The sequence below is a fragment of the Mycobacteroides sp. CBMA 271 genome, from assembly GCF_009729205.1.
GTDB lineage: Bacteria > Actinomycetota > Actinomycetes > Mycobacteriales > Mycobacteriaceae > Mycobacterium.
In genome coordinates this window covers 115,343-173,013 of record NZ_VTHB01000007.1, presented here as the reverse complement: position 1 = coordinate 173,013, position 57,671 = coordinate 115,343, and the positions used below count along the sequence as shown (strand labels likewise).

The 57,671-nt window shown below is 65.2% G+C and carries 54 protein-coding genes and 1 pseudogene (1 of these 55 cut by a window edge); 41 read left to right on the top strand and 14 right to left on the bottom strand.

Annotated features, from left to right (window positions below; genetic code table 11):
- The 10 genes from thrS to FZI91_RS18845 form a co-directional block, all read left to right on the top strand.
- Window positions 1–266, top strand: partial view of a threonine--tRNA ligase gene (thrS, locus tag FZI91_RS18890; protein ID WP_155940837.1) — the end only. Its footprint begins 1,789 nt before the window's first position; the window shows 266 of its 2,055 coding nt (coding positions 1,790–2,055); its start codon lies off the left edge, out of view; the stop codon is at window positions 264–266.
- Window positions 259–807, top strand: coding sequence for an HIT domain-containing protein (locus tag FZI91_RS18885; protein ID WP_162526324.1), 549 nt, complete (start codon window positions 259–261; stop codon window positions 805–807). Before thrS ends, FZI91_RS18885 begins: the two co-directional genes overlap by 8 nt.
- Window positions 804–1,466: a phosphatidylinositol phosphate synthase gene (gene pgsA / locus FZI91_RS18880; protein WP_155940612.1), complete on the top strand. Its 663-nt coding sequence runs from the start codon at window positions 804–806 to the stop codon at window positions 1,464–1,466. The genes FZI91_RS18885 and pgsA overlap by 4 nt, the downstream gene beginning before the upstream one ends.
- Window positions 1,463–2,476 (top strand): phosphatidylinositol mannoside acyltransferase, encoded by a 1,014-nt coding sequence (locus FZI91_RS18875; protein ID WP_155940611.1) that lies wholly within the window; start codon window positions 1,463–1,465, stop codon window positions 2,474–2,476. The genes pgsA and FZI91_RS18875 overlap by 4 nt, the downstream gene beginning before the upstream one ends.
- Window positions 2,476–3,603 carry a glycosyltransferase family 4 protein gene (locus FZI91_RS18870; protein ID WP_155940610.1) on the top strand — a complete coding sequence of 376 codons (1,128 nt, stop codon included), beginning with the start codon at window positions 2,476–2,478 and terminating at the stop codon, window positions 3,601–3,603. The genes FZI91_RS18875 and FZI91_RS18870 overlap by 1 nt, the downstream gene beginning before the upstream one ends.
- Window positions 3,600–4,622, top strand: a complete 1,023-nt coding sequence (locus FZI91_RS18865) for an NUDIX domain-containing protein (RefSeq protein WP_162526323.1) — start codon at window positions 3,600–3,602, stop codon at window positions 4,620–4,622. Before FZI91_RS18870 ends, FZI91_RS18865 begins: the two co-directional genes overlap by 4 nt.
- Window positions 4,623–4,741: 119 nt before the next feature.
- A complete protein-coding gene (gene pdxS / locus FZI91_RS18860; RefSeq protein WP_030093622.1) occupies window positions 4,742–5,656 on the top strand; it encodes a pyridoxal 5'-phosphate synthase lyase subunit PdxS in 915 nt (304 codons plus the stop codon).
- Between the two features lie 6 nt (window positions 5,657–5,662).
- Window positions 5,663–6,514 carry an acyl-CoA thioesterase II gene (locus FZI91_RS18855; RefSeq protein WP_162526322.1) on the top strand — a complete coding sequence of 284 codons (852 nt, stop codon included), beginning with the start codon at window positions 5,663–5,665 and terminating at the stop codon, window positions 6,512–6,514.
- A complete protein-coding gene (gene pdxT / locus FZI91_RS18850; RefSeq protein ID WP_162526321.1) occupies window positions 6,511–7,092 on the top strand; it encodes a pyridoxal 5'-phosphate synthase glutaminase subunit PdxT in 582 nt (193 codons plus the stop codon). Before FZI91_RS18855 ends, pdxT begins: the two co-directional genes overlap by 4 nt.
- A 150-nt stretch (window positions 7,093–7,242) precedes the next feature.
- Window positions 7,243–7,809: a dihydrofolate reductase family protein gene (locus FZI91_RS18845; protein ID WP_155940835.1), complete on the top strand. Its 567-nt coding sequence runs from the start codon at window positions 7,243–7,245 to the stop codon at window positions 7,807–7,809.
- A gap of 20 nt (window positions 7,810–7,829) precedes the next feature.
- Here the strand turns inward: FZI91_RS18845 and FZI91_RS18840 are convergent, their stop codons facing one another.
- Window positions 7,830–8,357 (bottom strand): hypothetical protein, encoded by a 528-nt coding sequence (locus FZI91_RS18840; protein ID WP_155940608.1) that lies wholly within the window; start codon window positions 8,355–8,357, stop codon window positions 7,830–7,832.
- Between the two features lie 175 nt (window positions 8,358–8,532).
- On the opposite strand from FZI91_RS18840, the gene FZI91_RS18835 reads away from it, so the two are divergent.
- Entirely contained in the window at window positions 8,533–9,288 is a 756-nt protein-coding gene (locus tag FZI91_RS18835) for a YebC/PmpR family DNA-binding transcriptional regulator (RefSeq protein ID WP_155940607.1), read from the top strand.
- On the opposite strand, the gene FZI91_RS18830 is transcribed toward FZI91_RS18835, so the two are convergent.
- Window positions 9,234–9,830, bottom strand: coding sequence for a phosphatase PAP2 family protein (locus FZI91_RS18830; protein WP_155940606.1), 597 nt, complete (start codon window positions 9,828–9,830; stop codon window positions 9,234–9,236). The genes FZI91_RS18835 and FZI91_RS18830 overlap by 55 nt on opposite strands.
- Before the next feature lie 142 nt (window positions 9,831–9,972).
- Here FZI91_RS18830 and FZI91_RS18825 point away from each other — a divergent pair.
- Window positions 9,973–10,434 (top strand): annotated as a pseudogene (locus FZI91_RS18825) (methyltransferase family protein); the annotation flags it as partial.
- Window positions 10,435–10,523: 89 nt separating this feature from the next.
- Here the strand turns inward: FZI91_RS18825 and FZI91_RS18820 are convergent.
- Complete coding sequence (locus tag FZI91_RS18820) at window positions 10,524–11,096, bottom strand: TetR/AcrR family transcriptional regulator (RefSeq protein ID WP_155940604.1); 573 nt, start codon at window positions 11,094–11,096, stop codon at window positions 10,524–10,526.
- A gap of 121 nt (window positions 11,097–11,217) precedes the next feature.
- Here FZI91_RS18820 and ruvC point away from each other — a divergent pair, with 121 nt between their 5' ends.
- The 9 genes from ruvC (at window position 11,218) to FZI91_RS18775 (ending at window position 21,668) form a co-directional block, all read left to right on the top strand.
- On the top strand, window positions 11,218–11,775 hold the full coding sequence (gene ruvC, locus FZI91_RS18815; protein WP_162526320.1) for a crossover junction endodeoxyribonuclease RuvC: 558 nt from the start codon (window positions 11,218–11,220) through the stop codon (window positions 11,773–11,775).
- Window positions 11,772–12,374 carry a Holliday junction branch migration protein RuvA gene (ruvA, locus tag FZI91_RS18810; protein WP_155940603.1) on the top strand — a complete coding sequence of 201 codons (603 nt, stop codon included), beginning with the start codon at window positions 11,772–11,774 and terminating at the stop codon, window positions 12,372–12,374. Before ruvC ends, ruvA begins: the two co-directional genes overlap by 4 nt.
- 50 nt (window positions 12,375–12,424) lie before the next feature.
- A complete protein-coding gene (ruvB, locus tag FZI91_RS18805; protein ID WP_203448848.1) occupies window positions 12,425–13,438 on the top strand; it encodes a Holliday junction branch migration DNA helicase RuvB in 1,014 nt (337 codons plus the stop codon).
- Window positions 13,439–13,580: 142 nt separating this feature from the next.
- Window positions 13,581–13,928 carry a preprotein translocase subunit YajC gene (gene yajC, locus FZI91_RS18800; protein WP_155940601.1) on the top strand — a complete coding sequence of 116 codons (348 nt, stop codon included), beginning with the start codon at window positions 13,581–13,583 and terminating at the stop codon, window positions 13,926–13,928.
- Between the two features lie 76 nt (window positions 13,929–14,004).
- Entirely contained in the window at window positions 14,005–15,774 is a 1,770-nt protein-coding gene (gene secD, locus FZI91_RS18795) for a protein translocase subunit SecD (RefSeq protein WP_162526319.1), read from the top strand.
- A gap of 17 nt (window positions 15,775–15,791) precedes the next feature.
- Window positions 15,792–17,033: a protein translocase subunit SecF gene (gene secF, locus FZI91_RS18790; protein ID WP_162526340.1), complete on the top strand. Its 1,242-nt coding sequence runs from the start codon at window positions 15,792–15,794 to the stop codon at window positions 17,031–17,033.
- Window positions 17,033–18,703 carry an ABC transporter substrate-binding protein gene (locus tag FZI91_RS18785; RefSeq protein WP_155940599.1) on the top strand — a complete coding sequence of 557 codons (1,671 nt, stop codon included), beginning with the start codon at window positions 17,033–17,035 and terminating at the stop codon, window positions 18,701–18,703. The genes secF and FZI91_RS18785 overlap by 1 nt, the downstream gene beginning before the upstream one ends.
- A 5-nt stretch (window positions 18,704–18,708) precedes the next feature.
- Window positions 18,709–19,266, top strand: a complete 558-nt coding sequence (locus tag FZI91_RS18780) for an adenine phosphoribosyltransferase (protein ID WP_155940598.1) — start codon at window positions 18,709–18,711, stop codon at window positions 19,264–19,266.
- 86 nt (window positions 19,267–19,352) lie between these two features.
- Complete coding sequence (locus FZI91_RS18775; RefSeq protein WP_155940832.1) at window positions 19,353–21,668, top strand: RelA/SpoT family protein; 2,316 nt, start codon at window positions 19,353–19,355, stop codon at window positions 21,666–21,668.
- 71 nt (window positions 21,669–21,739) lie between these two features.
- On the opposite strand, the gene bla is transcribed toward FZI91_RS18775, so the two are convergent.
- Window positions 21,740–22,669 (bottom strand): class A beta-lactamase, encoded by a 930-nt coding sequence (gene bla / locus FZI91_RS18770; protein WP_155940597.1) that lies wholly within the window; start codon window positions 22,667–22,669, stop codon window positions 21,740–21,742.
- 13 nt (window positions 22,670–22,682) lie between these two features.
- Complete coding sequence (locus FZI91_RS18765) at window positions 22,683–23,600, bottom strand: peptidylprolyl isomerase (protein WP_162526317.1); 918 nt, start codon at window positions 23,598–23,600, stop codon at window positions 22,683–22,685.
- Between the two features lie 145 nt (window positions 23,601–23,745).
- Between FZI91_RS18765 and FZI91_RS18760 the strand changes: the two genes are divergently transcribed.
- The 3 genes from FZI91_RS18760 to FZI91_RS18750 are packed head-to-tail and all read left to right on the top strand — an operon-like array spanning window position 23,746 to window position 26,107.
- Window positions 23,746–24,417 (top strand): MBL fold metallo-hydrolase, encoded by a 672-nt coding sequence (locus tag FZI91_RS18760; RefSeq protein WP_162526316.1) that lies wholly within the window; start codon window positions 23,746–23,748, stop codon window positions 24,415–24,417.
- Entirely contained in the window at window positions 24,414–25,688 is a 1,275-nt protein-coding gene (gene hisS / locus FZI91_RS18755) for a histidine--tRNA ligase (protein ID WP_162526315.1), read from the top strand. The genes FZI91_RS18760 and hisS overlap by 4 nt, the downstream gene beginning before the upstream one ends.
- A gap of 5 nt (window positions 25,689–25,693) precedes the next feature.
- The gene (locus FZI91_RS18750; RefSeq protein WP_162526339.1) at window positions 25,694–26,107 is read left to right on the top strand and encodes a hypothetical protein; all 414 of its coding nucleotides are present in this window, start codon (window positions 25,694–25,696) and stop codon (window positions 26,105–26,107) included.
- On the opposite strand, the gene FZI91_RS18745 is transcribed toward FZI91_RS18750, so the two are convergent.
- Window positions 26,108–26,458 (bottom strand): gamma-glutamylcyclotransferase family protein, encoded by a 351-nt coding sequence (locus FZI91_RS18745; RefSeq protein ID WP_162526314.1) that lies wholly within the window; start codon window positions 26,456–26,458, stop codon window positions 26,108–26,110. It lies immediately after the preceding gene.
- Window positions 26,459–26,541: 83 nt separating this feature from the next.
- On the opposite strand from FZI91_RS18745, the gene FZI91_RS18740 reads away from it, so the two are divergent.
- On the top strand, window positions 26,542–27,549 hold the full coding sequence (locus tag FZI91_RS18740; protein ID WP_155940594.1) for an Rv2578c family radical SAM protein: 1,008 nt from the start codon (window positions 26,542–26,544) through the stop codon (window positions 27,547–27,549).
- 10 nt (window positions 27,550–27,559) lie between these two features.
- Here FZI91_RS18740 and FZI91_RS18735 read toward each other — a convergent pair whose 3' ends face one another.
- The gene (locus FZI91_RS18735; protein ID WP_155940593.1) at window positions 27,560–28,444 is read right to left on the bottom strand and encodes a neutral zinc metallopeptidase; all 885 of its coding nucleotides are present in this window, start codon (window positions 28,442–28,444) and stop codon (window positions 27,560–27,562) included.
- A 111-nt stretch (window positions 28,445–28,555) separates the two neighbouring features.
- On the opposite strand from FZI91_RS18735, the gene FZI91_RS18730 reads away from it, so the two are divergent.
- From FZI91_RS18730 to FZI91_RS18720, 3 genes are all read left to right on the top strand, one after another.
- A complete protein-coding gene (locus FZI91_RS18730) occupies window positions 28,556–30,106 on the top strand; it encodes a carboxylesterase/lipase family protein (protein ID WP_239001819.1) in 1,551 nt (516 codons plus the stop codon).
- 95 nt (window positions 30,107–30,201) lie between these two features.
- Window positions 30,202–31,995, top strand: a complete 1,794-nt coding sequence (gene aspS, locus FZI91_RS18725) for an aspartate--tRNA ligase (RefSeq protein ID WP_162526313.1) — start codon at window positions 30,202–30,204, stop codon at window positions 31,993–31,995.
- Between the two features lie 5 nt (window positions 31,996–32,000).
- Window positions 32,001–32,909 (top strand): DUF389 domain-containing protein, encoded by a 909-nt coding sequence (locus FZI91_RS18720; protein WP_162526312.1) that lies wholly within the window; start codon window positions 32,001–32,003, stop codon window positions 32,907–32,909.
- Window positions 32,910–32,917: 8 nt separating this feature from the next.
- Here FZI91_RS18720 and FZI91_RS18715 read toward each other — a convergent pair whose 3' ends face one another.
- From FZI91_RS18715 to FZI91_RS18705, 3 genes are read right to left on the bottom strand one after another with little or no spacing between them, the layout of a single operon-like run.
- Window positions 32,918–33,595 carry a haloacid dehalogenase type II gene (locus FZI91_RS18715; RefSeq protein ID WP_155940592.1) on the bottom strand — a complete coding sequence of 226 codons (678 nt, stop codon included), beginning with the start codon at window positions 33,593–33,595 and terminating at the stop codon, window positions 32,918–32,920.
- An 11-nt stretch (window positions 33,596–33,606) separates the two neighbouring features.
- Window positions 33,607–34,323 (bottom strand): TIGR03943 family putative permease subunit, encoded by a 717-nt coding sequence (locus tag FZI91_RS18710; RefSeq protein WP_162526311.1) that lies wholly within the window; start codon window positions 34,321–34,323, stop codon window positions 33,607–33,609.
- Window positions 34,320–35,390: a permease gene (locus FZI91_RS18705; RefSeq protein ID WP_309224148.1), complete on the bottom strand. Its 1,071-nt coding sequence runs from the start codon at window positions 35,388–35,390 to the stop codon at window positions 34,320–34,322. Before FZI91_RS18705 ends, FZI91_RS18710 begins: the two co-directional genes overlap by 4 nt.
- Before the next feature lie 9 nt (window positions 35,391–35,399).
- Here FZI91_RS18705 and FZI91_RS18700 point away from each other — a divergent pair, with 9 nt between their 5' ends.
- From FZI91_RS18700 to FZI91_RS18675, 6 genes are all read left to right on the top strand, one after another.
- Window positions 35,400–35,846, top strand: coding sequence for a nitroreductase family deazaflavin-dependent oxidoreductase (locus tag FZI91_RS18700; protein WP_162526309.1), 447 nt, complete (start codon window positions 35,400–35,402; stop codon window positions 35,844–35,846).
- Window positions 35,847–35,890: 44 nt separating this feature from the next.
- The gene (locus FZI91_RS18695) at window positions 35,891–36,337 is read left to right on the top strand and encodes a nitroreductase/quinone reductase family protein (RefSeq protein ID WP_155940591.1); all 447 of its coding nucleotides are present in this window, start codon (window positions 35,891–35,893) and stop codon (window positions 36,335–36,337) included.
- Window positions 36,338–36,411: 74 nt separating this feature from the next.
- On the top strand, window positions 36,412–39,753 hold the full coding sequence (locus FZI91_RS18690; protein WP_155940590.1) for a DUF2126 domain-containing protein: 3,342 nt from the start codon (window positions 36,412–36,414) through the stop codon (window positions 39,751–39,753).
- 79 nt (window positions 39,754–39,832) lie between these two features.
- Window positions 39,833–42,445, top strand: a complete 2,613-nt coding sequence (locus FZI91_RS18685) for a circularly permuted type 2 ATP-grasp protein (RefSeq protein WP_203448847.1) — start codon at window positions 39,833–39,835, stop codon at window positions 42,443–42,445.
- On the top strand, window positions 42,412–43,353 hold the full coding sequence (locus tag FZI91_RS18680) for a transglutaminase family protein (RefSeq protein ID WP_162526307.1): 942 nt from the start codon (window positions 42,412–42,414) through the stop codon (window positions 43,351–43,353). The genes FZI91_RS18685 and FZI91_RS18680 overlap by 34 nt, the downstream gene beginning before the upstream one ends.
- Window positions 43,346–44,374: a putative zinc-binding metallopeptidase gene (locus FZI91_RS18675; RefSeq protein ID WP_155940588.1), complete on the top strand. Its 1,029-nt coding sequence runs from the start codon at window positions 43,346–43,348 to the stop codon at window positions 44,372–44,374. The genes FZI91_RS18680 and FZI91_RS18675 overlap by 8 nt, the downstream gene beginning before the upstream one ends.
- Here FZI91_RS18675 and FZI91_RS18670 read toward each other — a convergent pair whose 3' ends face one another.
- From FZI91_RS18670 to FZI91_RS18660, 3 genes are read right to left on the bottom strand one after another with little or no spacing between them, the layout of a single operon-like run.
- Entirely contained in the window at window positions 44,375–44,623 is a 249-nt protein-coding gene (locus FZI91_RS18670; RefSeq protein WP_155940587.1) for a F0F1 ATP synthase subunit C, read from the bottom strand. It lies immediately after the preceding gene.
- Window positions 44,613–45,896 carry a glycosyltransferase gene (locus FZI91_RS18665; protein WP_162526306.1) on the bottom strand — a complete coding sequence of 428 codons (1,284 nt, stop codon included), beginning with the start codon at window positions 45,894–45,896 and terminating at the stop codon, window positions 44,613–44,615. The genes FZI91_RS18670 and FZI91_RS18665 overlap by 11 nt, the downstream gene beginning before the upstream one ends.
- The gene (locus FZI91_RS18660) at window positions 45,893–46,516 is read right to left on the bottom strand and encodes a TetR/AcrR family transcriptional regulator (RefSeq protein ID WP_155940586.1); all 624 of its coding nucleotides are present in this window, start codon (window positions 46,514–46,516) and stop codon (window positions 45,893–45,895) included. The genes FZI91_RS18665 and FZI91_RS18660 overlap by 4 nt, the downstream gene beginning before the upstream one ends.
- 139 nt (window positions 46,517–46,655) lie before the next feature.
- Between FZI91_RS18660 and FZI91_RS18655 the strand changes: the two genes are divergently transcribed.
- From FZI91_RS18655 to FZI91_RS18625, 7 genes are all read left to right on the top strand, one after another.
- Window positions 46,656–47,804 (top strand): kinase, encoded by a 1,149-nt coding sequence (locus FZI91_RS18655; protein ID WP_155940585.1) that lies wholly within the window; start codon window positions 46,656–46,658, stop codon window positions 47,802–47,804.
- A gap of 263 nt (window positions 47,805–48,067) precedes the next feature.
- Window positions 48,068–48,337 carry an acyl carrier protein gene (locus FZI91_RS18650; RefSeq protein WP_162526305.1) on the top strand — a complete coding sequence of 90 codons (270 nt, stop codon included), beginning with the start codon at window positions 48,068–48,070 and terminating at the stop codon, window positions 48,335–48,337.
- Complete coding sequence (locus FZI91_RS18645) at window positions 48,337–52,821, top strand: type I polyketide synthase (RefSeq protein ID WP_155940583.1); 4,485 nt, start codon at window positions 48,337–48,339, stop codon at window positions 52,819–52,821. Before FZI91_RS18650 ends, FZI91_RS18645 begins: the two co-directional genes overlap by 1 nt.
- Complete coding sequence (locus FZI91_RS18640) at window positions 52,818–54,560, top strand: fatty acyl-AMP ligase (protein WP_239001818.1); 1,743 nt, start codon at window positions 52,818–52,820, stop codon at window positions 54,558–54,560. Before FZI91_RS18645 ends, FZI91_RS18640 begins: the two co-directional genes overlap by 4 nt.
- 55 nt (window positions 54,561–54,615) lie before the next feature.
- Complete coding sequence (locus FZI91_RS18635; RefSeq protein ID WP_162526304.1) at window positions 54,616–55,458, top strand: DUF3097 domain-containing protein; 843 nt, start codon at window positions 54,616–54,618, stop codon at window positions 55,456–55,458.
- A 31-nt stretch (window positions 55,459–55,489) separates the two neighbouring features.
- A complete protein-coding gene (locus FZI91_RS18630; RefSeq protein WP_162526303.1) occupies window positions 55,490–56,833 on the top strand; it encodes a replication-associated recombination protein A in 1,344 nt (447 codons plus the stop codon).
- Between the two features lie 26 nt (window positions 56,834–56,859).
- Window positions 56,860–57,183, top strand: coding sequence for a hypothetical protein (locus FZI91_RS18625; protein ID WP_155940582.1), 324 nt, complete (start codon window positions 56,860–56,862; stop codon window positions 57,181–57,183).
- On the opposite strand, the gene FZI91_RS18620 is transcribed toward FZI91_RS18625, so the two are convergent.
- A complete protein-coding gene (locus FZI91_RS18620; RefSeq protein ID WP_155940581.1) occupies window positions 57,180–57,647 on the bottom strand; it encodes a hypothetical protein in 468 nt (155 codons plus the stop codon). The genes FZI91_RS18625 and FZI91_RS18620 overlap by 4 nt on opposite strands.
- Window positions 57,648–57,671 lie beyond the last annotated feature (24 nt).

Sequence of the window (57,671 nt, the reverse complement as noted above, 5' to 3'; positions counted from 1 at the left end):
CGCAGGGAATCCGGGCCGAGGTGGACACCAGCGATGACCGCATGAACAAGAAGATCGTCAATCACACCAACCAGCGGGTGCCATTCCTGCTGCTGGCCGGAGACCGCGATGTGGAGGCTGGCGCCGTCAGCTTCCGCTTCCGCGACCGCACCCAGGTGAACGGCGTGCCCCGCGACGAGGCCGTCGCCGCGATCCTCGACTGGGTGAACAGGCGCGAGAACGTATCGCCGACAGCCGAGCTCATGAAGCTGGGTGCTCGTGACTGACGAGGACTCGACCATCACCGATCGGGGAGTGGGCGACCCCGATCATTTGCAGCGGCTGTGGACCCCACACCGCATGACGTACCTCGTGGAGGCGGTCAAATCCAGTGGGGCGGAGTCGGCCCCGTTCACCGATATCCCCGAGATGGCCGACGAAGACGGGCTGGTGGTCGCGCGCGGCGAGCATGTGTACGCCGTGCTGAACCTTTACCCGTACAACCCGGGGCACCTCATGGTGGTGCCGTATCGGCAGGTGGCAGAGCTCGAAGACCTCACCCAGGACGAGAGCCGGGAGTTAATGGCCTTCACCCAGAAGGCGATTCGGGTGATCAAGAAGGTCTCGCGCCCGCATGGTTTCAATGTGGGGCTCAACCTCGGCACCGCGGCAGGCGGATCGCTGGCCGAGCACCTGCATCAGCATGTGGTGCCGCGTTGGGGTGGCGACGCCAACTTCATCACCATCATCGGCGATTCCAAGGTGCTACCGCAGCTCCTGCGGGACACCCGTGCGCTGCTCTCCACCGCCTGGGAGCAATTGCCATGAGCGGCCTACTGTCCCGAGAGACCTTCGCGAAGGTCACCAACCCGCTCGCCCATGCGCTGCTGCGCGCCGGATTCACCCCCGACACCGTCACCATCTTCGGAACGGCGGGCACGGTGGTGGCGGCACTGACCCTGTTTCCCACCGGGCACCTGTTCTGGGGTGGCATGGCCGTGTGGTTCTTCGTGATATTCGACATGCTTGATGGAGCCATGGCCAGGGCCCGCGGTGGCGGTACCCGTTTTGGTGCGGTACTGGATGCGACCTGTGATCGGGTGGCCGACGGTGCGATCTTCGCGGGGCTGTTGTGGTGGGTGGTATTCGGTTGGCATTCATCCTCTTTGGTGGTTGCCACGCTGATCTGCCTGGTCACCTCCCAAGTGATCTCCTATGTGAAGGCGCGGGCCGAGGCGTCCGGGTTGCGCGCCGATGGTGGTCTCATCGAGCGGCCAGAGCGGCTGATCATCGTGCTGGCCGGTGTGGTGTTTGGTAGTGGCTTCGGCCTTCCGGTGCTGCTGCACGTCGCCATGTGGTTGTTGGCGGTGGGGAGTTTGGTGACGGTGGCTCAGCGGATGCACGCGGTGCGCACCTCACCCGGCGCTCTTGATCTGCTGCCAAACCCCGATGCCGGACAGAACAGTGCGGAGACGAATCAGTCATGAGTAGCTGGGGTGAACGGGCCGCCGACTGGGGGTATGCGGCAGGCTGGAAAATCACGCAGATAACACCAGAACCGCTCGCCCGTGCCGTATTCGACATCGGTGCCATGGTCGGTGCCCGCGACGGTGGACCTGAACAACTGCGCCAGAACCTCGCCCGGGTGCTCGGTGTGCACCCGCGTGAGGTGCCGGACCGGCTGATGATCGACTCGATGCGTTCGTATGCCCGGTATTGGCGTGAAGCGTTCCGGCTGCCCTCGCAGAACATGGAACGTCTTGCCGGCCGTTTGGACAGCGGCGCCTTCGGACGTCGCAATATCGAAGAGTCCCAGGATCGCGGCAAGGGAACGATCCTCGCGCTACCGCACAGCGGCAACTGGGACATGGCAGGCGTCTGGCTGGCCCAGACCTACGGCACCTTCACCACGGTCGCCGAGCGTCTCAAGCCCGAATCGCTATACCGCCGCTTCCTTGACTACCGGGAAACTCTTGGCTTCGAGGTGCTCGCCTCAAGCGGCGACGCCACCGGGCCGTACGAGAAGCTTGCGGCTCGACTGCGGGAAAACCGCGTCGTCTGTCTGATGGCCGATCGCGACCTGAGCCGCAGCGGCGTCCCCGTCGACTTCTTCGGCGCCGAGGCTCGGATGCCTGCCGGACCGGCACGTCTGGCGATCGACACCGGAGCACGGTTATTGCCGGCGCACTGCTGGTTTGATTCACATGATCAATGGGGGGTCCGAATTTATCCACCCATCGACACCTCTGGAGGAGATGTCGCCGAGGCCACCCAGTCGCTGGCCGACGTGTTCGCCGCCAACATCGCCGAGCGCCCCGCGGACTGGCATATGTTGCAGCCGTTGTGGCTCGAAGACCTGTCCGAGGAGCGTCGCACCAAGCTGCGGACGCCGCCGGCGCAGCCGTCCCCGGTGCGGGATTCCGAGCCAACCCGTGAAACGGAAATTGATGATCGGGCAGCCCCCCGGGAGTCGGATCCCGTTGGCGGGCAAGCCTAATGCGTATCGGGATGGTCTGTCCGTACTCATTCGATGTGCCGGGCGGTGTCCAATCCCATGTGGTGCAGTTGGCGGAGGTCATGCGCGACCGCGGCCACCACGTCAGCCTGCTCGCGCCGTCGTCGTCGGATCTGGAGCTTCCTGAGTTCGTAGTGTCCGGCGGTAAGGCCGTCCCCATCCCGTACAACGGCTCGGTGGCACGGCTGCGATTCGGTCCCGCCACCTACGCCAAGACGCGGCGATGGCTGGTCGACGGCGACTTCGATGTCCTACACCTACATGAGCCGAACGCCCCGAGTCTGTCCATGCTGGCGCTGATGGTCGCCGAGGGGCCGATCGTGGCCACCTTTCACACATCGACCACGAAGTCGTTGACGCTCAGTGTCTTCCAGGCTGTGCTGCGTCCCTGGCACGAGAAGATCGTCGGCCGCATCGCCGTCTCCGAGCTGGCCCGGCGCTGGCAGATGGAGGCGCTCGGATCCGACGCGGTGGAGATTCCCAACGGGGTCGACGTCCGATCCTTCTCGCGGGCACCAGTGCTTGAGGGCTACCCGCGGGCCGGTACGACGGTGTTGTTCCTAGGGCGCTACGACGAGTCGCGTAAGGGCATGGACGTGCTGATGGGGGCTCTGCCAAAGATCGCCGCCAGCTTCTCCGACGTGGAGATCCTGATCGTCGGTCGCGGCGACGAGGACGAATTACGTTCACAGGCAGGACCGTTGGCCAAACACTTGCGGTTTCTCGGTCAGGTCGATGACGCCACCAAGGCCTCGGCGATGCGCAGCGCCGACGTGTATTGCGCGCCCAACATGGGCGGCGAGAGCTTCGGCATCGTGCTGGTGGAGGCCATGGCCGCAGGCACCGCAGTGGTCGCGAGCTCGCTCGACGCCTTTCGTCGGGTGCTGCTGGACGGCAAGGCCGGGCGGCTGACACCCATCGGCGACTCGGATGCCTTGGCGGCGGCCATCATCGATGTGCTGGGTAACGACGAGGCCCGCGCGGAGCTGGTCGCGGCGGGCACCGAGGCGGTGCAGTGCTACGACTGGTCGGTGGTCGCCCAGCAGATCATGCTCGTCTATGAGACCGTCACGGCCTCCGGCGCGCGGGTGAGGGTCGACAGTTGGTGACCTTCTCGGCGCTGACGGTCATCGTCATCGTCCTCATCGCAAGCCTGGTCGCCTTAGGTCTGCTGTGGGCCTATCTGATAGCCAACCGGCTCGACCGGCTGCATGTGCGAAGCGACCTGTCCTGGCAGGCCCTGGATGCCGCCTTGGCCAGGCGCGCCGTCGTCGCCCGCGCGGTGGGGGACGCGCTCAAGGACGATCAGTTGATCAAGCTCGCGGCGAAAGCTGAACGCGCCGAACGTGGTCAGCGTGAGGGCGCCGAGAACGCGTTGTCCTCCCAGCTCGCGACGGTTGATGCGAACCGCCTGCGCCCCGCGCTGGTGGCCGAGTTGGCCGATGCCGAAACGCGGGTGCTCATCGCCCGGCGTTTCCACAACGACGCCGTACGCGACACTCTCGCGCTACGTGTGCGACGACCGGTGCGGTGGCTGCGCTTGGGCGGAACAGCTCCGATGCCAACATATTTCGAGATAGTCGACCGGCCGGGCGCCAACACCGAGGATCCGGCATTGGCCAACTTCCGCACCTCGGCACGGATCATCCTGCTCGACGAGGACGGCCGGGTGTTATTGCTGCGCGGCTTTGACCCGGCCGCGCCCAGCCCGGCGGTGCACTGGTGGTTCACCGTCGGCGGTCAAACCATGCAGGGGGAGAAGCTGGCCGACGCTGCGGTGCGCGAACTGGTCGAGGAGACCGGGTTGGCAGTGCCCTCCGGACGGCTCGTCGGGCCGCTATGGCGGCGGGTCGCCGTCTTCGACTTCAACGGCACCACCATCCGCTCCGAGGAGCTGTTCTTCGTACACCGCACCAAGAGGTTCGAGCCGGCCACCGACGGCCGCACGAATCTGGAGCAGCGCTACATCACCGGCCATCGATGGTGCGATGCGGAACAGATCGCGGCATTGGTGGCGTCGGGGGAGCAGGTGTTCCCCAATCAGCTGGGGGAGCTGCTCGATGAGGCCGCTTCGGAGGCCGATGCGGTTGCCGCTGGTGGGCGCCGAGAGCCCGTTCTGATCGGGTGAGCCTGCTCACTGATGAGCCTCTCGGGCGAAGAAGCGGCGGCGACCGTGTATCCCGGCACAAAATCGCTGGTGTGGCGGCATTAGACTGGCGGGAGAACCCGACATCCAGGAGCCCTCAGTTGACTAGCACGACCAATGGCACGTCCCCCGAGACCGGAACCGGCACAGCACGCGTCAAGCGCGGCATGGCCGAGATGCTCAAGGGTGGCGTCATCATGGACGTCGTCACCCCCGAGCAGGCGAAGATCGCCGAGGACGCCGGCGCCGTCGCCGTCATGGCGCTGGAGCGCGTGCCTGCCGATATCCGTGCGCAGGGTGGCGTGTCCCGCATGAGCGATCCGGACATGATCGACGGCATCATCAGCACCGTCAGCATCCCGGTCATGGCCAAGGCCCGCATCGGGCATTTCGTGGAGGCGCAGATCCTGCAGAGCCTCGGCGTCGACTACATCGACGAGTCCGAGGTGCTCACGCCCGCCGACTACACCAACCACATCGACAAGTGGAAGTTCACCGTGCCCTTCGTGTGCGGTGCCACCAACCTGGGCGAGGCGCTGCGCCGCATCACCGAGGGCGCGGCCATGATCCGCTCCAAGGGCGAGGCCGGCACCGGGGACGTGTCCAACGCGACCACCCACATGCGCAAGATCGGTGGCGAGATCCGCCGCCTCACCTCGCTGTCCGAGGACGAGTTGTACGTTGCCGCAAAGGAACTGCAGGCCCCGTACGACCTGGTGGTCGAGGTGGCCCGGGCTGGCAAGCTTCCCGTCACGCTGTTCACCGCGGGCGGCATCGCCACCCCGGCCGATGCCGCGATGATGATGCAGCTCGGCGCCGAGGGCGTTTTCGTCGGATCGGGCATCTTCAAGTCCGGCAACCCGGAGCAGCGGGCGGCCGCGATCGTGAAGGCCACCACCTTCTACGACGATCCGGACGTGCTGGCCAAGGTGTCGCGCGGTCTGGGTGAGGCCATGGTCGGTATCAACGTGGAGGACATCGCCCAGCCGCATCGGCTTGCCGAGCGCGGCTGGTAACCGCACGTGGCCGACATCGAAGAGATCCTTACCCTCGAACAGCTCGAAAAGGACATCTTCCGGGGCAACGTGACCCCCAGCAGCCTGCGCCGCACGTTCGGCGGTCAGGTCGCCGGACAGTCACTGGTTTCCGCGGTCCGCACCGTGGAGCCGGAGTATCTCGTGCATTCCCTGCACGGATATTTCCTGCGGCCCGGAAACCCCAACGAGCCCACGGTGTTTCTCGTTGACCGGGTGCGTGACGGGCGCTCGTTCTGCACCCGCCGCGTCACCGCGATCCAGGACGGCCAGCCCATCTTCAGCATGTCGGCTTCCTTCCAGACCCTGGATACCGGCATTGAGCATCAGGACCTGATGCCGCCGGTGCCGGCGCCCGAGGACTTGCCGGATGCGCAGGACGAGGACTCGTTCAGCCGCGATCTGTTCCGGCAGTTCGCCGAATGGGACATCCGGATCGTGCCCGACGAGCTGATGGACCGGAGCCCGCGGTTGGCGGCGCAGCAGCGGGTGTGGTTCCGCTGCCGCAAGCAGCTTCCCGACGACCCGGTGCTGCACATCTGTGCGCTGGCCTACATGAGCGACCTGACCCTGCTGAGCTCTTCCAAAGTGCCGCACCGGGATGCGGTGTTGCAGACCGCCTCGCTGGATCATGCGTTGTGGTTCCTGCGGCCGTTCCGGGCCGACGACTGGCTGCTGTACGACGAGACTTCGCCGTCGGCCGGATATGGGCGGGCGCTGACCCAGGGACGGATCTTCGACCGCGAGGGCCGGATGGTCGCAGCGGTAGTGCAAGAGGGGCTCACCCGGTACGAACGCAACCCTGATGAGGCGTCGATCGCCAAGGGGAACATGGCGTGAGCCCGCTTGTCGGAGTACTGGCATTGCAGGGTGATGTCAGGGAACATATTGCCGCTCTGAAAGATTCGGGTGCTGACGCGCTCGGTGTACGCCGTCCGGAGGAACTCGCCAAGGTAGATGGTCTGGTGATCCCCGGCGGCGAGTCGACCACCATGAGCAACCTGCTGCGCGTGTTCGAACTCCTGGACCCGCTCACCGAACGGCTGCGCGACGGCCTGCCGGTCTACGGTTCGTGTGCGGGCATGATCCTGCTGGCCAGCGAGATCCTGGATACTCGCGATGACGCGGTGGCGCTCGGTGCCATCGATATGACGGTGCGGCGCAATGCCTTCGGACGCCAGGTGGACTCCTTCGAGGGTGATCTGGACTTCGCCGGGCTCGACGGCGCGCTGCATGCGGTGTTTATCAGGGCGCCGTGGGTGGAACGAATCGGCGCTGACGTCGAGGTGCTGGCCTCAGCGCAGGGGCATCCGGTCGCGGTGAGACAAGGGAATGCGCTGGCGACGGCCTTTCACCCCGAGGTCACCGGCGACCGGCGGGTTCATCAGATGTTCGTGGATCTGGTCCGGGCTTCCTGACAACAACGGCGTGCCCGGCTCTGAGCGACAAGCCTTGCTGCCAACAGCGGGACCCGATGACTTGTCACTTAGAGGCGGGCGCCAGTGGGTGATGTTCTTCAGCTGGTCGGCGTCGCGATGAGTTTCGCCCTCCGGCGGAGTCTGATCTGCATGGGCAAACTCATCTATGGCTTCAACGTGTCGGTGGACGGGTATATCGCCGACGCGCATGGCTCCATCGACTGGAGCGATCCGAGCGATGAACTGCACCAGTATTGGAACGACTTTGAGCGGGGGACCACCCTGTCGTTCTACGGGCGGCGGCTTTACGAACTGATGTCGGCGTACTGGCCGACCGCCGACAAGGCTCCGGACGCAACCCCTCTGATCGTTGACTTCGCCCACATCTGGCGCGACATGCCCAAGGTCGTGTTCTCGCGCACCCTGGAGTCCGTCGGCTGGAATTCCCGCTTGGAACGCGGCGACCCCGTCGAGGTGGTAACGAAGCTGAAAGCCGAGACTGACGGCAATCTGGAGGTGGCCGGCGCGAAGCTGGCCGCGCCGATCGTGCAGGCCGGACTGGTGGATGAGTATCGGATCGTGGTCGCACCCACCGCCGTGGGCGGCGGCATCCCGTTCTTCCCGACCCTGCCGTCATGGATCTCGCTGCGACTGTTAGAGAACCGCACCTTTCCGGGCGGTACGGTCCTGCTGCGTTACGAAGCAAAACACGACTGATCTGATCCGCGAGGGGAAGCTCACCAGCGCAGCATCGGCATGGGACGCAGCGGGTGCTTGAGCGTCCACTTGCCCGCGGTCTTGAGCAGGAATCCGTGAAAACCGCCGTAGGGCAATGCCTCCACCACCTCGCGGACATCCGAGCGCTCCAACCCGGTCCAGGCATACAGTCCGCGGAACGCGTCGACCCGGTCACCCAACCGGAACATCTCAACCCAGAGATCGTCCGCTGCTCTCAGCTTGTGGTGGTCGGCAACCATCGCCTTGGTGCGTGCCACATCGGTGATGCCGAACTCCGGCGCGAGCTGCTCCGCCAGCGCCACCGACGGATCCAAGTAGTCCCAAGTTCCGGCGGTCCAGATACCGATATCGTGCGTGGCCCACGCCAGTGCGATCTCGGGCGGTGCCTGGGTCATGCCGAGAAGACGCAGCTGATAGTTCATGCCGCGGTACAGATGATTGCGGTAATCGGTGAGGCTGTCGCCGATCGTCAACGCATACCGGTCCAGCACCGCATCAACGATCGGATCCGCTACCAGGACAGTCATGCACGTCACCCTATGTTCCCGTCGCAGGGCCCGTCGTCGAGTCCGAATCTCACGACGCCTTGCAGCTGAAAAACGTCGTCAAATTCAGAGTCGAGACGCACTGAATCCCTGCCCGCCTGGGACTCCCGAGTAGACTCGGGCAGCGCAAAGCACGACGAGAGAAGGTACTGGGTACATGAGCGGCCATTCCAAGTGGGCGACCACCAAGCATCAAAAGGCCGTCAAGGACGCCCGGCGTGGCAAGGAGTTCGCCAAGCTCATCAAAAATATCGAGGTCGCCGCGCGTACCGGTGGTGGCGATCCCACGGGCAACCCGACGCTGTATGACGCCATTCAGAAGGCCAAGAAGACCTCGGTACCCAACGACAACATCGAGCGTGCCCGCAAGCGTGGTGCAGGCGAAGAAGCCGGCGGCGCCGACTGGCAGACCATCATGTACGAGGGCTACGGCCCCAATGGCGTTGCGGTACTTGTCGAATGCTTGACGGATAACCGCAACCGTGCCGCCGGTGAGGTCCGCGTGGCGATGACCCGCAATGGCGGCGCCATGGCAGACCCGGGCTCGGTGTCCTACCTGTTCTCCCGCAAGGGCATGGTGACCCTGGAAAAGGGGACCCTGTCCGAGGATGACGTGCTGACGGCAGTCCTGGAGGCGGGCGCCGAGGAGGTCAACGACCTCGGTGAGAGCTTCGAGATCGTCTCCGAGCCCACCGACCTGGTGGCGGTGCGTCAGTCGCTGCAAGAGGCCGGGATCGACTACGAGTCGGCAGAGGCCACCTTCCAGCCCTCGATGAGCGTGCCCGTAGACGTCGACACTGCGCGCAAGGTGTTCAAGCTGGTAGATGCGCTGGAAGACAGCGACGACGTGCAGAACGTCTACACCAACGTGGATATATCCGACGAGGTGCTGGCCGCGCTCGACGAAGACTGACCCGCGGCCCATGCCGCCAACACCACCACCGCGGTAGTGACGAGTACGGCGCCGATCGTGTCGGTGAGGTAGTGGTACCCGCAGGCCACCTGCCCAAGCAGGCCCAGCGTGCTGATGATCCCGGCAACGATGTATGCCCATAGCGCTCCACCGGCAACCAGCACCAGCATCCCCATAACGGCCACCACGAAGGTGGTATGGCCGCTGGGGTAGGCGAGGTAGCCACCTTTTTCGCGGCCCACAAGCATCTTGGTGGCTTGCGTGGTCCAATTCGCCACGAACGGGCAGACGAGCACCACCGCCGCGATCCGCCACTGTCGGCGATACAGCTCGAAGCCGACACAGGCCAGCAGTATCGGTCCCAACAGTTCCCAGCTGGTGAAGATCAGCAGCCAGCGCGGCTGCACCCCGAATACTCGTTGGGTGGCCTGGAAAAACCACAGGTCAAAGGGGGTTGAGCCCTTCCCGACGGCAAATCCGAGGACCAGCATCGCAATCACGCCAAGGGGTGGCCACCACTGAATTACTTTCTTCGCAGACATCGCACACGAGACTAATCGCGGGAATCAATCGTCACCCGCATGGCGTTACTGTGATGTCAACGACTGTTGGTCAACAACTGTTGACGTGAATGTCAACCAGGTGTACACCTAAGGCATCCAAAGAGTGAAGGGGAAGCCCGTCATGGCCACACAAACAGTCGCTCCGGCGCCCGAATCAACGACTCTGTGGCGCACTGCTCGCGCTGTTCTGGCGCTGCCGGTCACTGTGGCGGTCTTGATTCCGCTGATCATCGTGTACGGATCGGGTGTCGCGGCGCCCTCGTGGATGTCCGACCAGATGTCGATGACGGCCACGGTAATCGGAACGCTGCTGGTCGCCGCCGGCCTGTTTCTGGTCACGCGAACCGTCATGCTCTTCCATCAGATGGGCAAAGGCACTCTGGCGCCGTTCGACCCCCCGGTCTATCTCGTGGTTCGTGGCCCATACCGCTACGTGCGTAATCCGATGATCGCCGGCGTGATCGCCATCCTGCTTGGGGAGGCGTTCATGGTGAACTCGGTGGGCCTGCTGATCTGGGCGGCGGTGTTCGTCACGGTCAACGCCGTGTACTTCCCGCTCGTCGAGGAACGCGGCCTGTTGAAGCGATTTGGGCGCGACTACGCCGAGTACTCCCAGCATGTTCCGCGGTGGGTGCCGAGGCTTCGTCCCTGGGTGCAACCCGAGCGGGCCCGCTAGCTCGTCGGGCAGTTCATCGGACAGTCCAGGTAGAGCTGGATCGTCGGGGCCAGCAGGTCGATGATCTGTTCCTGCGTCATCTCCGGCAGGTGTCCCAGCCGGATGACGTAACGGCACATCGCCAGGCCGATCATCTGCGTGCTGATCAGTGTGGCGCGCTCCAAGGCTCGGTCTGCCGTCAATGATTCGATGACGGGCACCATCTGGCTGCTGAAGATCTCGGCCATTCGTGCCCGTGCCGTTTCCTGCGACACCACGGCTCGCAGGAGGGCAACCATGGTGTCGTCGGCCTCCCATCTGGTCACGAAGTGCTCGACGAGGGTGGCGCCCAGTTGAGAACGCGGGATCTCGGCCAGGTTCTCGGGCAGGTGGATATCGAAGTCGGCGGCGGCCGCGAACAGCTTGCCCTTGTTGCCGAAGTACCTCATCACCAGGGATGGGTCGATTCCCGCGGTTGCCGCGATGGCCCGGATGGTCGCCTTCTCGTAGCCGACGCCGGCGAAGTGCTCCTGGGCAGCCTCAAGGATGGCCGCACGCGTGGCGTCCGATCGCCGAGGTTCGGTGGACATGCGCTGAGTTTAGGCCAACGGTCGTTGACATTTAGCGGGCCCGTGCGTGTTGGTATCCCGGATGGGCTAAACCCCTCGATATGCTGATCGAACAATTGTTCTACGGCGAGAGGGCTGGCGCGTGCGGGTGATGGGAGTGGATCCGGGTCTCACTCGATGTGGCCTATCCATGGTCGAGGCGTCCTCGGGTCGCAAGGTCGTGGCCTTGGACGTCGATGTTGTGCGTACTCCCGCTAATCAGCCACTGCCGCAACGGCTTCTGGCGATCAGTCAAGTTGTCGAGCAGTGGATGGACACCCACCTTCCGGATGTGATCGCCATCGAGCGGGTCTTCGCTCAGCACAACGTGTCCACCGTGATGGGCACTGCGCAGGCCGGTGGGGTGGTCGCCTTGGAAGCCGCCAAACGGGGGATCGAGGTGCATTTCCACACCCCATCCGAGGTCAAGGCGGCGGTGACCGGCAACGGCCGCGCCGATAAGTCGCAAGTGACGGCCATGGTCACCCGCATTCTGAATCTGCAGACCGCGCCGAAGCCCGCCGATGCCGCGGACGCGTTGGCCCTGGCAATCTGTCACTGCTGGCGCGCGCCCATGCTGGAGAGAATGGCGAAGGCGGAAGCCGCGGCGGAGAAACAACGGAAGGCCTTCGCGGCCAGGATGAAGGCGGTTACCCGATGATTGCTTCGGTCAATGGCGAGGTCATCGATATCGCCCTCGATCATGTAGTGATCGAGGCGGCCGGGGTCGGGTACCGCGTCAATGCCACCCCCGCGACGCTCTCGACATTGCGCCGCGGCACGCAGGTGCGGCTGATCACGGCGATGGTCGTCCGCGAGGACTCGATGACTTTGTACGGCTTCACCGATAGCGATGCGCGCGACCTGTTCCTGACGCTGCTCGGGGTTTCCGGGGTGGGGCCGAAGATCGCGATGGCCACCCTCGCGGTGTACGACGCGCCGACCTTGCGTCAGGCGCTGGCCGACGGTGACGTGACGGCGCTGACGCGGGTGCCGGGGATCGGCAAGCGCGGCGCGGAGCGCCTGGTGCTGGAACTGCGCGAGAAGGTGGCCGCCGTCCCCGGCGGAACCACCGAGCTCGGCGGTCGCGGCACCGCCTCACTGGTGCGCACGCAGGTCATCGAGGCGCTCACCGGCCTCGGCTTCGCCGCCAAACAGGCCGAGCAGGCCACCGATACCGTGCTGGCCCAAGATAATTCAGATATCGACACCTCGACCGTGTTGCGATCGGCGTTGACCCTGTTGGGTAAGACGCGATGAGCCGTTTCGACGAGCTGGAGGACGGCGAGGACGACTTCGACGGCGCCGAGATGGCGGGTGCGCTCACGGTGGGCGAGAACGACATCGACGCGGGTCTGCGACCCAAGTCGCTGCAGGAGTTCATCGGTCAACCGCGGGTGCGTGAGCAGCTGGACCTCGTGCTGTCCGGCGCCAAGAATCGCGGCGGCACGCCCGATCACATCCTGCTGTCCGGTCCGCCCGGGCTCGGGAAGACCTCACTGGCGATGATCATCGCCGCCGAGCTCGGCACCTCGCTGCGGGTGACGTCGGGGCCCGCACTGGAGCGTGCCGGTGATCTGGCCGCGATGCTGAGCAACCTCGTCGAAAACGATGTGTTGTTCATCGATGAGATCCATCGCATCGCCCGTCCCGCCGAGGAAATGCTGTACCTGGCCATGGAGGACTTTCGCGTCGACATCGTGGTCGGCAAGGGGCCGGGCGCTACCTCCATCCCGCTGGAGGTGGCCCCCTTCACTCTCGTCGGCGCAACCACCCGATCAGGCTCCCTGACCGGGCCGCTGCGTGACCGGTTTGGGTTCACCGCCCACATGGACTTCTACGAGCCTGCCGAGCTGGAGCTCGTGCTGGCCCGGTCGGCGGGAATCCTCGGTATTGAGCTGGGCGCCGATGCCGGCGTCGAGATCGCCCGGCGTTCGCGCGGCACGCCGCGGATTGCCAACCGATTGCTGCGACGGGTCCGCGATTATGCCGAGGTGAGGGCGGACGGCGTGATCACTGTGGACGTCGCCAAGTCCGCGCTGGAGGTGTACGACGTCGACGAGTTGGGGCTGGACCGTCTCGACAGGGCGGTGCTCTCGGCGCTGACCCGGAGCTTCGGCGGCGGTCCGGTGGGCGTGTCGACGCTGGCAGTGGCCGTCGGGGAGGAGTCGACCACAGTCGAAGAGGTGTGTGAACCGTTCCTCGTGCGTGCCGGAATGCTGGCCCGTACCCCGCGCGGACGCGTGGCGACACCGTCGGCGTGGACACATCTGGGTCTCACCCCGCCGCCGCAGGCGCTGGGGCCGACCGGGCTGTTCGACTGACGGGACGCTCGAGTTCCCGGCGCGCCTGGGGTTCGCGTCGATTGCACAGAGTCGGATGGCACACTGGTGACTTGTCGCGTGCTTTGTTCACGCAGGCTGCCTGATCTCGTACAGACCTAACGGAAAGAACCCGAAAGTCGTCATGGAATCGTTCGTCGTCTTCTTGCCGCTCATCCTCGTCATGGGCGCGTTCCTCTTTTTCGCGAACCGCCGGCAGCGCAAGGCTCTGGACGCCACCATTTCGCTGCACGAGTCCCTCGCGATCGGCGACCGCGTGCACACCACCTCGGGGCTGCAGGGCATCATCGCTGCCGTCACCGACGACACCGTGGACCTCGAGATCGCTCCGGGCGTCGTGACCCGATGGATGAAGCTCGCCGTCCGCGACAAGATCGTGGACGATCCCGAAGACAGCACAGACGCCGACGAGACCGCTGATGTGACGTCTCGCGACATCGAGAGCGCCGGGGTCGAGCTGACCAAGGAGTAGCGGCTTTCGGCCGCCGCGCCCTTGGAAAGCCCTGAAAGCCCCCGACCCGCCCTCGACAAGCAAGGAGACCGGACACGTGGCCTCGCCATCGGCCCCTGTGCACCCCATGCGCTACTTGGCTGCCTTCCTGGTGCTGCTGATTGGTGCCTACCTGCTGGTGTTCCTGACCGGCGACAAGCACGCCAAGCCCAAACTCGGTATCGACCTACAGGGCGGAACCCGCGTCACGCTGACGGCCCGCACCCCTGACGGTTCCAAGCCGACCAAGGACGCGTTGATGCAGGCGCAGCAGATCATCAACGCGCGTGTCAACGGGCTCGGTGTCTCGGGATCCGAGGTCATCATCGACGGCGATAACCTCGTCATCACGGTGCCCGGTAACGACGGCAGTGAGGCCCGCAACCTCGGTCAGACCGCCAAGCTCTACATCCGGCCGGTTCTGCAGGTGGTAGAGGCGCAGCCCAAGGAAACGCCGGCGCCCGGAGCTCCCGGAGCGCCCGAGGGGCGTCAGCCCGGCGTTGGACAAGAGATCACGCCGCCCGAGTCCGGTAACCCGGCACCTAACGCACCTAACGCACCTAACGCACCGAAGCCGCAGCCGCGGCCGTACCCGGCACAAACCACGACACCGCCCCCGCCGCCTGCTCCGGCAACGGCGCCCGCGACGCCAACTCCGGCCCCACCCACGGCCCCGCCGGCCGAGCTGCCTCCGAAGCCGGGTAGCGGCGAGGAACGCAAGCAGCTGATCGACTTCGAGAAGCAGATCCGTCAAAGCGAAAACCCGCAGATTCAGATGTTGGCGCTGCAGGTCCAGTCCTCGCGCTGCTACGACCAGGATGACCCGCTCGCCGGTAACGACGATCCGAACCTTCCTTTGGTCACCTGCGGTGACGACAGCCGGGGCGGTAAGGCTGCCTACCTGCTGGACAAGTCGATCATCAGCGGCGAGGAGATCAAGGACGCGAGTTCGGGTCTCGACCAGCAGCGTGGCATCTACGTGGTGAGCATGGAGTTCAAGTCCACCGGCGCCAAGGTGTGGGCGGACTACACCGCCTCTCATTGGCAGCAGAGCACCCAGACCGCCTTCACATTGGACTCCAAGGTGATCAGCGCGCCGTCGATCCGTGAACCCATACCCGGCGGCAAGACAGAAATCAGTGGTGAATTCACCGCCAACAGCGCCAAGCAGCTGGCGGCGGCGCTCAAGTACGGTTCGCTGCCCCTGTCGTTTGAGTCGTCGGACGCTGAAACCGTCTCGGCCACACTCGGATTGACATCGCTTAAGGCCGGCCTCATCGCGGGCGCGATCGGACTGGCGGTCGTGCTCTTGTACTCGCTGATCTACTACCGGGCGCTGGGCCTGCTGACCGCGTTGTCCCTGGTAGCCGCTGGCGCCATGGTCTACGCGATCTTGATTTTGCTCGGCAGATACATCTCCTACACCTTGGATCTGGCAGGTATCGCCGGTCTGATCATCGGTATCGGCACCACCGCGGACTCCTTCGTGGTGTTCTTCGAGCGCATCAAAGACGAGATACGAGAAGGCCGTTCGTACCGTTCGGCGGTGCCGCGTGGTTGGGCCCGCGCCCGCAAGACGATCCTGTCGGGTAATGCGGTGACGCTGCTGGCGGCCGTGGTGCTCTACATCCTGGCCATCGGTCAGGTGAAGGGCTTCGCATTCACCCTTGGCCTCACCACCATCCTCGACGTCGTCGTGGTGTTCCTGGTGACGTGGCCGTTGGTCTACTTGTCCTCGAAGTCCGCGACCCTGTCCAAGCCCGCCTACAACGGGCTCGGCGCGGTCCAGCAGATTGCCCGCGAACGTAAGGCGGCAGCACACGTATGAGCACCAGCAACGACACAGTGAGTAAAGGCGACGGCACCGAGAAGGATTCGGTGGACGTCACCGAGGCCACCGCAAAGGAACCCAAGTCCTCGGCGGTCGAAACCACAGGTGCCGCACCGGAACACGGATTTCTGTACCGCCTGTACACCGGAACTGGTGCTGTTGACGTCGTCGGTAAGCGCAAGCTCTGGTTCGCGATCAGCGGCGCGTTCATGGTCATCGCGATTCTGACGATCGCCATCAACTGGTTTGCTTTCGGCATCGATTTCAAGGGTGGCACCAAGGTGTCGTTCCCGAAGGGCGAGGCCACCGTCCAGCAGGCTGCGGATGTTTTCAGTCGCGCGCTAGGTCGCGACGCCGAATCGGTGGTCATCACTGGCAGCGGCCCCACCGCCTCCATTCAGATCCGCACGGAGACACTCGACAACGACGAATCCTCGAAGCTTCACAAGGCGCTGTTCGACAAGTTCGAGCCGAAGGGGCCGGACGGTAAGCCGTCGATCAACGCCATCAGCGATTCGACGGTGTCCGGGACCTGGGGCGGTCAGATCACCAAGAAGGCGATCATCGCCCTTGCGGTGTTCCTGGTGCTGGCGGGCATCTACATCGCCGTCCGCTACGAGCGCTACATGTCGTTGGCCGCGTTGGCCGCGCTGGTGTTCGACCTGCTGGTCACCGCGGGTGTGTACTCGCTGGTGGGGTTCGAGGTCACCCCGGCGACGGTGATCGGTCTGCTCACCATCCTCGGATTCTCCTTGTACGACACCGTGATCGTGTTCGACAAGGTCGAGGAGAACACCCACGGCTTTCAGCACACGTCGCGGCGCACCTTTGCCGAGCATGCCAACTTGGCCGTGAATCAGACGTTCATGCGTTCCATCAACACCAGCCTCATCTCGGCCATCCCGGTGCTTTCGCTCATCGTGGTCGCCATCTGGCTGCTGGGCGTCGGCACGCTGAAAGACTTGGCGCTGGTACAGCTTGTCGGCATCCTGGTGGGCACGTATTCGTCCATCTTCTTTGCGACTCCGCTCTTGGTGGATCTGCGTGAGCGCACAGAGCTGGTGGCGAGCCACACCAAGAAGGTGTTGAGTCGCCGCAAGCCCGATGCCGCGCCGTCGGCGGAAACAGGCTCGGGAACGAAGGCCGCCAAGGTGGTGTCCGCCGGGTCGTCAGGCACCTCCGGTGCGGGGGCACGGTCCGTCAAACCCAAGCCGGGCGCCCGCCCCCAAGGTAAGCGAAACGCGCGGCGGCACTGATGGTTTCATGCGGCCGAAGGCGAGGTACGGCGGTACGGGTCGGCGCCATCGCGGTCGCGATGACCATCGTGGCCGGGCTGTTGACCTCGTGTTGGACCTCGGCGGCGAAGACGCTGGACTACGCCGTCGACGGCCGCCTCACCACGTACAACGTCAACAGCGTCGCGGGGAATGCCTCGGCCGGCGCGCAGGCGTTCAATCGCGTGCTCACTGGATTCGGATTCCACGGACCCGACGGTCAGGTGATTGCCGATCACGACTTCGGTTCCTGGGAAGTGGTCAGTCAGATCCCTCGGGTCCTCGACTACACCATCAACGGCAAGGCCGTCTACTCCGACGGTAAGCCGGTTACCTGCGAAGACATGGTGCTGGCTTGGTTCGCTCAATCGGGCAGGCTCCCGGATTTCGACGCCGCCAGCACGGCTGGATACTCCGATATCTCCACAATCGACTGCAAGCCAGGAGAGAAAACCGCGCGGGTTACCTTCGCGCCCGATCGCGCGTTCACTGACTACACCCAACTTTTCACCGCGACAACGATGTTGCCGTGGCATGTGGTCGCCGACAAGCTCGGCGGGGGTATCGACCTGGTCGGTGCCATCGCCGCCAATGATGTTCCCGCGTTGCAGAAGATCGCTGATTTCTGGAACAACCAGTGGAACCTCGGAACCGACCTCGACCTGTCGAAGTTCCCGTCGGCGGGCCCCTACAAGTTGGACGGCTACAACGAGGACGGATCGGTCGTCCTCGTTGCTAATGACAAATGGTGGGGGAATCCGCCGGTCACGAAACGGGTCACGGTGTGGCCCAGCGGAATCGACGTGCAAAAACGTCTGTCCGACGGCGACCTGGAGGTGGTCGACGTCGCCGCCGGATCTGCCGGGACGCTTACTGCCCCCGACGGTTTCGTGCGCACCGAGGGACCCGGATCGGGTGTGGAACAGCTCATCTTCGGTGGTGCCGGCGGCTCGGTCGGGGCTCCCGACGTGCGCCGCGCGCTCGCATTATGCACACCACGCGACGCCATTGCGGGCATCGCGGGCGTGCCCGTGATGAATGCTCGACTGGACACCAGCATCGGCGACTCGTTCGCCTCGGTGGAGGCGGCGGCAGAAGCAGGCCGCTTCATGCATTCGGATCCGATCGGGGCCCGCGCCGCGACGGCGAATCATCCGCTGATCGTCCGGGTGGGATATCAGGGGCCCAACCCGCGTCGTGCGGCGATCGTTTCGGCCATGGCACAGGCGTGCGAGCCCGCCGGGATCACCGTGCAGGACGTCAGTGCGCCAGAGATTGGACCGCAGTCGTTGCGGAGCAATCAGATTGATGCACTGCTCAGCTCGATCGGCGGCGCGCCCGGCAGCGGATCGACCGGGTCATGGCTCATGGATGCGTATGCCCTGCGTTCTCACGAGGGCAAGAACCCGGCGAACTATGCCAACGGCCAGATCGACGGAATCATCGCCGCGCTGGCGGTGACCACCAACGCCAGGGACCAGAGCCGGCTACTGGGCGATGCGTCGGCGATCCTCTGGAATGACCTGCCGACGCTGCCGCTGTATCGACAGCCGCGCGTGCTGATCGCACCGAAATCGATGTATGCCGCGACACCGAGCGTCACCCGGTGGGGTGCCGGCTGGAACATGGACCGCTGGGTGCTGCCCGCGTGACGCCGATGAGCGTCTCGCACGAACAGAATCCGGCTCAGTCGGATGCCGTCGCCGAGCTTATTGGCCGGCTGACCCGTGAGGTTCCGGACTTTCCCGAACCCGGGGTGCAGTTCAAGGATCTGACACCGCTGTTCGCGGACGCCGAGGGGTTGTCGCGCGTCGCCGATGCGCTCGCTGACGGCGCGGCAGGCTCTTCGCTGATTGCCGGGATCGATGCGCGCGGCTTCCTGCTGGGGGCGGCGGTGGCGATCCGGCTCGGGGTGGGCGTGCTGGCGGTACGCAAGGCTGGCAAGTTGCCACCACCGGTGCATTCACAGACTTATCAGCTCGAATACGGCACCGCCGCGCTGGAGATCCCTGCCGATGGGATAGATCTGACCGGCCGCCGCGTGGCGATTGTCGACGACGTGCTTGCCACCGGAGGCACTCTGGCTGCAACCGTGAAGCTGTTGCGTGCAGCGGGGGCTAACGTGGTGAGCGCGGGTGTGGTGCTGGAACTGTCCGATTTGGGCGGTCGCGCCGCCGTGGCGCCGCTGCCATTAACTGCGCTGCGTGTGATCTGAGGGATAATCTCTTAGGCAGCAGGTACAGGAGGTGAACCGTGACTGACGAGCAATCCGCTGGTGAGAATCAGGTCGCGGTTGAGTCCTTGCCCGTCGTGAGCGATTCCGGTCCGGTTACCGAGTCGCTCAGAGTCAGCGGCACCATGAGCGCATCGCGCCGAGTACGGGCGCGGCTGGCCCGCCGGATGACCGCCCAACGCGGCGCCGTGAGCCCGGTGCTCGAGCCGCTGATGGCCGTCCACCGCGAGTTCTATCCCAAGGCCGACCGGGCGGTGCTCCAACGCGCCTACGAGGTGGCCGAGACCCGGCATGCCGAGCAATTCCGCAAGTCGGGCGATCCGTACATCACCCACCCGGTCGCCGTCGCGAACATTCTGGCCGAGCTCGGCATGGACACCACCACGCTGGTGGCCGCGATCCTGCATGACACCGTCGAGGACACCGGCTACAGCCTGGAACAGCTGACCGCCGAATTCGGCAGCGAGGTGGCCCATCTCGTCGATGGTGTGACCAAGCTCGACAAGGTGGTACTGGGTAATGCCGCCGAGGGCGAAACCATCCGCAAGATGATCATTGCGATGGCGCGTGACCCTCGGGTGCTGGTAATCAAGGTCGCCGACCGGCTACACAACATGCGCACCATGCGGTTCCTGCCGCCAGAGAAGCAGGCGCGTAAGGCCCGCGAGACACTCGAAGTGATTGCGCCGCTGGCGCACCGGCTGGGTATGGCCACGGTTAAGTGGGAACTGGAGGACCTGTCCTTCGCGATCCTGCACCCCAAGAAGTACGAGGAGATCGTGCGTCTGGTTGCCGACCGGGCGCCCTCGCGCGACACCTATCTCGCCAAGGTGCGTGCGGAAATCATTGCCACCCTGAATGGTTCGCGTATCGGCGCCGCCGTCGAGGGCCGTCCCAAGCATTACTGGTCGATCTACCAGAAGATGATCGTCAAGGGGCGTGACTTTGATGACATCCACGACCTGGTGGGTGTGCGGATTCTGTGCGACGAAATCCGCGACTGCTACGCCGCTGTCGGTGTGGTGCACTCGCTGTGGCAGCCGATGGCGGGTCGATTCAAGGACTACATCGCCCAACCGCGTTTCGGTGTCTATCAGTCGCTGCACACCACCGTGGTGGGCCCGGAGGGCAAGCCGCTGGAGGTGCAGATCCGTACCCGGGACATGCATCGCACCGCCGAGTACGGCATCGCGGCGCACTGGCGGTACAAGGAAGCCAAGGGCCGCAACGCGGTTCCGGCCACTCATGCGGCCGCCGAGATCGACGATATGGCGTGGATGCGCCAGCTGCTCGACTGGCAGCGTGAGGCCGCCGACCCCGGTGAATTCCTCGAATCATTGCGCTACGACCTGGCGGTGCAGGAGATCTTCGTCTTCACCCCCAAGGGCGACGTCATCACGCTGCCCGCCGGTTCTACCCCCGTCGACTTCGCATACGCGGTGCACACCGAGGTCGGGCATCGTTGTATCGGGGCCCGGGTGAACGGCCGGTTGGTGGCGTTGGAGCGCAAGCTCGAAAACGGGGAAGTGGTGGAGGTTTTCACCTCCAAGGCGGCCAACGCCGGACCCTCGCGTGACTGGCAGACGTTTGTGGTGTCACCACGGGCCAAGGCCAAAATTCGGCAGTGGTTCGCCAAGGAGCGCCGCGAGGAGGCGCTCGAAGCGGGCAAGGATGCGATCGCCCGCGAGGTACGCCGCGGCGGACTTCCGTTGCAGCGCTTGGTCAACGGCGAGGGCATGGCCTCGCTGGCCCGCGAGCTGCGCTACCAGGACACCTCCACGCTGTACACCGCGGTGGGCGAGGGACATGTCTCGGCCCGGCACGTGGTGCAACGTCTGCTCGCCCAGCTCGGTGGTGTGGACAGCGCCGAGGAGGAGCTCGCTGAGCGGTCCACCCCGTCGACCATGCCGGTGCGCCAACGCCGTAGCGAGGATGTGGGTGTGGCGGTGCCGGGCGCGCCGGGTGTGTTGACCAAGCTCGCCAAATGCTGCACGCCGGTGCCGGGCGATCAGATCCTCGGATTCGTGACCCGCGGCGGGGGAGTAAGCGTGCACCGCACCGACTGCACCAACGCCGAGTCCCTGCAGGCGCAATCGGAGCGGATTATCGAGGTGCACTGGGCACCGTCGGCGTCCTCGGTGTTCCTGGTGGCAATCCAGGTCGAGGCGTTGGACCGACATCGTCTGCTGTCCGATGTGACCCGGGCTCTGGCCGATGAGCGCGTGAACATCCTGTCGGCCTCGGTGACCACCTCGAACGACCGAGTTGCCATCAGCCGGTTCACCTTCGAGATGGGCGACCCTAAGCATCTGGGTCACGTTCTGAATGTGGTGCGCAATGTCGAGGGTGTGTACGACGTCTACCGGGTGACCAGCGCCGCCTAATCCCTTTCGCCGAGTGTGAGCACCAGCGCGCACACTCGGCGATTTCACGCCCTGAGGCTCACACTCGGCGGTTAGATCCCGAAAGCCTTGAGCGCAATTCGAGTGGCCTCGGCGATCGTCGGCCTACCCTTGGTGGATTTCGGGTCATCCGGGATCGTCAGTGCCGCAACGATGATGGGCGCACGCCCAGGTGGCCAGATTACCGCGATGTCGTTGGACTCACCCTTGAACCCGCCGCCGGTCTTGTCGCCGACGGTCCAGCCCGCCGGGACACCCGCGCGAATCGATTGGTCACCGGTGGTGTTCCGTTTCAGCCAGTCGGTGAGCAGGTCGCGGCCCTGCGGGTCGAGCCCGTCACCGAGAACTAGCGTGCGCAGATTGGCCGCCAGCTGCATCGGGGTCGAGGTGTCCAGGTCCCGGTCGGGAATGTTCAGCTGCTCCTCGAGGCGATCCATGCGAGAGACGTTGTCGCCCAGGGACCGAACGTACTTCTCCGTCTCCTTCGGGCCGCCGAGCTGCGCGATCAGCAGGTTGGCGCCGGTGTTGTCGCTGTAGCGGATCGTCGCGTCGCACAGCTCCGCGACGGTCATGCCCTCGGCGACGTGCTTGGAGGTGATCGGCGCCCATTCCAGGATGTCGGCCTGCGTGTAGTGAATTCGCTTGTCCAACAGTCCCGGTTGACTCAGGCGCCGGTGCAGGATTGCCGACACGATGAACGTCTTCACCGTCGAGCACATGATGAAGCGTTGGTCGGCCCGGAGTCCCACCTGACGGTTGGAACCGGTATCGACGGCGTACACCCCGAGCCGTCCGCCAAAGTCCTTTTCCAGCGCGCCCAGCGCCGCGAACGTCGGGTCAATCGGAAGACGGCAGCCGATCCCCCCGGACTTCTGAGTCCACTCGTACGCCCCGAACCCCACCGTCGCTACGACACCCGCCGAGAGCCCACCGGCGAGCAGCCTGCGGCGCGATAATCGAGTTGGCTTGTCCTTGTCCGTCATTCGGCGGGATCGATCAGTCGAGCTGCAGGTCGATGATCTTGACCTCTTGGGCGGGCTCGCCGTCCCCGGCGCTACGCCCTGGCTTGATGCCGTTCTTGGCGATCTTGGCCAGGGTGTCCATTCCGGTCTTGTCGATCGTGCCGAAGACCGTGTACTGCGGCGGCAGTTTCGAATCCTTGTAGACCATGAAGAACTGGCTGCCATTGGTGCCCGGCCCGGCATTCGCCATGGCCAGCGTGCCGGCGGGATAGACGACGGCTTGCTGAGCCGCCGGATCGCCCGCCTTGTACTGGGTGGTCGGGTATTCGTTGTCGAACTCGTATCCCGGTCCGCCCGAACCGGTGGCCGTCGGATCCCCGCACTGCAGCACCGACAGGCCGCCGGTCGTGATCCGGTGGCACACGGTGTTGTCGAAGTACCCGCCCTGCGCCAGGCTGGCGAAGCTGTTCACCGTGCACGGCGCCTTCGCGTTGTCCAGGACCAAGCCGATGTTGCCCTGGCTGGTCTTGACGCTGGCGGTGAGCGTCGCGGGATCGGTGGGCACCTTCCCGGAGCGCGGCAGCTGCTTCTCGATCGTCTTGGCGGGCGCCTTCGCGGGCCGGTACTGGCAGTTGGCACCCAGGTCGGCGGGAGCCACGAACTTAGGCAGGGCGTTCCCGGTCACGGGCGGCTCGTCAGGCAACGAGGACGTGGGTGGCGCATCGACCGTGGAGACCGGGGTGCTGCTCGACGCGGTGTCCTGCGTCGAATCGGACTTGGCACTCTTGGAGATGGCCAGCCAGGCGGTGATGGCCACCGCTACCACGACGGCGACGATCGCGACGCCGCTGATGGCCCAGATCCGCTGCTTACGGGCGCGCTCGGCGCGGTTCTCCAGTTGTCGCTCCAGCTTGCGCTTGGCCGTCTGACGTCGCTGCTCGTTGGTCGGCACCGGGTTGTCCTCCTAGGCTTCCTTTGACGAATCGTCGAAGAATCAAGTCGTCAGAGAGTGTGCCAGCCACACCTGAGAGAAGGTGCAGACGCCCTCAATATGCTCTTCGCGCAAGCGGCTCATCGCAGCCCCCTAAGCTGATCGGGTGCTGATCACCGGATTTCCAGCGGGCATGTTCGCCACGAACTGCTACATCGTGGCGCAAGGCGAAGGCGGCCCCGCCGTCATCATCGACCCCGGCCAGGACGCCATACCCGGTATCAAGGAGATCCTCGCCGAACGCGATTTGACCCCGGAGGCGGTGCTGCTCACCCACGGGCACCTAGATCACACCTGGACGGCGCAGCCGATCGCCGACGAGTACGGCATCCCGGTGTACATCCATCCCGATGATCGCGCGATGCTTGCGGACCCGCTGGCGGGGATCGGCCCGGGCCTGGGCCAGTTCATCCAGGGCATGGAATTCACCGAGCCCAAGGAGCTCGTCGAGATCGGCGATGGCGACAAGCTGGAGCTCGCGGAGATCACGTTCACCGTCGATCACGCCCCCGGCCATACGCGTGGTTCGGTGGTGTTCGGCATCGAGGTAGACAGCGACAACGGTCCTGCGGACGTCGTGTTCAGTGGTGACACCCTCTTCCAGATGTCGATCGGGCGCTCCGACCTGCCCGGCGGAAACCACGAGCAGCTGCTTAATTCCATTGCGGCCAAGCTGCTCACCAGAGACGATTTCACCGTCGTGCTGCCGGGGCATGGCAATGCCACGACCATCGGCGATGAGCGCCGTGCCAACCCGTTCCTCGAGGGAATTCAGTGAGCGAGAAGACGTTTAGTGCCCCCAAGGGCATTCCGGATTATGTGCCGCCGGACTCGGCCCAGTTCTTGGCGGTGCGTGACGGGCTGCTGGAGCACGCCCGGCTGGCGGGGTACGGCTACATCGAGCTGCCGGTGTTCGAGGACACCGGGCTGTTCGCGCGTGGCGTAGGGGAGTCCACCGACGTCGTCAGCAAGGAGATGTACACCTTTGCCGACCGCGGCGATCGGTCGGTGACGCTACGCCCGGAGGGCACCGCCTCGGTGATGCGAGCGGTCATCGAGCATGGCTTGGACCGCGGCCAGCTGCCCATGAAACTGCGTTATGCGGGACCGTTTTTCCGGTACGAGCGTCCGCAGGCCGGCCGTTACCGCCAGTTGCAGCAGGTGGGCGTGGAAGCCATCGGTGTCGACGATCCGGCCCTGGATGCCGAGGTAATCGCGATCGCCGATGCCGGGTACCGCTCCTTGGGATTGACCGGATTCCGCCTGGAGCTCAGCTCGCTGGGCGATGCCACGTGCCGCCCGCAGTACCGAGAGTTGTTGCAGGAATTCCTCTTCGGCTTGGATCTGGACGAGGCGACGCGGGAACGGGCCCGTATCAACCCCATTCGGGTGCTCGACGATAAGCGGCCCGAGGTGCGCGAGATGACCGCCGATGCCCCGCTGATGCTCGATCATCTGTCGCAGGAGTCCAAAGCACATTTCGACGAGGTTCTCACCCATCTGGACGCGTTGGGCGTGCAGTACGTGGTGAATCCGCGGCTGGTGCGCGGTTTGGACTACTACACCAAGACCACCTTCGAGTTCGTGCATGACGGCCTCGGCGCGCAATCGGGGATCGGCGGCGGTGGTCGTTACGACGGGCTCATGGCACAACTGGGTGGACAGTCGTTGTCGGGTATCGGGTTTGGGCTCGGCGTGGACAGAACTCTGCTTGCTCTGCAGGCCGAGGGCGTCACGGTGGGGGACAGCGGGCGCTGCGAGGTGTTCTGTGTGCCCCTCGGCCAGGAGGCAAAATCGGTGCTCGTGTCGGTGGCCGCGCAGCTGCGCAACGCCGGAATCCGCACCGATATTGCTTATGGCGATCGTGGACTCAAGGGGGCGATGCGCGGGGCGGACCGTTCCGGGGCATCGATCGCACTGGTCGCCGGCGAGCGGGAAATCGGCGAAGGAAATATCGAGCTCAAGACACTGGCAGACGGTGTTCAGCAGCCGGTGCCGATCGATTCGATTGTCGGCGAAGTAACGGCGCGGCTAGCATCGCGGATATGACACGTATGCGACGTATCACGGGTGCCCTTCTGACCGCGGCGAGTGCAGCGGCGGTGATGTCCGCATTCGCGCCAGTGGCGCAGGCGGCTCCACACCAGGTGAAGTACGTGATCAGTGGCGACCGTGACTTCCTGTCGCAGACGACGGTGCTGCAGACCGAGCCCGCGAGCAAGGCCGCGTACGACTCGGATGCCGCCAAGTACCTGGTGCGTAACTCGACCCGTATTGCGCCCGACGCCCCGTTCGTTGTCGAGACCACGCTGAACGATCCGACCCAGTGGGCGTATGTCAGCGCCAGCGCGGCTGCCAAGGCCGTTACCGGCGCGCCCGTGTTCCATTGTGAGATTTACGTGGATGGCGTCCTGGCCACCCAGTCCGACGGCGAGACCGCCGTCACCTGCGCGCTGCGCCAGTGGTAATCAACCGGCCCAAACGTATACCCACGCACTAGCGCCAGAGCGCAGCGGCACCGAAATGCGTTGGTAGTCAGCTACTTCGTACTCGTCGGCGGCGGCGAGCTGTGCGGGCGTGATGGAAAAGACCGTTCCGGCCACCTCCGTGGCGGGGTCCGATGATGCACGCAGAATGGGATGCCGGTCGCTGCCGCTGGTCTCGATGACATGCGGATCGGTGATGGTGACGTAATCCAGGTCGAATCCCACGATGGCATCGGTGTGCCCGTCGAGTTCCTGTCCGAAGGTGGTGCGCTGTACTTCGGGCTGTTGCAGGGTGCCATAGGAAAACAGAAGCTCTGTCGCGGATTCCGTCACGCCGTAAGTCAATCAGTCTGCCGTCCGGGACGCACGCCGTGCGGAGCCTTGACATGGTATCGAACATATGTTCGCATAGGGTCATGCGGTGGGACGGTCAGGCGCTGGACGCCGATGATGGTGCGCTTCCGGGATTGGAGCGTATCGGCCTGGTGCGCAGCGTGCGCACTCCCGAGTTCGACGGCATCACCTTCCATGAGGTGCTGTGCAAGTCGGCGCTGAACAAGGTTCCGGCCCTATCGATGTTGCCATTTAGATTTACTATCAACGCATTTCGAGGGTGCTCGCACGCTTGCCGTTATTGCTTTGCGCGCCCGACGCATGAGTACCTGGATTTCGACAGCGGCGCTGATTTCGACAACCAGATCGTGGTGAAGACCAATCTGGTTCCGGTACTGCGGAAAGAGCTGAGTCGCAGATCGTGGACTCGTGAGGCGGTGGCGCTTGGTACCAATACCGATCCGTATCAACGCGCGGAGGGGCGCTATCAGTTGATGCCGGGAGTCATTGCGGCGCTGGCAGAGTCAGGTACGCCGATGTCCATCCTCACCAAGGGCACCCTGCTGCGCAGGGATCTGCCCTTGCTCGCCGAGGCGGCCCAGCAGGTTTCAGTGAGCCTGGGTATCTCATTGGCCATTGGGGATGAGGTGCTGCACGACGGGGTTGAATCGGGGGTGCCCTCGCCGCAGGCCCGGCTATCGCTGATCACTGCGGCACGCGATGCCGGCTTTGATCCGCATGTGATGGTGGCGCCCGTGCTGCCGTTCCTGACCGATTCGCTTGAGCACCTTGATGACCTGCTGGGCCGGATCGCGGATGCGGGTGCGGGGAGCGTCATGGTTTTCCCGTTGCACCTACGCGGCACGACGCGCGGCTGGTTCATGTCGTGGATATCCCAATCGCACCCTGAGCTCGTCGGCCGTTACCGGGAGCTGTACCGGAAGGGGGCCTATGTTCCGGCCGAGTACCGGTCGTGGTTACGGGAGCGGGTGGCGCCGCTGGTCGCTAAATATGGGCTGACATCGCATCGCGAGGAAAGCCCAACGAGACCAACAAGAATGGCGCGCAGTCCAGAGTTGACCTTGTTCTGACTCGCTGAAGTTAGTTCAGGTTCGCCGCATTGAAGGTGTCGCAGACGCGGTAGTCGCCACTGCGGTAGCCCTCGGTGAACCAGCGCTGGCGCTGTTCGGATGAGCCGTGCGACCACGACTCTGGGTTGACACGTCCGGTGGCGCGCTTCTGGATTCTGTCGTCGCCGACCGAGGATGCGGCCGACAGTGCGTCCTGAATATCCTTGTCCGACAGCGGCTTCAGGAACGGCACGCCGGTGCCCTCCTGCTTGGTGGTCGACGCGTGCTGAGCCCAGACGCCGGCGTAGCAGTCGGCCTGCAGCTCGGTGCAAACGCCGCCACCCTCCTGGCCTTCGGCGCAGCGGTGGTTCTTGCCCAGTACTCCGAGCAGGTTCTGCACGTGGTGGCCGAACTCGTGGGCCACCACATACTCCTGCGCCAGCGGACCGCCGCTCGATCCGAACTGGTCCACCAGCACCTGGAAGAAGCTGGTGTCGAAGTAAGCGGTCTGGTCGGCAGGGCAGTAGAACGGGCCCACCTCGGTGGTGGCCGCGCCGCATCCGGTGTTCACCTGACCGCTGAACAGTTTGACGTGCGGCCGCGGGTACTTCGGCCCGAGAATCTGCTTCCAGACGGCGTCGACCGAGTTGCCGGTGGCGATGATCCGGCAGTCCAGCGACTTGTTCGCGTCGGCGCCGGTCTTGCAGTGGCTGAGATCCTGTGTCTGCTCCTGGGCGGGCCCTTGCTGTTGGCCCTGTTGTTGCAGGAGCTGGCTGGGGTCGCCGCCGAGCAGCATCACGACCACCGCGATCAGCAACCCGCCGACGCCACCGCCGATGGCCATTTTGGGCCCGCGGCCCATGCCTCCGCCGGAGGTGGTGCTGGTGTCGATCTGCATGCCTTCGTTGAAGGTCATTGGTCTGCCACTCCCATATCGTGTCTCTGGCGCTGCGCTATCGGCTGCCGCCGGCTGCCGATACCTTTGCATACTCCACAGGCTCACGTATCGCTACACGGCGAAGAGTTCATGTCCTCTGCAGGACTTTCCGGCGGCGCCACAGCCTCTGTAGCGCCCGCCCGCATTACGATGCGATACGTGGTGGTTGACGTCGCCTTGCCGACCATGGTCCGCACGCCATTGGGTGAACTACGGGGAAGCACCGAAGGCGGCGTTTCCGTCTGGCGCGGTGTGCCCTACGCGCAGCAGCCCGTTGAGCAGCTCCGTTTCCTGGCGCCCGTGCCGCTGGAGCCGTGGGACGGTGTGCGCGACGCTATTGACCACGCGCCGCTGCCGCCACAAGGGAAAACATTCGTCGGCGCTGGGCGAGATGACCCGAAGATTCGCGGTGAAGACTGTCTGACCGTCACGGTGTGGTCGCCGGGCATCCACGCCAGCCTGCCTGTCATGGTGTGGATCCCCGGCGGGGCCTTTGTTTTCGGTGCGGGGCAGTTGGAGTTGTACAGCGGTGCGCGGCTCGCTGCCAACGGCAATGTCGTGGTCGTCAACGTCACCTATCGGATCGGCGCGTTGGGCGGGCTTGAGCTCAGCGCATTCGGAGACGGTTTCGACGACAACCTGGCGCTACGTGATCAGATCGCGGCGCTGACCTGGGTGCGCGACAACATCGCGGCCTTCGGCGGCGACCCCGACCACGTCACGATTTTCGGTGAATCGGCGGGGGCGACGTCGGTGCTGGCGTTGCTGGCCAGCCCGGCAGCAGGAGGGCTATTCGGGCGCGCGATCGCCCAGAGCCCGGCGTTGCCGCTCATTGCCGACAAGGCCTTGCGTGACCAGCGCGCGCACCGTTACCTGGAGCTGCTCGACGTCACCGATCCCAGTCGGCTCAAGGTGCTGCCGCAGCGGGAGCTGCGCCGCGGCGCAGCCAAGCTCCAGATCGAGAGCGCGGTCGAGACGCCGACCCTGGGATATGGGCTCACGCACGGCACGGACCTGCTGCCGCACCACCCCATCGAGGCGGCGCGTCGTGGTGAGGTGCACCAGGTGCCGCTCATCATCGGTTCGAACAGCCACGAGGCATCAATGTTCGCGCGCGTGAAACCGCCGATGCTGCCCACCACGGAGTCGACGGTGAACGGTTACTTCAACCGGATCGGCCCGGAGTACCTGGACGCGATCATCGCCGCGTATCCGGGCTACCCGAACCGTTCGGCACTCGTCGCGCTGGGCTCGGACGCCATGTTCGTGGCGCCCATGTGGGCTTTCGCCGATGCCTACAGCGCCTTCGCAGATACCTACATGTACCGCTTCGATCACACCGCATGGGGGCTCAAGCTCCTCGGTCTGGGCGCCACCCATGGCAGTGAGATCGTGCATGTCCAGCACAGTTATGGGTCATTTGTCGGGATGCTGCTGAGCCCACTGGGGGCGCGGATGATGCCCTCGGTCGGACGCCGCATGCAGCGCGCCTGGCTGGACTTTGCCGCTGGCACGGGGCCCGAGGACTGGCCGACCTACGGCGCCGACGGGCGTCGCACCCGAATCATCCGGTCCCGGTCCGATGTCACCATGGAGGATCCGGACTCCGCGCGCAGGATCGCCTGGGCCCAGGTGCACTGAGTGCGTCGAGGCCGGTAAACGCGGGCCGCTAGGCTCGGTAGCCGTATGGACCAGCCATCAGGGCAGGACCACTAGTCCCGAAAAGGGGATGTTTCGTGCTGCGCACACATGACGCCGGTTCGTTGCGGGAGTCCGACGCCGGGCAGCGGGTAACGCTTGCCGGTTGGGTGGCTCGCCGGCGCGACCACGGCGGCGTCATCTTCATCGACCTGCGCGACGCATCGGGCGTGTCCCAGGTGGTCTTCCGCGACGCCGCGGTGCTTGAGCAGGCGCACCGGCTGCGCGCCGAGTTCTGTGTCGCGGTCACCGGTGTGGTGGAGGTCCGCCCGGAGGGCAACGCCAACGCCGACATCCCCACCGGCCAGATCGAGGTCAACGCCGTCGAGCTGACCGTGCTCAACGAGAGTGCGCCGCTGCCGTTCCAGCTGGACGAGACCGCGGGCGAGGAAGCGCGTCTGAAGTACCGATACCTGGATCTGCGTCGCGAGGGGCCGGGTAACGCAATCAGATTGCGGTCCAAGGTAAGTGCTGCCGCACGCAGTGTGCTGGCTCGCCATGATTTCGTCGAGGTGGAGACGCCGACGCTGACCCGTTCGACACCGGAGGGCGCGCGCGACTTCCTGGTTCCCGCCCGTCTGCAGCCGGGTAGCTTCTACGCGTTGCCGCAGAGCCCGCAGCTGTTCAAGCAGCTCCTCATGGTCGCGGGCATGGAGCGCTACTACCAGATCGCGCGCTGCTACCGGGACGAGGATTTCCGGGCAGACCGCCAGCCCGAGTTCACCCAGCTCGATATCGAGATGAGCTTCGTGGATCAGGACGACGTCATCGCACTCGCCGAGGAGATCCTCGTCGCGTTGTGGGACCTGATCGGCTATCACGTGCCCACGCCCATCGCCCGCATCACCTACGCCGAGGCGATGCGCCGCTACGGCAGCGACAAGCCCGACCTGCGGTTCGGTCTTGAACTGGTGGAGTGCACGGAGTACTTCTCCGACACCAGCTTCCGGGTGTTCCAGGCGCCGTATGTGGGCGCCGTGGTGATGCCCGGGGGCGCCGATCAGCCGCGCCGCACGCTGGACGGCTGGCAGGAATTCGCCAAGCAGCGCGGCCACAAGGGCCTGGCCTATGTGCTGGTCGCCGAGGACGGCACCCTCGGCGGCCCCGTCGCCAAGAATCTGACCGATGCCGAACGGGACGGGCTGGCAGCTCATGTCGGCGCCAACCCGGGTGACTGCATCTTCTTCTCCGCCGGTCCGGTCAAGTCGTGCCGCGCGTTGCTTGGCTCGGTACGCGGCGAGGTCGCGCAGCGCCTCGGCCTGATTGACCCCGACGCCTGGGCCTTCACCTGGGTGGTGGACGCACCGTTGTTCGAGCCGGCCGATGACGCCACCGCTTCCGGCGATGTGGCGGTCGGCTCGGGTGTGTGGACCGCGGTGCACCACGCCTTCACCTCGCCGAAGCCGGAGTCGGAGAACACCTTCGACACCGATCCGGGATCGGCACTTGCCTACGCCTACGACATCGTCTGCAATGGGCACGAGATCGGCGGCGGATCGGTTCGTATCCACCGCCGCGACATCCAGGAGCGAGTGTTCCAGGTGATGGGCATCAGTCTGGAGGAGGCGCAGGAGAAGTTCGGATTCCTGTTGGATGCCTTCGCCTTCGGTGCTCCTCCGCACGGTGGTATCGCCCTCGGATGGGACCGGACGACGGCCCTGCTGGCGGGCGTGTCGTCGATTCGCGAGGTCATCGCCTTCCCGAAGTCAGGCGGCGGCGTCGATCCGCTGACTGATGCTCCGGCGCCGATCACTGTGGCGCAGCGCAAGGAGTCCGGGATCGACGCCAAGCCCGAGAAGGCCGAGAAACCAGCCAAGCTGGCGGACGCGTAACGCGCGTGCTCCACGTCCGGGTCATCGCGCCCGCCGACCTGTCCGATCATGTGGTGGAGTTTCTTTCCACCACAACGGGTGTGACGCATATCGTGCGCGTACCCGAGGTGGCGATCAGTCCGGTGGGCGATGTGATCACGGCCGACGTGGCCCGCGAGACCGCCAACGATGTGCTCGACGGGCTCAAGGCGATCGATATCGACAAGCGTGGATCGATCACCGCGGAGGTGCTCGACACGGTGATCTCGCAGACCGCTTACGAGGCAGAGGACGATGCCGCGGGCGACCCGGCCGATGCCGTCATCTGGGACGAGCTGATCGGCCGGACCCGGGAAGAGTCCACCCTCAACCTGACGTTCTTGGCATTCCTGTGCCTGGCCTTGCTGATCGCCGCGGTGGGCGTGGTTACCGATTCGCCGGTCACCATCGTGGGCGCCATGGTGGTCGGCCCCGAATTCGGTCCGCTTGCCGCGCTGGCGGTTTCGATTGTGCGGCGCAACTGGTCACTGGCCCGCCGCTCGCTGCTTGCGTTAGTCGTGGGCTTTCCGGTGGCGATGGCGGTGACGGCGGTTGGAGCGCTGGCCGCCGAAGCGGTCGGGTGGGTGACGTTGAAGAGCATCCGGGAACTGCAGCAGGTCGACTTCGTGTTCCAGGTGGGGCCGTTCTCGCTGGTTGTCGCGCTGCTGGCCGGTGCTGCCGGGATGCTCTCGCTGATGTCTGCCAAATCGGCTGCACTGGTGGGTGTTTTCATCTCCGTCACCACGGTCCCAGCGGCCGGGTTCGCCGTGGTGGCCGCGACGGTGGGGGAATGGGAAATCGCCGGGTTGTCCGCGCTGCAGTTGGCGGTCAACCTGTTCGGCATCGTGCTGGCCGGGGTGTTGGTGCTGTTGGTGCGGCCCCGAGGTCTGCGCTAGTTCCTCGCTTAAAGAATCTCGCCGATACCGGTGACCCGCTGACCAAACTCTTCGTCCGTGTCGGCATGCGCCAGCGTGGGGTCGCCGTACTCGTATGGCCGCGAGACGAATACCGTGCTCATGCCAATCTCCCGCGCGGCGCGTAGGTCATAGGGATGAGCGGCCACCATGGCAGCCTCGCTGGGCTCCACACCGAGGTAGCGCAGTGCGCGCCGGTACACCGTCGGGTCGGGCTTGAAGCACCCGAACACCTCCGCGGTCAGGACCGCATCCCAGGGGATGCCCAGGCGTTTGAAGAGCTGCACCATGGTGGACATATCGGTGTTGGACAGCGTCGCGATGACAGCCTGCGAACGTAGCGCTGCGAGACCGGCGGGCACGTCGGGCCACGGAACGAGGTGCCGCCAGCTGCATGCGGCGGCTGCGGCTGTCGCCGCATCCGGTCGAGCCAGTCCGAACGACTCGCAGACGTCGGCGAAGCCGTCCGCATACAGATCTTGCACCGGAGTCCAGCGATCGGCGGACTGCGCCAGATTCGCGACGCGGTCGAAATAGTCTGCGCGCCAGGCCCGGGTGAAGGCGGCGGCCGGGGCGTCGGGAACATGGTGGGCAACGGCGCGTGACACGGGTTCGAAGAAGTCGAGAAGGGTGCCCTGTACGTCGAATAGGTATGCCTTGTACCGCAACGTGTTTCCGTTCAGTAGGTGCTCTTGGGCGGGTCGGTGCGGGTGAGGCCGGTGACCTCGATGACGGGAATCGACGACGGGCCACGATAGCTCTGCCCGCCCGGCACGGTTCCGGTCACCGATACCCAGGTGTTCTCTGGAAGCGCCGAGGCCGAGGCCGCCGCGGGCCCCGTCATATGCAGCCGCGCCAGCTGCGCGTCCGCCGCGCAACAGACGATGACGATCTTAGCCAGGTCGGTGCGCTCACCCTCCTTCAGCGTGAACCCGGTGACGGTGATCGTGCGTCCGGCCAGTGTGTCGGAGGATCCTGCGGCGATGCGCATCAACACTTCCGGCAGCGGCACCGCGGGCGCCTCTCCGGGGGGCAACGGGGGAAAGGCCCGTCGCGGTGTGTTGGCGGATGCGGCGACATTGGCCGCCGCGATGGAGCGCGGGCTGAGTGCCGGAGGCACGATGAAGATCAGCAGGATTATCGGTAACACCAAAAACCAGGTGGCACCGTGCTTATGGGTGTGATCGTGGTGGCCTTCATGGTCATGATCGGTGTGGCCGCGGCGCACATCACGGACGATGGCGGCCAACCCCAGCCCGACGAGGACGACCGCCGATACGGCCAGCCAAGGCAGCAGTCCGGGTTTGACGTAGCGGGTGAACGTTCCGGTCACCGCAATCATGGCCACACTGACCCCCAACAGGATCAGCAGCGTGTTTTCGGTGTCGCGCCTCACGATGTCCCCAGCACTGCCAGCCCGACACCGGTGGCGACGACCGTGGCCACCACGAAGGTCAGCGGCGCAAACCGGGCGGCGAATGCCCGCCCGAACATGCCCGACTGCATGGCGATGAGCTTTACGTCGACCGCCGGTCCCACCACCAGGAACACCAGCCTCGGAATCAGCGGCATCATCGTGATGCTGGCAGCGACAAACGCATCGGCTTCCGAACACAACGCCAGCACGACTGCCAGCAGTGCCATGGTGACCACGCCGACCACCAGATTCCCCGCGAGATGCTCAAATACCCAGGTCGGCACCAGCACATGCAGGGCTGCCGCGGCCACCGCACCGATCGCCAGGTAGGAGGCCGCCTGCAGGAAGTCGTGCCGTGCCGCTTCACTGAATGTTGTCCAGCGCGAAGAGGATTGGGTGTGCGCGGCGGGCAGCTTACGGGTGACCCAGCTGTCGCGGCCCCACCGCGACCACGCCATCCCCATCACCATGGCGGTGAGCAGGGAGGCCACCGCACGCGCCAGCACCATCTTCGGTTGTCCGGGGAACGCGACGGCCGTGGCGACCAGCACCACCGGGTTGATCGCGGGTGCCGACAGCATGAAGGTGAGTGCGGCAGCCCCGACGGAACCCGGTCCGTACAGTCGGCGCGCCACTGGCACCGACCCGCATTCGCAGCCGGGCAGCGCCGCTCCGCTCACACCCGCCACCGCCACTGCCGCGGCGGGCCGGTTCGGCAGCCACCGGGCCAGCCGTTCCGGAGTCACGAACGTGGCGACGAGCCCACTCACGATCACGCCGAGCGCAAGGAACGGGACGGCCTGAACGAACACCCCACAGAACACGGTGCCGGCCGTCGCCAGCTTTTCGTTGTCATCGACGACGCCGCGTAACCAGCTCGCGGCCAGGGCCATCGCGATGAGTGCCACCACCAGAATCTCGGTCGAGCCGAACCAACGTCGTTCCCGAGAGGCGGATACCGCTGCTGGTCTTCGCGCAAGCGGCTCATCCGTCGTCACCCCGTCATCCTGGCAGCACAACCTGAGAACGCGGCGCGACGGTGGCACTCTGGTGAGGTGACCGATGACACCCCCTTCAACCAAATGCCCACCGCGGTAATCAACGAATTCAACGACGGGATCACCCAGGAGTTCCATGCGAACGGCGGTGAGGTCGGCGGACAGTTCGCCGGCGTCCCGATCCTGCTGCTGACCAACACCGGGGCCAAGAGCGGACAGCAGCGGCTGAATCCGCTGGCCTACTTCGATATCGACGGAAAGATCTACATCGTCGGCTCGTTCGGCGGCGCCGAGAAGGATCCCGCGTGGGTGCACAACCTGCGTGCGAATCCACATGCGCATATCGCCATCGGAACCGACGGATACGACGTCGATGCCCATGAGCTTTCGCGCACGGAACGCGATGCGCTGTATCCAGAGGTGGTCGAACGCGTCGCCGTCTTCGCCGAGTATCAGGAGAAGACCGACCGGGCGATCCCGATCTTCGAGTTGCGCCGCCGCTAGCCGAAAGCACCTGCGCCCGCTGTCGAGAGTGGCACCCTGATGTCATGACCGACGAAGCCGATCCGCACTGGATACCCGATAGGGCGACTGTGCTCGCCTATAACGACCACGTCGCTCAGGAGTTTCGTGCGAACAGCGGCAGGGTGGAATCCTTCGGGTACGGCGATCTACTCCTGCTGACAACGACGGGCGCCAAGACCGGTGTGCGCAGGATGAGTCCGCTGGTATATCTGACCGTCGACGGGAAGATCCTCATCATCGGATCGTTCCGGGGTTCGCCGAAGGATCCGGGCTGGGTGCACAATTTGCGGACCACGCCGCTGGCGCAGGTGGAGGTCGGCGCCGAGACGTACGACGTCGATGCCGTCGAGTTGGACGGACCGGAACGCGAGCGTGCGTACACCGAGATTGTGAAGATCGCGCCGATTTTCGGTGAGTATCAAGGGAAGATCGACCGGGTTATCCCGATCTTTGAACTGCGTCGCCGATAACGGCATCAGCCGGGACCGCGGCGGCGTTCGGCGCAGGCCCTGCGGGTAACGCCAGGTTGTGGTGGGATCAGCCGATGGGCATCAAGGTGGCGCTGGAACACCGAACCAGCTACACATTCGACCGACTCGTGCAAGTGCACCCGCACGAGATCAGGTTGCGCCCGGCCCCGCATACACGCACGCCCGTCGAGGCATACTCGCTGCGGATCACCCCCGAGGACCATTTCATCAACTGGCAGCAGGATGCCTTCGGCAACTTCCTTGCCCGCGTGGTGTTTCCGAACAGGACACGGCGGCTGTCCATCACCGTGGGCCTCATCGCCGACCTGAAATCCGTCAACCCGTTCGACTTCTTCATCGAGGAGTGGGCCGAACACGTCGGATTCGCCTATCCACCCGCGCTGGCCGCCGACCTGGAGCCCTACCTCAAACCGGTGGACGACACCGAACCCGGTTCGGGCCCCGGTGAACTCGTGCGGGCATGGGTCGCCAATTTCACCATGGCTCCCGCGACGCGCATCATCGACTACCTGGTTACCCTCAACCAGGCGCTGTGCTCGGACGTTGGCTACGCGGTGCGGATGGAGCCCGGCGTGCAGCGCCCGGACACCACGCTGGCGCTGGGTATCGGTTCCTGCCGCGACACGGCCTGGCTGCTGGTATCCATCCTGCGGCAGAAGGGGCTTGCGGCGCGCTTCGTCTCCGGATATTTGGTGCAGTTGACCTCGGATATCGCCGCGATCGACGGCCCCTCAGGACCGGTCGCCGACTTCACCGATCTGCACGCCTGGGCGGAGGTCTATGTTCCCGGAGCCGGATGGGTGGGCCTGGACCCCACCTCAGGGCTGCTGGCGGGCGAGGGGCATATTCCACTCTCGGCGACTCCGCATCCGGCGACATCGGCGGCCATCTCCGGCGCCACAGACATGTGCGAGTCCACCCTCGACTTCTCCAACACCGTCACCCGCGTCCACGAGGATCCTCGAGTCACGTTGCCGTACACGGCGACGGCGTGGGAAGCCATCACCGCATTGGGCGCACAGGTCGACACGCGGCTCGATGCCGCCGGAGTGGGCCTCACCGTCGGTGGTGAGCCGACATTCGTGTCGATCGACGACCAGGTATCCGAGGAATGGACGATTGCGGCCGATGGCAGGCAGAAGCGTGAACGTGCCAGCGAGCTCACCGCACGCTTGAAAGCGGCTTGGGCACCTTCGGGTTTGGTGCAGCGCAGCCAGGGCAAGTGGTATCCCGGGGAACCCTTGCCGCGGTGGCAGATCGGCCTGTACTGGCGCCGCGACGGCCAGCCGTTGTGGTCGGATCCGGATCTGCTCGCCGACCCGTGGTCCGGCGACCCCCCGAGGTCCGCCCCAGAGGGCGCCGATCGCGCACTGCTGCTCGCCCTCGCGCGCGATCTCGGGCTGCCCGATAGCCAAGTGCGCGCAGCGTACGAGGATCCGCTGAGCCGGCTCGCGGCGTCGGTCCGGCGTCCCGCGGGTGATCCAGTGGCCGAGGCCGATGACCCCTCGCCACAAGAGGATTCGGTGGCGTGGCGGTCGGACCTGATGAACCGCCTGGACGAGGCGGTCGACCGACCGACCGCCCACGTGCTGCCCCTGCATCGGGGTGAGGACGACCGCGGCTGGGAAAGCGCTGACTGGAGGCTGCGCCGCGGCCGAATCGCGTTGACCCAAGGGGACTCCCCGGCGGGCCTGCGACTCCCGCTGAACGCGATCTCCTGGCAGCCGGCGCCGCACCCTCCCGAGTCGGATCCGATCAGCGCCGCAGCAGAATTCGACGCAGCACGCTCCGAGGCGTCCGCGGTCGTCGTGTCGGCGGAGGGGGTGCCCACCACGGCGCTGGTCGCGGAAATTCGCGACGGGCTCCTGTATCTGTTCCTGCCGCCCCTGGAGAGGCTCGACGACTTCGTCGATCTGATCGGGCGTATCGAGGCGGCGATCACCTGCCCCCTGGTGATTGAAGGATATGGGCCGCCGCCGGATCCGCGACTGGAAGTCATGAGTGTCACCCCCGATCCGGGTGTCATCGAGGTCAACGTGGCGCCCACGGGCAGCTTTGCCGAGCAGTCCCGCCAACTGCAGGTGCTCTACGACGAGGCGCGCAAGGCGCGGCTAACCACCGAATCATTCGACTTCGACGGCACTCACACCGGCACCGGCGGCGGCAACCACATCACGCTCGGAGGTCGAACCCCAGCGGCATCGCCGCTGCTGCGTCGGCCCGATCTGCTTGTGTCGCTGCTGACGTATTGGCAGCATCATCCAGCGTTGTCGTACTTGTTCTCCGGCAGGTTCGTCGGCACCACCTCGCAGGCGCCTCGGGTCGACGAAGGGCGCGAAGAAGCGTTGTACGAGTTGGAGATTGCCTTCGCCGAGATCGAACGGTTAACGGCCGCCGAGGAAGCCCCGCTCGATGATGGTGGCTCCGCGAGCGTCGCTCCGTGGGTCACGGATCGGGCGCTGCGGCACCTTCTCACCGACATCACCGGAAACACGCATCGCGCCGAATTCTGTATCGACAAGCTCTACAGCCCCGACAGCGCACGCGGTCGTCTCGGGCTGCTGGAGCTGCGCGGGTTCGAGATGCCCCCACACCACCAGATGGCGATGGTGCAGTCACTGCTGGTGCGCGCGTTGGTGGCGCGCTTCTGGGAACAGCCGTTGCGTGCGCCGCTGATCCGGCACGGTGCCAATCTGCATGGCCGTTACCTATTGCCGCACTTCGTTATTCATGACATTTCCCAGGTCGCCGCCGATCTGCGCGCGCACGGAATCGCCTTCGAAACCAGCTGGCTGGATCCGTTCACAGAATTCCGGTTCCCCAGAATCGGCACCGCCGTGTTCGACGGCATCGAGATCGAGTTGCGCGGCGCCATCGAACCGTGGCGAGTGCTGGGGGAGGAGAGCGGCACCGGAGGCACCGCACGCTACGTGGATTCCTCCATCGAACGCGTGCAGGTGCGGGTAATCGGTGCCGACCGCTCTCGGTACGTCGTCACCTGTAACGGCGAACCCATCCCGCTGCTCTCGACGGCCAACCCGGACGTACAGGTGGCCGGTGTGCGATACCGGGCGTGGCAACCACCCAGTGCCCTGCACCCGAGCATCACCGTCGACGATCCGCTGCGTTTCGAGCTCATTGACACCGCCAATGCGCTATCCCGCGGCGGCTGCACCTACCACGTATCGCACCCCGGCGGCCTGGCCTATGAGGACCCACCCGTCAACGCGGTGGCGGCCGAATCACGGCGCGGTCGGCGTTTTGATGCCACCGGATTTACCACCGGGCGCGTCGATTTGTCAGACTTGCGCGAGAAGCAAGCCCGCATGTCCACCGACGCCGTGTCGCCCGGCATCCTTGATCTGCGCCGCGCGAGAACCGTGGGGCGCAGGTAGAACAGTAGAAACGGGAAGGAAGGTACAGCCGGTGGCAGCACCTGCTCCTGGGGCTCCCGTCGGCCCGGATCTCGACCCGTTGGTATCGCAGTACCGCAGCGCTCGAGCTCAGGGATCATTGTTTGAGGTAGGACGGCGCGGCAGTCACGCGGATTACGACGAGTTCCTGGCGCCAGACGGCACCGTCCGTCCTGCGTGGGCCGATCTGGCCGAGGGCATCGCCCAGCGTGGCCGCTCCGGACTGAACCGTCTGCTGGACCGGGTACGCACGCTCGTCGACACCGACGGCATCACCTACATGGACCCGGGACGCGGCTCGGGGTCTCAATCGGTGTCCGACGGAGACCCAGCCCCCGCGCATCCCGTGCCGTGGCGGCTGGATGGGTTGCCGCTGCTGCTCGATGCGGCGGACTGGAACGTCTTGGAGGTTGGCCTCACTCAGCGGGCCACCCTGTTGGACGCCATCCTCAGCGATCTGTATGGCCCGCAGGAATTGATCAGTTCCGGCGCGCTGCCACCCGAACTGTTCTTCGCGCATCCCGGATACGTGCGCGCAGCCCATGGCATCGCTCTGCCCGGGCGGCATCAGCTCTTTCTGCTCGGGTGCGATGTCAGTCGCTCCGCCACGGGCGGCTTCCGCGTGAACGCCGACTGGACCCAGGCACCGTCCGGGTCGGGGTACGCGATCGCGGATCGACGGGTGGTCGCGCACGCGGCTCCTGATTTGTACGAAAAGGTCGCACCGAGGCCGACGTCTCCCTTCGCGCAGACGCTGCGATTGGCGCTCATCGATGTCGCTCCCGAGTCGGTCGAGGACCCGGTGGTGGTGGTGCTCAGCCCCGGCATCCATTCGGAGACGTCCTTCGACCAGGCATACCTCGCATCGGTGCTGGGTTTCCCGCTGGTGGAGTCCGCCGATTTGGTGGTGCGCGACGGCAAGCTGTGGATGCGATCGCTGGGCACCCTGCGCCGGGTGGACGTGGTGCTGCGTCGCGTCGACGCCGACTACTCCGATCCACTGGACTTGCGGGCCGATTCGCGGTTGGGGGTGGTCGGCCTGGTCGAGGTGCTCCGGCGCGGCGCGGTGACTGTCGTCAACTCATTGGGCAGCGGAGTCCTGGAAAATCCCGGACTCGCCCGTTTCCTGCCGGGCCTGTCGCAGCGACTGCTCGATGAGCCGCTCGGTTTGTCTGCCGGCCACACCTGGTGGGGCGGCATCGACGCGGAGCGCTCCCATCTCCTTGCGAATCTGGGCTCGCTCCTCGTCAAATCCACCGTGGGGGACGAGGTTTACACCGGCCCCATGCAGTCCGCGCAGACCTTGGAGACGCTGCGGGCCCGCATCGAGACCGCCCCCTGGCGGTGGATCGGTCAGGAACTTCCCGAGTTGTCGGTGGCGCCCACCTATCTGAGGCCCGGCGCGCTCACCGCAGCGCCGGTCGGTATGCGTCTGTTCACGGTCGCACAGCGGGGCGGGTACGCGCCTATGATTGGCGGGCTCGGCTACGTCGCGGCCTCCGGATACACCGGGTCGACACTCAACAGCTTTGCTGCCAAAGATATTTGGGTTCAGCAGCCGGATCGTGATCAGACCGAGCGGGTGTTGACCGTCGCGCCGGTGGATCTGCCTGCGGGACGGTTGGCCGGGTCTGATGCGGTGAGCTCACCGCGCGTGCTGTCCGATTTGTTCTGGCTGGGGCGGTACGGAGAGCGCGCCGAGAACCTGGTACGGCTGCTGGCTGTCACGAGGGAGCGCTTCCACGAGTACCGGTATCGGCAATTCATGGAGGCCAGTGAATGCGTTCCGGTGCTGCTGACGGCGCTGGGCGATATCACCGGCACCGACACCGGAAACGATGAGTTGAGCACCCAGCTGTGGTCGATGACGGTCGATAAGGAACGGGCCGGCTCGCTGGCACAGTCGGTGGAGCGGCTTGGTCTGTCAGCTCGCGCGGTCCGCGACCAGATGTCCAACGACACCTGGATGGTGCTCGGTGGCATGGATAGGGCCATCGCCACGGCTGCAGCCGAATACGACGAGTACGCCCGATCCGGTGGCGGTCCGACCCGTGTCGATGACACCGTGCTCGCGGCGACTCAAACCCAGGTGCTGGCAGGGCTTCTCGCGCTGGCAGGGCTGGCCGCGGAGTCGACGGTGCACGATATCGGTTGGACGATGATGGACATCGGCAAGCGCATCGAGCGCGGCCTTGGTCTGACCGCACTCCTGCGGTCCACCCTGACGACGGTTCGCGGCCGTGCCGCGGAGCAGTCGGTCATCGAATCCACGCTCGTTGCGTGTGAGTCATCGGTGATGTACCGACGCCGCACTCGAGGAAAGATCAGCCTGGAGGCCGTCGCCGATCTCCTGCTTTTCGATGCGGATAACCCCAGATCGCTGCTGTACCAAGTTGAGTCGCTACGAAACGATCTGAAATCGTTGCCCAGCGCGTCGGGAACCTCTCGTCCCGAGCGGCTGGTCGAAGATTTGGTAACACAGCTGCGGCGCCTTGATCCGGCGGATCTGGACACCGCTGGCGCAGACGGACAGCGCGAGACTCTCTCGGAAACGCTCGACAACGTTCATCAGGCGCTACGCGAGTTGTCCGCCGTGATCACGGCGACTCACCTGTCCATGCCGACCGGCATGCAGCCGTTGTGGGGTCCCGATACCCGTCGGAGGCTCCCGTGACCGCGATCCGGTACCGGGTGACGCACCGCACCCACTATCGATACTCCGATGACGTCACCAGCTCCTACGGGCGCGGCTACCTCACGCCACGCGACACTGATTGGCAGCATTGCGAATCGCACGATCTGATCGTGGACCCGGAACCCTCCGACAGCTCCACCGGCAGAGACCTTTACGGGAACTTGAGCTCGTACTTCCACGTCACGGCGCCACACCGCGAGTTGAGCGTCACGGCCCACTCGGTCGTCGACGTCGGTATCCCGGCGCCGCCGGGCGCGGGTTGGGAAAGGGCCTGGGAACTGGCCCGCCCCGCACACCTGGAATCGTCCGGTGCCAGTGCACTCGCGACGGAGTTCGTCCTGGATCTGGTGCCGCCCGAGATCACTGCCGAGGTATCCACTTATGCGGCAGTGAGTTTCACTGCAGGACGTCCGCTCGGGGAGGCCGTTGTCGACTTGATGGGCCGGATATACCGAGATTTCGAGTACCGGTCTGGATCGACCACCATTTCCACCAAGGTCAGTGAGGTCCTGGCTGCGGGGGAGGGCGTCTGTCAGGACTTTGCCCGCATCGCCGCCACCGCACTGCGCACCCAGGGACTGGCGGCTCGTTACGTATCCGGTTATCTCGCAACGAATCCGCCGCCAGGTCAGCCCCGACTCGTCGGCTCCGATGCCACCCACGCCTGGGCCGCGGTGTGGGTGCCGCCGGATGGTTGGGTGGCCTTCGACCCGACCAACAACACCGTCATCGACGAGCGGTATGTCACCGTCGCGTGGGGGCGCGACTATGCCGACGTGCCACCCCTGCGCGGCATCATCTACACCGATTCAGATAGCAGCACCATCGAGGTGTCGGTGGACGTCGCACCTTGTGAGGAATCCCCGGCGGTGCCCGTCGATGCGTGACTTCACCTGCCCGCAGTGCGGCCAGCACCTGGCATTTGAGAATTCGGTGTGTCTGTCCTGCAGCAGCCATGTCGGATTCTCCTTGGCGCAGATGGCGCTGCTGGTCATTGCCGACGACGATGGGCCCGGATTCGTAGATTCGGACAACCATCGGCTGTGCGCGAACCTACATGTGGCCGAATGCAATTGGCTGGTTAGCGGAGCTGGTACCAACACGGTGTGTGCCTCATGCGCGTTGACGCGCACCCGGCCCAGCGATTCCGATACTGCGGCCTTGCCGGCATTCGCCGACGCGGAGAAGGCGAAACGCCGCCTCGTTGCCGAACTCGCCGAGCTGCGGCTGCCCGTCGACGGACGCGATGTGGACCCCGAATTCGGGCTGGCCTTTGACCTGCTATCCAGCCAACAGCAGCAGGTGGTCACCGGGCATCACAACGGAGTAATCACACTGGATCTCGCCGAAGGCGATGACGTGCACCGCGAGCAGCTTCGGATCGCGATGGACGAGCCGTATCGCACCCTGCTCGGACATTTCCGTCACGAGATCGGGCACTACTTCTACTACCGGCTCGTCGAAACGTCCGCGGACTACGCCGCCAGATTCCGCACACTGTTTGGCGATCCCGATGCGGACTACCAAGGCGCGCTTGATCGTCACTACCAGCAGGGGGCGCCGGAGGGATGGGAGGCGAACTTCGTTTCCTCCTATGCGAGCATGCACCCGGCAGAGGACTGGGCGGAGACCTTTGCGCACTACCTGCACATCCGCGACACCCTGGACACCGCTGCATCATTCGCGCTGGCGCCTGCCGGGGGTACCTTCGATCGCAGGGTGGTGGGCCCGAGTGGATTCGACACCATCATCGAGATGTGGCTGCCGCTGGCCTGGTCGCTCAATATGGTCAATCGCGCCATGGGGCGTGACGATCTGTATCCGTTTGTGCTGCCCGGTCCGGTGCTGGAAAAGATGCGCCTGATCCACGAGATCGTCATGAGCACCGGGGAGTCATCCGAGGGCTAATCACCCGCCGGGTGTGGCGAACACGAACAGCGCCATGAACGCGATATTGATGAAGTAGGTCGCCTCCACCAGGCTGACGGTCATGAAAAACGGTGCGAACAAACGGTTCTGCGATTCCGGTTGACGGGCCACCCCGGCAATCAGCTGTGCTCCGGCCATCCCGTCGCCGATGCCCGCGCCAATGGCGCCGCCCGCGAGGGTGATCGCGCCGGCCAGCAGTGCGTTGCCCATGAGGAGTTCAGTGGCCATGATGTGCACCTTTCGTCGTCGTTGCGTCCAGCAGTGAGGCGATGATGTCCACCGCCGCCCCGGCACCGTCCTCATCGCAAACGAGACGTGAAAGACGTTGGGCTTCTTGTCGGTACCGACTCTCGGTGATCACCGCTGTGATGGCTGCCGAGAGCTCGTCGGCCCGCAAGGTGGTACGGGGCAGCGGCGTGCAGGCAGCACCGAGCCGAGACAGACGATCGGCCCAGAAGGGTTGGTCCATGATGCCCGGCACCGGAATTGAGGGGACGCCCGCTCGCAGTGCAGCGGCAGTTGTTCCCGCTCCGCAGTGATGAACTACGGCGGCCATCCTCGGAAAAAGCCACGAATGCGGAACGTCGTCGACGGTGAGGACATCGTTATCGTCGCACGAAAGCCCGGCCCACCCGCGCTGTACCACGGCCCGCACGCCGGCATGTCCTATAGCGGTGGCGAGAGTCTCCGACAACTCGGGCCCCTTCGCGGTGGCGGTGCTGCCGAAACCAACGAAGACGGGAGCCGGCCCACTATCGATGAATTCAGTCAATTCTTGTGATGGTAGCCAGGTTTCGTCGTGGTGGGGCCACCAGTAGCCGGCGAGGTGCCAGTGCGATCGCCAATCTCGTGGGCGTTCGACGAGGTGGTGACTGTAGCCGTGCACGATGGGCCAGTGCCGCGCGCGGGCCGCGTGATAGCTGCCCCGCGATGAGCGGGCCAGCCCAAGGTGGTGGCGGAGATCGTCGATCAGGGGGGTGTAGATCCGTTCCGCGGATTCAGCCACCCGCCACACCATCCGGTTGCCGCGCCCGCCAAAGGAGCGGGTAGTGAGTGGAGGCGGAGCAAAATCGGCAGTAGGACAAGCGGGTTGCAGCGACAGCCCGGCGCTGGGTATGCCGAGTGCCTCGGCCACGTGATACCCCAGCAGGGTGCCGACCGGACCCTCGGCGAGCAGAACATCCGCATCACGTGCGGTGTCGGCCATGGCCTCACCTACTCCGGCGAGCCCCGCGCGCATCTCGTCGAGAGCAGGGCGTGAGGGTCGTAGTCGCGCGCCGTCCACCAACGCCTGCCCGTGTTCTGATGCGCGTGTTGCCGTCTGAGTATCGCCGGGCAGCACTCGGAATTCGAGCCCGGAAGCCTGGACCAACCGTGCATACGGATGTTGTGCGGCGATGACCACGCGGGCGGAGAGGCTATCGCGCAGGCGAATTCCCAGACCAGTGAGGGGTGCTACGTCTCCACGAGTTCCGTATGCGGCGATCACGATGGTGGTCACGGTGCATCTCCGACGGCTCTGGTGAAGACGTCGACTAGCTGTTCTCCGTACCCGGTCGCGTCGTACGCGGGGTCGCGCCCGAGCTCCCACACGGCGCCGTCGAGTGCGGCCCGCAATGCGTTTTTCATGAACGGTGCGGAGACTGGACGGAATTCGCCGCGTGCGATGCCGTCGGTGAAGATCGCCTCGGGGTCCATGGCGGCGAATTCGGCGGGCGGCGACGTACCGGCGGCGGCCTGGTCGAAACGCAGTCCGTCCCGACTGCGGTACCCGGTGATGATCTCCAGCATGGCTATCGCCGCTACCCGGTTGCGCAGGACGAACTCGATGTTGGACCTGATGTAGGCGGTGAGGCGTCCGGTCGCGGTGGATTCTGCACGCACCGCGGGAACGATCACCGTCGCGGCCCGAGTGAAGACCTCGATCATCACGGATTCGATGACGTCCGTTTTCGAGGTGAAGTGATACAAGACCGCACTCTTGGCGATCCCCACGTGTTCGGCGATCTTGGCCAGGGAAGTCTGCGGATAGCCCTCCGCGGACAACACCTCGATGGCGCCGGCCACTATCTGTGCTCTGCGAGCACGTTCGGTAAAGGTCAACGCCTCTTCAGACCGCATGATCTTAAATTAGACCGATCGGTCAGGATGTGCAAGGGTGGTCGGGTTGGTAGGCGCCTGGCAAATACGGAGATGCGAATGCCGCAATGGGTGTGGGCCGCCCCACAGTCTTAGAAAGACGGGGTAGGGTGAGACGGTAATGACGACACTATTGGCAGATCCGGTCGCGCAGGTCATGGCCACGGCAGAAGAGTTGCTCACCAGGCGGGCGGGGGCGACGGTCACACTGGCCGAACCCGAGGATCTCGGTGGCAGCGGGCCCGCGATCGTGCTCCGGGTCCGCGCGGTGCAGAACCCGTTCGCGTTGCCGAAGTCCATGGTGATCAAGCAGGTCCCCGAGGGTGGATCGGATGCCTCGGTGCTTCGCGAGGTCGTCTCGTATCAGTTCGCAAACTCCCTGACGGCCAAGCATCGACCGGGGCCGGAGCTGGTTGCCTATGACATCGCCGAGCGGCTCATCGTGCTCACTGATCTGGGCTCGGCGCCGACCATGTCCGAACTGCTCGCCGAGCGCAATCGTGCTGCGACAAATCATGCATTGATGGCGTGGGCGCAGGCTCTGGGGCGGATGCACGTTGCCACGGTGGGCAGGGAAGTCGACTTTGCTGCGCTGTTGCGGCGCATCGGCGTTAAGAAGACCGACGTGGATTCGTCACAGCAGCGCCTTGGCGGGGCGGAGGCCATCGCTCCGTTGCGGCAGATCCTGAGAACCGAGTACTCGCTGGACGTGTCGGAGGCATTGGTTTCACGCATTCAGCAAACAGCCGAGCTTTTCGGGAAGGGCGGCGTTCGGGCCTTCAGTCCCTCAGAGGTGGCCCCAGACAACATCCTCGTCACCGAGCATGGCGTCCGAATCCTGGACTACGAATGGGGTGGCTTCCGGGACATCGTGCTGGATATCGCCCACGCACTCACCGTCTACCCGGAATTCTTGAGTGCCGCCGAACGTGACGCAGTCGCAGAGCTCGACGATGCGATGACCGAAGCGTGGCGCTCCGACGTGGTGTCGATCGCTCCGGCATTGGCCGACGACGAGTCGCTGGCGCGCCGCATCCTGGATGCGCGATTGATGTGGGTGTGGCTCGCCACGCACGAGTACTTGACCATCGATGTAGACCTCGATGGCGACGCCGCGGTCTTCGGCAACCCGGCTCCGACTCACGGTGCACTGCTTGGCCGATGGATGGGATTGCGCGCGGCGGCCGAGCGGGTCGGAGACCAAGATGTGGTGGTCCACGCTGCCGAGGTCATCGCGGCGCTGCGCGGCGAAGCTGTGGCCGCAGAATAGCGACGATCCACGTCCTCGAACAAGCTGTGCGCGAGTATCTTTCAGCCGACCGCAATGGGTGATACATGCCCGGAAGTGTCGAGTATCACATTCGTAAGTCATTCAACCTGACATACACGAGTGGTCCTGCCACTGACTTGACACATCAGCGCACGCGGGGTTTCTAGCCCTCCGTCTGCCTCCATAACCTCGACGCTGTTCGCCATGACAGCGTTGTCAACCGCTGCGAAACATCGTCCGCGCGTAGATATTTGAGGTGACTGGTGACATCGCACAATTCCGTGTACGCCGAGGAGCTCGACCTCGTCTTCGAGGCAGTTGAGTCGGTGGCCACCGAGGCACTTCCGGAGCTCACGCCAGAGTCGGAGATCGCGGATCTGGGCTACAGCTCCGTGCAGACTCTCGAATTCTTGACCCATATTGAAGAGGCCACCGGAGTCCGGCTGCCGCCGCGCGAGCTAGTTCGGGTCAGAACGATCGCCGATTTGGCCCTCGTCGTCCGCGAGCACCTCACTGCCGAGCTCGCGGGCTGATGGACACGCCCCGCGGGAATGGTCCAGCGGAGCGGCTGGCCATCGTTGGGATGGCGTGCCAGGTGCCTGGGGCCGGGGACGTCCGGTCCTTCTGGCAGATGCTGCTTCGCGGCGGTACCGCCACCGGACGGATACCGCGGGAGCGCTGGGAGCATGCCCCGTTCTTTGATCCGGACGGGAAGCGGCCGAACACCACGTACACCGACGTGATGGCGGCGGTCAGCGATATCGACAGGTTCGATCCGCTCAGCTTTGGGATATCGCCGCGGCAGGCCGAGGTCATGGATCCACAGCACCGCATCTTGTTGACGGCTACGCGAGAGGCGTTGGAGGACGCGGGCTTTGATCAGCAGAGCTTCGCGGGGCGCAGTGTCGGCGTGTACGTCGGCATCTCGACGTCCGACTTCCGTGAGTTGGTGGTGAGCGCACCATTGCGCGGTGTTCAGCTGGGCGCGGGTGAATTCGGTGATCCCAGCGGTAGTGCCATCGACTCTCGGGCGCTGACGGCGGATGTGCCGGTGGTGCGGCCGTTCACTATGCCGGGCTCGCTGCTCAACATGTCGGCCGCGATGATCAGCAGGGCCTTCAATCTGCGCGGCCCATCGATGGCCGTCGATGCCGCCTGCGCGTCATCGCTTGTGGCACTGAACAATGCCGTGCTGGCCTTGCGGTCGCGGCAGTGCGAGGTGGCGATCGTCGCCGGGGTGCACCTAAACCTGGTGCCTGACTCGCTGGTGATGTTCTCGAAGATCGGTGCCGTGTCGAAGTCCGGCGTATGCGCACCTTTTGATGCTGCGGCGGACGGTTTCGTACTGGGGGAGGGGGCCGGCGTCATCGTGCTGACCCGCGAGGACACCCTGCCCGCGCGCGGCGAGGTACATGCCTGGTTGCGTGGCATTGGATGTAACAACGACGGTGCCGGCGCGGGCCCCATGGAACCGCAGGCCGCCGGGCAACGAGCCGCCATTGAATTCGCCCTCGCGGACGCGGGCTTGGATCCCGGACGGGTCGACTACGTCGAGGCACACGGCACCGCCACCCAGGTGGGCGATGCGGTGGAGGTCGAGTCGTTGAGTTCGTCTCTGCCGCACCGGGGGGATGTTCCGCGATACCTGGGCAGTGCGAAAGCCAATGTGGGTCACGCGATGTCCGCGGCCGGACTGATCGGACTGATCAAGACCGCGTTGGTGTTGCGCACCGGCATCGTGCCGCCGCAGCCCAACTTTCGTGAGAAGCGCGATGCCCTGAGCCTGGATGAACGCGGTTGGCGCATATCCGAATCCGTGACATCGCTGCCCGAGGTGCAGTCGCGCCCGCACGTGGCCGGTGTCAGCGCCTTCGGATTCGGCGGTACCAATGTGCACGTGCTTCTCGAGGCGCGAGAACCGAATCACCCCCGGCAGGAGGGCTCGTCACGCGACTCGTGGCTGATACCGATTCGCGGTGAGAGCCCGCGGGATATCGAGGTGCGCTGCCAATATCTTCTCGACGATATCGATGCCACACCGGACTTGGATCTCGGGCAGGTGGCCCAGACGCTCACCCGCCGGGAGGACCGCGGCGTCGAGCTGTCGATCGTTACCGGGTCAATTCTGGAACTACATGAGCATCTGCGGGCGGCGCTCATCGTGCTCCGGGCCGGTGGCGAAATCCCCACGCGGATAGGCGATGACATCTGGTATCGGGCAGCCAAGCAGGCGGCCGAGGTCCCGCGGATCTGCTTTCTGTTCGCCGGACAGGGTGCACAGAAGGTCAACGAGCTCGCCGCGCTGAAGGACTCGGTGCCGGAGGTGAACGCGACCGTCGAGCGTCTGGCCGCCGCCGCGGCCAGTCCTGGGCTGCTGGAGGTGATGTACCCCTACGCGCACACCCCAGAAGCGGAGAAGGCGCTCGCCAACACCGATCGCTGCCAGCCCGCACTGCTGATCACCCAGCTGGCCGTCGCTCAACACCTCGCCCGAGCCGGAATCACCCCCGACGTGGTACTTGGGCATAGCGTCGGCGAGTTCGCGGCGGCCGCTACCGCCGGAGTTCTCTCCGATGAGGAGGCGGTGCATTTTGCGGCTCGGCGGGGGGAAGCAATACGTGACGCCGACATTCCACGAGGAGGAATGATCGCCTGCCGCAGTGACGAATTAGCAGTGCGGTCATTGGTCCAGGGCGTCCCCTCGGTGTGGATCGCCAACCGCAACGCCGCCGATCAGACGGTCCTCGCGGGTACCTCCGATGGATTGGCAGCCGCCGCGGTGCTGCTCGATAACGCCGATATTCCGCACAAGGTGCTTCACGTCTCGCACGCTTTCCACAGCCCGCTACTGCGACCGGCAAACGATGAAATCGTTAGGCGAGTAGATGGATTGCCGCTGCAGGACCCCACTGTCAGCTTCATATCCTGCATCTCGGCTTCAAGATGTGTCGATGCCGAGGAGATTCGTGGGCACTGGCGTGAACACGCGCTGGCGCCCGTCCGCTTCACCGAAGCCCTCACCGGCCTCGGTGATGCGGATACCGTATTCATCCAGATCGGTTCCGGGCGTGCACTGTTGAATCTTGCGCGCTCGGCAGGCGCGGCGGCCGAACGACTGGTGGCTGTGGACAGCGTTGAGCACACGCGCCTCCTCAATCGTGTACGCGCCCAACTGCGCTCACTCGGCGTCCCCGTCGTCCTGGACCGCCCGTCCCATCACCAGGGCGCGTTGCTCACCAGCCGGCCGGTGCCCGCGAAGTCGCTGTGGCCGGTGAAGAAGCGTGGCGAAAGACGAGTTGCCAAGGCCAGCCCGCAGGCCGTCGCTCGGCCGACGACAATCCAGCCCACGCCCACCGGTAAGGAAACTCCACTCGTGCAGGACATCATTTCGCTATGGCGTGAGCAGACCGCGCTACTCACCACCGTTCTCGGCAACCAATCAGTCGAATTGCCGCCGATTGTGCGTACCCCACCAGCAGTACCCGCCGCTTCCACTCCCATACCGACAGCCGAACTGCGGAAGCCGACACTTCGAAACGGCCATGCGCTCAAGGAGATCGCCCGCATCGGCTCGTACGACGCGACGGCGCTTCAGCCCGGACAAGTACTTGTCGGGGATCTGGGCTTCGATTCGCTGATGCTCACCGAGTTGTTCAAGAACCTGCAGAAGGAGAATACCGATCTGACGCTGCAGGATTTCGCCGCCAGAGAGCTCACGGTGGGACACGTCGTGGCACTGGTGAGCGGGGAAGCCGTGAGCGCGGACGAGGAAGCGGTTCCCGCAGTGCAGGTCGCCCGTGAGCGCACCATCATTGACTTCCCGGAGTGGCAGGCGCTGGATCAACGTCTCAAAGAATTTGACAGCGAGGGCTCGCAGAACCCGTATTTCACGGTGCACCAACAGGTCGTCAACGACACCACGCGCGTCGGCGACCGGGTACTGATCAACTTCTCCAGCTATAACTACCTCGGACTGTCAGGGGACGAGCGGGTGACTGCCCGTGCTCAGGAGGCGTTAGGTCGTTACGGGACTTCGGTTTCGGCGAGTCGACTGCTATCGGGAGAAAAGCCCGTGCATCGAGAGCTGGAGGCGGCCATCGGGCGGCTGCTGAAAGTTGACGACGTGCTCACCCTCGTTGGTGGCCACTCCACCAACGTCACGATCATCGGGCACATTCTTGGTGAGCCGGACATCGTGCTGCACGACGCGCTGGCACACGACAGCATCATGCAGGGCTGCCGGCTATCCGGTGCGACACGTCGCCCGTTCAAGCACAACGACGCGGCCCATCTCGATGAGTTGCTTACGAACGTTCGCGACCGGTACCGCCGCGCCTTGGTGGTGATCGAGGGCGCCTACAGCATGGACGGCGACATCGCCGATCTCCCGGCCTTCATCGAGGTGGCCAAACGGCACGACGCGCTGCTCATGGTTGATGAGGCGCATTCCATCGGCGTGCTCGGTGCAGGCGGCGGCGGCATCGGGGAGTACTTCGAGGTGGACCGCTCCCAGGTCGACATCTGGATGGGCACGCTGTCGAAATCGTTGTCGAGCTGCGGAGGCTACCTTGGTGGTTCGCGCGAGCTGATTCAGTACCTGCGGTACAGCCTGCCCGGGTTCATCTACAGCTGCGGGCTGCCGCCGGCCTCGGCCGGAGCCTCGCTGGCCTCGATCGAGATTCTGGAGGCGGAGCCGGAACGCATTGCGACACTTCATGCCAACGCCGACTACATGCGCGCCGCCTTCGCAGGGGCCGGGCTCTCGTTCGGCGACAGCAACGGAACACCGATCATCCCGTTCGTGGTGGGAGACTCGCGCAGGTCGCTGGTGCTGGCCGCTCAGCTGCGCGAAGCGGGCATCAACGTCGACCCGATTCTGTATCCCGCGGTGCCCAATGATCAGACCCGGCTGCGTTTCTTCGTCACGGCCAGCCACAGCTTCGAGCAGATCGACTACACCGTGAAAACCCTTGCCAACTTGTTCGAACCTGCGGCGCAGAAACTGAACGGAGCATGACGATGTTCGATATCGACAACCCGCGATCGCTGGTTACGGCCTTGCAGGCCAACGCCGCATCGACCACGCGCGGACTGACATTCGTCGGCGACGACCGCAGCGAGGTGCTGGTGCCCTTCGCCGAGATGCTGGGCGATGTCGCCCGCGGTGCCGGCGCATTGGCCGCGCACGGCGTCGAGCCGGGCGACCGGGTGGCGCTGGTGGTGCCGGACATCCGCGAGTTCGTCACCGGATTTCTGGCGACCGTGTGGCTCGGAGCGATACCTGTGCCGCTGTACCCGCCGACGAGCCTGGGCAAGCAGGACGCTTACCTTGATTTCCTCGAATCGGTGTTGTCTTCCAGTGGCTCTCGCGGACTGATCGTGCCGCAGTGGGTCGATGAGGTGCTGAGCTTGTCCGCCAAATTCGGCGAGCAGGTAGCGGCCGTCGTGTACACCGAGACGATCACGACCGGTGGTGACTACATCGACGCCGCGCCGCGCACCGCCGACCAGACGACCTTCCTGCAGTTCACCAGCGGCAGCACCGGGAAGCCGAAGGCCGTTCAGGTGACCGACGCGTCGCTGTGGGCCAATGCGCATTCATTTCTGTCCAACCTGCGTTGCCTTGAGGCGCAGAAGTACCCCACCGAACGGCTGGTGAGCTGGCTGCCGCTCTACCACGACATGGGCCTCATCGGACACTTCCTGAGCGTGGTGCTGTTCGGGCTCCAGGCCACCTATTTGCCGACGTTCGCCTTCCTGCGGGACCCGGGCATCTGGCTCGACGCGGTGTCCCGCCATCGCGGAACCGTCTCATTCGCACCGAATTTCGCGTTCGCGCTGACCGTCAAGAAGGCCGTGGTGCCCGAGACCGGCTGGAACTTCTCCGGTATGCGAGTTTTCGGTTGCGGAGCCGAACCGATCAACGCCGATGTGCTGGATGCCTTCATTGAGGCGTACGGGCCGCACGGGCTCAAGGAGGAGGCGGTGATGCCCGCCTACGGGATGGCAGAGGCCACCCTCGCGATCACCTTCGACAGTTTCGGCAGCCGGTTCCAGCGCCTGGCGATTTCCGGTGCGGCGTATAGGAATGAGGGTCTTGTGTTGCCGGCTGCCGTGGGTGATGACGTCCTCACCTTCGTGAGCTGCGGGGCGGTTCTCGATGATCGTCATGGCGTGCGGATTGTCGACGACGCCGGACACGAGCTGGGTGCAGGGCGCGTCGGCGATGTCCAGTTTCACGGACCGTCCGTCGCCGCAGGGTATTTCGAGAACGACGAGGCCACCCAAAACGCCTTTGGCGCCGACGGATGGCTGCGCACGGGGGACCGCGGCTTCATCGTGGATGGAAACCTCTACGTCACCGGACGCAAGAAGGACATCCTCGTCGTCAACGGCCGTAACTATGACCCACAGCAGGTCGAATGGGCGGTGGAGGAAGTGCCCGGTATCCGCAAGGGCAATGTGGTGGCCTTCTCCGTGCCTGGTGACATCACCGAGCAGGTGGTGATCGCCGCCGAACGATCCGGCAGCAACGAGGAGAGCGACGCGACCGCGCAGATCACGAAGATCAGGCGTTCGGTGTCCGACCGCACCCGTCTGGCATTGGCCGATGTCGTGCTGCTGCAACCCGGTCAGCTGCCCAAGACCTCGTCGGGGAAGGTGCAGCGGTCCCGCACCCGCGACCTGTACGTGCAGGGGGTGCTCGCCGATTCGGTGGTGGCGACCCGCACCCACGCGCACGCGGTCACGGTCTAGACACGGGGGCGCGTCGTAGCCGGACACGGCGCCGACGCCTTCCTAGGATCGCCGGGTGGCTGATCGTTATGGCATCGATGTGCTGTCCAACAACCCGCACTCTTCGCGGCGTCCTCAATCGACCGAGGTCGCGGCGATCAAGGGCCTGGTTGTTGAGGACGCGCAGACGGGGTTCGTGGGCGCCGTCGTGCGCATCGAGTACGGGCGGATGGACCTGGAGGACCGACACGGTCGCGTGCGCGGATTCCCGGTGGGCCCCGGATATCTCATCGATGGCAAGCCGGTGATCCTGAAGGAACCCTTGCGGCACACACCCACCAAGGCGACCAAGAGCGCCTCCGGATCGGTTGCGGTACAAGGACTCAAGGCGCGCACCGCGTTGCCTAGCCGAATCTATGTGGAGGGCCGCCACGACGCCGAGCTCGTCGAGCAGGTGTGGGGTCACGACCTGCGCGTCGAAGGTGTTGTCGTCGAATACCTGGGCGGGGTGGACGACCTTGCCGCCATCGTGAAGGAATTTCAGCCCGGCCCGGGCCGGCGACTCGGCGTGCTGGTCGATCACCTGGTGAAGGGTTCGAAGGAGTCGCGCATCGCCGACACGGTGCAGAAGGGTCCGTACGGTGCGCACACCCTGGTGGTGGGGCACCCATTCGTCGACATCTGGCAGGCGGTCAAACCCGAGCGGATCGGCCTACACGCCTGGCCCACCGTGCCCCGGGATATCGAATGGAAGCACGGCATCTGCCAGGCGCTCGGCTGGCCGCACGGCAGCCAGACCGAGATCGCCGAGGCCTGGCGCCGTATTCGGGGCAAGGTGCGCACCTGGACCGATCTGGAACCGGCCCTCATCGGCCGGGTCGAGGAACTCATCGACTTTGTGACGCAGCCGGCAACCTGATCTCGTCGGCACTTCGTGGTATGCCTGAGGCGTGTCAGACAGCCTGTTCGACGTACCCGGGGAAGCCTCGGCGCCCGCTTCGAGCGTCGCGCCGAACGCACCCTTGGCTGTCCGGATGCGCCCCGCCACCCTCGATGAGGTCGTTGGGCAGGGGCATCTACTCAAACCCGGATCGCCGCTGCGTCGTCTGGTCGATGGCTCCGGTGCCGCCTCGGTCATTCTGTACGGGCCGCCCGGCACCGGGAAAACGACGCTCGCTTCACTGATTTCGGGCGCCACCGGACGCAGGTTCGAGGCGCTGTCCGCGCTGTCGGCCGGCGTGAAAGAGGTGCGTGCCGTCATCGACACCGCGCGGCGCGCCGCGGTGCACGGCCAGCAGACGGTGCTGTTCATCGACGAGGTGCACCGGTTCTCCAAGACTCAGCAGGACGCGCTGCTCGCGGCCGTCGAGAATCGGGTGGTACTGCTGGTGGCCGCCACCACCGAGAATCCTTCGTTTTCCGTGGTGGCCCCACTGCTCTCACGCTCGCTGATCCTGCAGTTGCAGCCCTTGGGCGAGAACGATGTTCGCGAGGTGCTGTCCCGTGCGATCGCCGATGAGCGCGGGCTCGCCGGTGCCGTGCCCGTGGACCCCGAGGCGCTCGGCCTGCTGGTCCAGCTTGCCGCCGGGGACGCGCGCCGGGCGTTGACCGCCCTGGAGGTGGCCGCCGAAACAGCTGGAGGGGCGGGCTCCGTCGTGTCGGTCGAGGTCGTCGAGCAGTCGGTGGATCGCGCCGCAGTGCGCTATGACCGCGACGGCGACCAGCACTACGACGTGGTGAGCGCGTTCATCAAATCGATCCGCGGCTCCGACGTGGACGCCGCCCTGCACTACCTGGCGCGCATGCTCATCGCGGGGGAGGACCCGCGCTTCATCGCCCGGCGACTGGTGATCCTGGCCAGCGAGGACGTCGGGATGGCAGACCCCACCGCGCTCCCGCTGGCGGTGGCCGCCGCACAGACTGTGCAGCTGATCGGGATGCCGGAGGCGCAGCTGACCCTGACTCATGCCACCGTTCACCTCGCGACGGCCCCTAAGTCGGGAGCGATACCCGCCGCGCTGGGGGCCGCGATGGGCGACATCCGCGCCGGGAAGGCCGGGTTGGTACCGCCGCATCTGCGCGACGGCCACTACAGCGGGGCCGCGAAACTTGGCAACGCCGTCGGCTACGTCTACCCGCATAACGACCGCGACGGTGTGGTGGCCCAGCAGTATCCGCCCGATGAGTTGGTGGGCGCGGACTACTACCAGCCCACCGACCACGGCAACGAGCGTGACATCGGAGCGCGGTTGGAAAAACTGCGCGCCATCATTCGGCGTGGGCTCAAGCGGTGACCCGGATTCTCGGCATACTGGAAGGCATGGCGTCACGTATGCGTTCGATCGCCGGTGGACTGCTTGCCGCGGTGGCCCTGGTGGCCGCACCCGCGCTGGCGTGGGCGGATCCCGAGCCGGAGCCAGGACCCGAGCCGGTCTTCGACGATCCCGGACCGCCCCCTCCGCCCATCGATCCGTGGGCAGAGCAGTATGGACGCGATGTCGGCGCGGGAGCCGCGGGCAATGCCGCCGAGGCGGGCGCCGGGATCCTGCTGAGCCCGTTCTTGGGCCCCTTCACCGGGTTCGCGACCGCGCCCATTGGCGGTGCCATCGACAGCTCGATCCGCGACGCGCCGACCGGCCCCTAGCTCGGCGGCAGGTTCAACAGCTTCGGCATATCGAAGAGCACTTCCACGGGCTCGAAGAAGGCCCCGCGCATCTGGTCCCAGCGTTTCCCCGGGCACCACTCGTCCGCGTCCTTGGTGGTTGTTTCAGCCTCGGTGACGATGATTCGGATCATGCCCGCGTCGACGCAGCCGTGAGATTGCCGATCTTTCATTCGCGCCGCGGACTGGAGTAGCTCGGCCCACACGTGGTCGGGCAGAGGCTTCTCATCACGTGCGATCTCTGAACCGTCGTTCGATACGACGATGGCCGCCCTGTGTCGTTGCGCCTTGATGACGTAGGTCCGGTACATGGGCTCAGGGACATAGCCATCGGAAAACTTCATCGTGATGACGGTTCGATCCAGATCGGGCGGGGCTTGCGAACAACCTGCCGTCACGAGCAGCGTCACGATTGCTGCCATCGCGGTCTGGGCCCGTCGGTACATGACGAAAGTCTATTTAGGGTTAGC

Coding starts and splice junctions, on each gene's coding strand:
- FZI91_RS18730 (WP_239001819.1), top strand. CDS start 28,556: ATGTCCTCTGCAGGACTTTCCGGCGGCGCCACAGCCTCTGTAGCGCCC.
- FZI91_RS18670 (WP_155940587.1), bottom strand. CDS start 44,623: ATGGCCACTGAACTCCTCATGGGCAACGCACTGCTGGCCGGCGCGATC.
- FZI91_RS18835 (WP_155940607.1), top strand. CDS start 8,533: ATGAGCGGCCATTCCAAGTGGGCGACCACCAAGCATCAAAAGGCCGTC.
- pgsA (WP_155940612.1), top strand. CDS start 804: ATGAGCGGCCTACTGTCCCGAGAGACCTTCGCGAAGGTCACCAACCCG.
- FZI91_RS18655 (WP_155940585.1), top strand. CDS start 46,656: ATGACGACACTATTGGCAGATCCGGTCGCGCAGGTCATGGCCACGGCA.
- yajC (WP_155940601.1), top strand. CDS start 13,581: ATGGAATCGTTCGTCGTCTTCTTGCCGCTCATCCTCGTCATGGGCGCG.
- FZI91_RS18780 (WP_155940598.1), top strand. CDS start 18,709: ATGAGCGTCTCGCACGAACAGAATCCGGCTCAGTCGGATGCCGTCGCC.
- FZI91_RS18695 (WP_155940591.1), top strand. CDS start 35,891: ATGACCGACGAAGCCGATCCGCACTGGATACCCGATAGGGCGACTGTG.
- FZI91_RS18620 (WP_155940581.1), bottom strand. CDS start 57,647: ATGTACCGACGGGCCCAGACCGCGATGGCAGCAATCGTGACGCTGCTC.
- FZI91_RS18750 (WP_162526339.1), top strand. CDS start 25,694: ATGCGACGTATCACGGGTGCCCTTCTGACCGCGGCGAGTGCAGCGGCG.
- ruvB (WP_203448848.1), top strand. CDS start 12,425: ATGGCGGGTGCGCTCACGGTGGGCGAGAACGACATCGACGCGGGTCTG.
- FZI91_RS18640 (WP_239001818.1), top strand. CDS start 52,818: ATGACGATGTTCGATATCGACAACCCGCGATCGCTGGTTACGGCCTTG.
- FZI91_RS18785 (WP_155940599.1), top strand. CDS start 17,033: ATGGTTTCATGCGGCCGAAGGCGAGGTACGGCGGTACGGGTCGGCGCC.
- FZI91_RS18830 (WP_155940606.1), bottom strand. CDS start 9,830: ATGTCTGCGAAGAAAGTAATTCAGTGGTGGCCACCCCTTGGCGTGATT.
- FZI91_RS18820 (WP_155940604.1), bottom strand. CDS start 11,096: ATGTCCACCGAACCTCGGCGATCGGACGCCACGCGTGCGGCCATCCTT.
- FZI91_RS18875 (WP_155940611.1), top strand. CDS start 1,463: ATGAGTAGCTGGGGTGAACGGGCCGCCGACTGGGGGTATGCGGCAGGC.
- bla (WP_155940597.1), bottom strand. CDS start 22,669: ATGACGGACAAGGACAAGCCAACTCGATTATCGCGCCGCAGGCTGCTC.
- ruvA (WP_155940603.1), top strand. CDS start 11,772: ATGATTGCTTCGGTCAATGGCGAGGTCATCGATATCGCCCTCGATCAT.
- FZI91_RS18840 (WP_155940608.1), bottom strand. CDS start 8,357: ATGACTGTCCTGGTAGCGGATCCGATCGTTGATGCGGTGCTGGACCGG.
- FZI91_RS18675 (WP_155940588.1), top strand. CDS start 43,346: ATGCGTGACTTCACCTGCCCGCAGTGCGGCCAGCACCTGGCATTTGAG.
- FZI91_RS18690 (WP_155940590.1), top strand. CDS start 36,412: ATGGGCATCAAGGTGGCGCTGGAACACCGAACCAGCTACACATTCGAC.
- FZI91_RS18645 (WP_155940583.1), top strand. CDS start 48,337: ATGGACACGCCCCGCGGGAATGGTCCAGCGGAGCGGCTGGCCATCGTT.
- FZI91_RS18625 (WP_155940582.1), top strand. CDS start 56,860: ATGGCGTCACGTATGCGTTCGATCGCCGGTGGACTGCTTGCCGCGGTG.
- FZI91_RS18660 (WP_155940586.1), bottom strand. CDS start 46,516: ATGCGGTCTGAAGAGGCGTTGACCTTTACCGAACGTGCTCGCAGAGCA.
- FZI91_RS18845 (WP_155940835.1), top strand. CDS start 7,243: ATGGGCAAACTCATCTATGGCTTCAACGTGTCGGTGGACGGGTATATC.
- FZI91_RS18735 (WP_155940593.1), bottom strand. CDS start 28,444: ATGACCTTCAACGAAGGCATGCAGATCGACACCAGCACCACCTCCGGC.
- FZI91_RS18740 (WP_155940594.1), top strand. CDS start 26,542: ATGCGGTGGGACGGTCAGGCGCTGGACGCCGATGATGGTGCGCTTCCG.
- FZI91_RS18870 (WP_155940610.1), top strand. CDS start 2,476: ATGCGTATCGGGATGGTCTGTCCGTACTCATTCGATGTGCCGGGCGGT.